Below are 56,059 nucleotides of genomic sequence, written 5' to 3' on the forward strand. Positions count from 1 at the left end.
CGCATCCGCGCCGGCTTCCAGCAATTCGTGATAGATCGCCTCGGTGATGCCGAAACCGCCGGCGGAATTCTCTCCATTCACGACAACGAGATCGAGATTCCAGTCGCGGATCAGGCCCGGCAGCGTCTCGGTCACGGCCGCGCGGCCGCTCCGTCCCACCACATCGCCGACAAAAAGAATGCGCAATTTATAAACTCCGAAGATCAATCAGCTCGCGTTCGGTTAGCACACAATCGAGCTGTTCGTCGTGCGGAAGTCGCGGCACGGTTTCGATTTCCTGCACCGCAAACGCGAGGCCGATCACTGTCACCTTCTTTGCGGCGCGGAGATTTTGCAGCGTGCGGTCATAGTAGCCGCGGCCATAGCCGATGCGATGTCCCGCGCGGTCGAACGCCGCGAGCGGCACCAGCACGATGTCGGGATCGACTTCATCGGCGTCGGACGACGGCTGGAAGATCCCGAGCGGCCCGCGCACCAGTCCTTCATCGGGCTGCCACGCACGAAAGATCAGCGCGTGATCGCGCGCGATGATCACCGGCAGCGCCAGCGTAGCGCCCTTGAGCGCAAAGGCGCGCATCAGCGGAAACGGATCGAGTTCGCTGTGGATCGGGGAATAGCCCGCGACGATGGTGCCCGGCGGCAATTCGAGGGGAAGCGTGCGCGCCGCGACGATCATGGCGGCCCCCGCACGCGATTCCGGGGATAGCGCATCGCGCTGCGCCAGCGCGCCGCGCCGGAAATCATCCTTCAGATTTGCGAGGAAGCGATTTCCATCCACGGGCGGAGATTCCTGCCGCCCTTGCCGAGGGCCGGAGCGAAAAGAAAGTGCGAAGCCACGATGGCCGTTGAAACACTCGATCCCGGAGCACCTACGAAAGTAGGTGGGCACCATGTGATCGGGTCCACGGACCCGGCCAGGGACAGTTCCCTAAAGGATCGATAAGGCCCCGGGGATATTATGGTTTCTGACGCGCGACGCAGCCTCGCCGGACCAATGTAGTCATGATCGCGCCCAAGCGCCAGCGCCGAACGCGCTCATCACCCGAGCGCGATGCCGTTGCGGGCCGGGCGATTCAGCGCCTGCGTCATTTTCTCGATGCGCTCGGAGGCCGAATTCAGCGCATTGGCCACGGCGGATTGCGTCGCGCGGGCGCGGTCGGCGGCCACAACGCGAACGTCACGCAGCGCGTTGATCTCTTCCTCAAGCGCGCGAATCCGCTGGCCTGCATCGACCAGTTCGTCAGCGACGGTGAGTGCGGCCATCACGGTCAGGCGGCCGTCGCCGATCTCGCCGAACTTGCCGCGCAGGTTGGCGATGCGCGCTTCGAGGCTTTCCGCAAGGCGCAGCAGCCGGTTTTCCTGCCCGGCCTCGCACGCCATGCGGTACTGGCGGCCATTGATGGTCACGTTGATGTGGCTCATGAGGCCTCTCCCGACTCAAGCACTGAGCGGATGGTATCGATGGCGACATCGAGACGCTCTGCGATCTCGCGGTTGGTTCGCTCCAGCGCACGCGAGCGCACCAGCGTTCCATCGAGTTCATTGGCAAGCCGGGAGCGATCCGCGCCGAGCGACTGGATCCGCGCGCCGAGATCGTCGTCGATCCGGTCGGCTTCCCGGCGCCGTTCCACCGCGCTTTCCAGCGCATCGAGCGCCGCCGCCAGCCGCTTGGTGGCGAGTTCGATCTCGCTCGGGCCGCTCGGCGCGGGCTCGGAACTGGCAAATCCGTTGGCGGTGCGGTCGGTCATCACGGAACGGCAGCCTTTGTCGTCTGGCCGGCGGTGCAAAACTGGCGGGCCGGCAAGCAGTTAGGCGGGTAAATTTACGGCCAGGGCGAGCCCCGCGCAACGCTGCGGGGAAGCTATGCACACAAAGCGAAAACGCCATGGCGAAAACAGGCTGAAAACAGCCTAATGCCCTTGGACTCAAGGGTTTCGCGATGCTATCCACCCTGCGAAAGCTCCTCCGGCCGTGGCATTTTTGAGACACGCGCCCACTTCCCACACCGAATGTCAGGCAAATCTCCCATGACTGTGCGTGTCGATCCCTCCCGTATGGCCAATGCGATTCGCGCACTCGCCATGGATGCCGTCGAAAAGGCGAAATCGGGCCATCCCGGCCTGCCCATGGGCGCGGCCGATGTGGCCACCGTGCTGTTCACACAGTTCCTCAAGTTCGACGCCAGCGACCCCACCTGGCCGGACCGCGACCGCTTCGTGCTCTCCGCCGGCCACGGCTCGATGCTGCTCTATGCGCTGCTGTATCTGACCGGCAACCCGACGATGACCATCGACCAGATCAAGAATTTCCGTCAGCTCGGCTCGCTGACGCCGGGTCATCCGGAAAACTTCGTCACGCCGGGCATCGAGACCACCACGGGTCCGCTGGGTCAGGGCATTGCCACCGCGGTCGGCATGGCGCTGGCAGAGCGCCACATGGCCGCGGAATTCGGCGGCGACCTGGTCGATCACCACACCTACGTGCTCGCCTCCGACGGCGACCTGATGGAAGGCATCAGCCAGGAAGCCATCGCCTTCGCCGGACATCTCAGGCTCAACAAGCTGATCGTGCTGTTCGACGACAACGGCATTTCCATCGACGGCGCGATTTCGCTGTCGGATTCGGTCGATCAGGTGAAGCGTTTTGAATCCGCCGGCTGGGCTGCGGAGCGCATCGACGGCCACGATCCCAAGGCGATTGCCGACGCATTGACCCGCGCGCAAAAATCCGACCGTCCGAGCCTGATCGCGTGCAAGACCGTGATCGGCTTCGGCGCGCCGAACAAGGCCGGTTCTGAAAAGTCGCACGGCTCGCCGCTCGGTGCGGACGAAATCGCCGGCGCGCGCAAGAACCTGAAATGGGATGCCGCTCCGTTTGAAGTGCCGCAGGATATTCTCGACGCCTGGCGCGCGGCGGGCTCACGCGGCAAAGATGCGCACACCGCATGGACCAAAACCCTCGGCACCAAGGACGCCTCTGCGCGCGCCGAATTCGAGCGCCGCATGAAGGGCGACCTTCCCGCCAAGGCACTGGCCGAAGCCGTTGCCGGGATGAAGGCCGCGCTCGCGGCAAGCCCGAAGGACATCGCGACCCGCACCGCGTCCGAGCACGCGCTCGAGGTTCTCACCGCAGCGGTGCCGGAAATGATCGGCGGATCGGCAGACCTCACCGGCTCCAACAACACCCGCGTCAAGGGCATGGTTGCGATCTCCGCCAACAACTACGGCGGGCGTTACGTCAACTACGGCATCCGTGAACATGGCATGGCGGCGGCGATGAACGGGATGGCGCTGCATGGCGGCCTCATTCCGTATTCGGGCACGTTCCTTGTGTTCTCCGACTATCTGCGTCCGGCCTTGCGCCTCGCGGCGCTGATGGGCGAGCGCGTGATCCATGTTCTGACGCACGATTCGATCGGCCTGGGCGAAGACGGCCCGACCCATCAGCCGGTGGAACATCTGGCGGCGCTGCGCGCGATCCCGAACTGCAACACCTTCCGGCCCTGCGACACCGTCGAGACGCTGGAATGCTGGCAGCTCGCCCTCGAAGCGAAAGAGCGCCCGAGCGTGATGGCGCTGACCCGCCAGAACCTGCCGCAGCTTCGCCTGGCCAACGACGCCGACAACAAGTGCGCCAGCGGCGCCTACGAAATCTCCAAGGCGGACGGCGAGGCGAAGGTTTCAATCTTCGCGTCCGGCTCGGAAGTCTCGCTGGCGGTCGAGGCGCAGAAGCTGCTGGCCGCACGCGGCATTCCGACGCGGGTGGTCTCGGTGCCCTGCATGGACCTGTTGCTGGAGCTTCCCGCCGACAAGCGCGCCGCCATTATCGGCAAGGCGCCGGTGAAGGTCGCCGTCGAGGCCGCCATCCGACAGGGATGGGATGCCATCATCGGTTCGGACGGCATTTTCGTCGGCATGGACGGCTTTGGCGCCAGCGCCCCCTACAAGGACCTGTACCGGCACTTCGGAATCACCCCGGAAGCCGTCGCGGAGGCCGCGCAGGCCCGGCTTTAACCGCATTTCCATGCGAGCCGGGACCGGTTCGCATGGCAAGAATGCGCGAAATGAAGGCCTGGAGCCGGATGGCTCCCGGCGCGATAACCTTGGCCCAAGTTTGGGGATTCAAGTGATTGCATCAAAACGTCATTCGGGGCAAAAACCGCCTCGAAAATCGTCATTTCCGACCACATCGAGGAGAACTTGAGAATGGCAGTCCGTGTCGCGATCAATGGATTTGGCCGTATCGGCCGCAACGTCCTGCGGGCCATTTATGAATCCAAGCGCACGGACATCGAAGTCGTCGCCATCAACGACCTCGGCCCGGTGGAAACCAACGCCCACCTGCTGCGCTTCGACTCGGTGCACGGCCGCTTCCCCGGCGAGGTAAAGGTCGAGGGCGATTCCATCGATATCGGCAACGGCAAGATCAAGGTGACCGCAGTGCGCGATCCGGCCACCCTGCCCTGGAAGGACCTCGGCATCGACATCGCGCTGGAATGCACCGGCATTTTCAGCGCCAAGGCCAAGGCTTCGGCGCATCTGACCGCAGGCGCCAAGCGCGTGCTGGTCTCCGCGCCGTCCGACGGCGCTGACGCCACCATCGTCTACGGCGTCAACCACGACAAACTGAGCAAGGATCACCTCGTCGTCTCGAACGGCTCGTGCACCACGAACTGCCTCGCGCCGGTCGCCAAGGTGCTGAACGACACCGTCGGCATCGAGACCGGCTTCATGACAACGATCCACGCCTATACCGGCGACCAGCCGACCCTCGACACCATGCACAGCGATCTCTATCGCGGCCGTGCGGCGGCGCTGTCGATGATCCCGACCTCGACCGGCGCGGCCAAGGCCATCGGCCTCGTGCTGCCGGAACTGCAGGGCAAACTGGACGGCGTTGCGATCCGCGTGCCGACCCCGAACGTCTCGGTGGTCGACCTCAAGATCGTCGCCAAGAAGACCACCACCAAGGAAGAGATCAACGACGCGATGAAGCGCGCCGCATCGCAGGAGCTGAAGGGCATTCTCGGCACCACCAGCCATCCGAACGTGTCGATCGACTTCAACCACGACGCCCACTCCTCGACCTTCGCCTTCGACCAGACCAAGGTGCAGGGCGGCACCCTCGTGCGCGTGCTGTCGTGGTACGACAACGAGTGGGGCTTCTCGAACCGCATGGCGGACACCGCCGTGGCGATGAGCAAGCTGATCTAAAACAACGTCATCCAGAGGCGCGCCCGCGCGCCTCGAAGGATGATCTTGAACAGGCTCTCACCCTTCGAGGCTCGCATCGTTGATGCGAGCGCCTCGGGGTGACGATGGGGAAGAAACACAACCGCCATGTCCGGATTTCGCACTCTCGATGATGTCGACGTGAAGGGAAAGCGCGTGCTGCTGCGCGTCGATCTCAACGTGCCGATGGACAATGGCCGCGTGTCCGACACCACCCGTCTGCAGCGCATCGCCAAGACCATCATCGAACTGTCCAAGGCCGGCGGCAAGGTCATCATCCTTGCGCATTTCGGCCGCCCGAAGGGACCGGATCCGAAAGACTCGCTGAGGCCCGTCGCCACCGCGCTCGGTTATGTCGTGAAGCATCACGTCGATTTCGCGCCGGACTGCGTCGGCGACATCGCCGAGACAGCCGTCGCCGCGATGAAGGACGGCGAGATTCTCTGCCTCGAGAACACCCGCTTTCACGCCGGTGAAGAAAAGAACGATCCGGCATTTGTCGCGCAGCTTGCGAAGCTCGGCGACATCTGGGTCAACGACGCCTTCTCCTGCGCCCATCGCGCCCACGCCTCCACCGAAGGCCTCGGCCGGGTGCTGCCGGGCTATGCGGGCCGGACCATGGAGGCGGAACTCGACGCGCTCGGCAAGGCGCTGGAACAGCCGGTGCATCCGGTGATCGCGATTGTCGGCGGATCGAAGGTCTCGACAAAGATTGATCTTCTGGAAAATCTCGTCACCAAGGTCGATGCGCTGGTGATCGGCGGCGGCATGGCCAACACCTTCCTGCATGCGCAGGGCGTCGATGTCGGCAACTCGCTCTGCGAGAAGGACCTCGCCGCGACCGCGCTGCGCATTCTGGTGAAGGCGAATTCCACCAACTGCGCCATCATCCTGCCGGTGGACGCCGTGGTCGCCGAGAAATTCGAGGCCAACGCGCCGTCCCACGCCTATGGCCTCGACGCCATTCCGGCGAACGGCATGATTCTCGATGTCGGCCCGCAGTCGATCAAGCGGATCGACGCCGCGATTGATGACGCCGCCACGCTGGTGTGGAACGGCCCGCTCGGCGCATTTGAAATATCGCCATTCGACCGTGGCACGGTGCAGGCCGCGAAATACGCCGCCGCGCGCACCAGGGACGGCAAGCTGGTGTCTGTCGCCGGAGGCGGCGACACCGTTGCGGCACTCAACCACGCTGGCGTGGGCCGCGATTTCACCTACGTTTCGACCGCGGGCGGCGCCTTTCTGGAGTGGATGGAAGGGAAACCTTTGCCCGGCGTCGAAGTTTTGAGAGTACGCTAAATTTTAAACAGATCTGGCGCCTTTGGCGCTGCCTTCAAGACCGCGGAGAACACAACCCCATGGCTCGCATCACCTTGCGTCAATTGCTGGATCATGCCGCCGAACATAACTACGGCGTGCCGGCCTTCAACATCAACAACATGGAACAGGCGCTGGCCATCATGGAAGCCGCCAATGCCGTGGATGCGCCGGTGATCATCCAGGCCTCGCGTGGCGCGCGTTCCTATGCCAACGACGTCATGCTCAAGCACATGATGGACGCGGTGACGGAAATCTATCCGCACATTCCCGTCTGCGTGCATCTCGACCACGGCAACGAACCCGCCACCTGCATGACCGCGATCCAGGCCGGCTTCACCTCGGTCATGATGGACGGCTCGCTCAAGGCCGACGGCAAGACCCCCGGCGATTGGGACTACAATGTCGGCGTCACCAAGACCGTCACCACCATGGCGCATCTCGGCGGCATTTCGGTAGAAGGCGAACTCGGTGTGCTCGGCTCGCTGGAAAGCGGCGAAGGCGAGAAGGAAGACGGCCACGGCTTCGAGGGCAAGCTGTCGCATGACCAGCTTCTCACCAATCCTGATGAAGCCGTGAAATTCGTCAAGGAAACCCAGGTCGATGCACTGGCGATTGCGATGGGCACCTCGCACGGCGCCTACAAGTTCACCCGCAAGCCGGATGGCGACATCCTCGCCATGAACGTGATCGAGGAAATTCACCGCAAGCTGCCGAACACGCATCTGGTCATGCACGGCTCGTCGTCGGTGCCGCAGGACCTGCAGGACATCATCAACAAGTTCGGCGGCCAGATGAAGCCGACCTGGGGCGTGCCGGTCTCCGAAATTCAGCGCGGCATCAAGAACGGCGTGCGCAAGATCAACATTGACACCGACAACCGCATGGCGATGACCGGCCAGATCCGCAAGGTGTTGCAGGAACACCCGAGCGAGTTCGATCCGCGCAAATATCTCAAGCCCGCGATGGAAGCGATGACCAAGCTCTGCAAGCAGCGCCTGGAAGAATTCAATACCGCAGGTCAGGCCAGCAAGATCAAGAAGGTGCTGACGACCGCCCAGATGGCGCAGCGCTACGCCAAGGGCGAACTCGACCCGAAGATCGCCTGACGATCATCGAGAGGGCGGGACACGATCCCGCCCCTTTTTTGGCCGCAGTCCGGTGATCTGTTCCGCATTCACACGAGCATCACACCGCCATCATGGCCAACAAACCTCCCCCGCAGCGTCCCGCGCCTCGTCTCTATCTCGCAACGCCCGTCGTTGCCGATCCCGCGCAGCTTGTCGCCGAATTGCCCGCGCTGCTGGCGGCGGCGGATGTCGCCGCCGTCCTGCTGCGCCTTTCGCCCGGGGATGAGCGCAGCATCATCCAGCGCGCCAAGGCGCTCGCGCCGCCGGTTCAGGCCGCAGGCGCCGCCCTGCTGATCGACGGGCATTTCGCGCAGACGGCGCGCGCAGGCGCGGACGGCGCGAATGTCTATGGCATCGCGGCAATGCAGGAGGCGATGCCGTCGCTGAAGCCCGACCGCATTCTCGGCGTCGGCGGCCTTGTCACGCGGCATGATGCGATGGTGGCGGGCGAAGCGGGCGCAGACTACGTCCTGTTCGGCGAGCCGGATGCAAACGGCGAGCGTCCGTCTGCGGACGCCATTTGCGAGCGGCTGGACTGGTGGGCCGAACTGTTCGAGCCCCCTTGCGTAGGGTTCGCAACGACAGTTGAGGAAGCCCAGTTGTTCGCCGCCGCCGGCGCGGATTTCGTCCTGCTCGGTGATTTCATCTGGCAGGATTCGCGCGGCGCAAAGACCGCTCTGATCGAAGCCGGCAAGGCGGTCGCGCGCGGATTTGAAAAATCCGTTGCGCAAGCTGCTGTCACAGGAGAATAAAGCCGCGATGACCGCGCTTCGCCGCAGAGCATCACCCGCCGCCCGTGCAAGACTTCTTGCATCGGTGATGGCCGGTGTTGTCGCGCTGTCCGCGAATGCGTCGGCTCAGGGGCCGAATCCGTTTCCCGAGCCGATCAAGCCGGCGGAAAAGCCTGCGGCCAAATCACCGCCGAAAGCGGCGCCGAAACCGAAGACTGAAGCTGCGAAGCCCAAAAAGAACGAGCCGGCAAAAGCCGCGACGCCCGCGCCTGCTCCGGCTGCTGATGATCCGAACGTCGATCTTGCCTATGGTGCGTATCAGCAGGGCCTTTACCGGACCGCCTTCAACATCGCGTTGAAGCGCGCGCAGGAAACGGGCGACCCGAAATCCATGACCCTGCTCGGCGAGCTTTATTCCAATGCCCTCGGCATCAAGCGCGACGACGCCAAGGCGGCGGAATGGTACAAGCAGGCTGCCGACCGCGGCGACCGCGAGGCCATGTTCGCCCTCGGCATGATGAGGATCGCCGGACGCGCAGGCCCCGCCAACCGCGAGGAAGGCGCGCGCCTGCTGGCTTCATCCGCCAAACTTGGAAAGGCCGCCGCCGCCTACAACCTCGGGCTGCTCTATCTCGAAGGCCAGACATTCCCTCAGGACGTCAAGCGCGCCGCAGAACTGTTCCGGCAGGCAGCCACGGCAGGCAATCCCGAAGCGCAATACGCCCTCGCGACGCTTTACAAGGAAGGCCGCGGCGTCGAGAAGAATCTCACGGAGGCCGCGAAGCTGATGCGGCTGGCCGCGATGGTCGACAATCTCGATGCCGAAGTGGAATACGCCATCGCGCTGTACAACGGCACGGGCACACCAAAAGACGTCCCGACCGCCGTCGCCCTGCTGACGCGCGCCGCGCGGCAGAACAGTCCGATCGCGCAAAACCGCCTCGCCCGCATTCTGATCGAGGGAATGGGCGCACCGATGGACAAGATTCAGGGCTTCAAGTGGCACCTGATCGCGAAAACAGCCGGCAACGGCGATCCCGATCTCGACGCGCAGTTCGCAGAATTATCGCCGGTTGACCGGGCGAAGGCCGAAGACCTTGCCAAGAAGTGGTTCGGCACCAAGTAGCCGGATATCCTGCGCTGCTGGCAAAGCCCGATTTGACCATATTTATCAATGCGAAACCGGAGCCCCCGCTCCGCCCGAAAACGCCCCCAACGCCCTTGACGCGCCTGCGCTTTGACGCCAACCATCGCCCTTCAATCCTGTCCGTATCCGATCCGGCCCTTTGCCGATCCCACCAAGCCGAGACAATGCTTCAGTCAGCGCTCATCAATGTCATGGTCAAGGCCGCGCGCCGCGCAGGCCGCAGTCTCAAGCGCGATCTCGGCGAGATCGAGAACCTTCAGGTGTCGCTGAAGGGGCCGGCCAATTTCGTCTCGCTGGCCGACAAGCGCGCCGAGCAGATGCTTTATGACGACCTGATCAAGGCGCGGCCCGGCTATGGTTTCCTCGGCGAGGAAGGCGGCACACGCGAGGGCACCGACAAGTCGAACACATGGATCGTCGATCCGCTCGACGGCACGACGAATTTTCTTCACGGCATTCCGCAGTTTGCGATCTCGATTGCCCTGCAGCGCGAAGACACCATTGTGGCCGGCGTGATCTACAATCCGGCCAACGATGAACTCTACACGAGCGAGCGCGGCAAAGGCGCATTCCTCAACGACACGCGCCTGCGCGTCGCCGGGCGCAAGCAACTCAGCGAATGCGTCATCGCCTGTGGCCTGCCGCATATCGGACGCGGCGATCATGAACTGTCACGCCGCGAGATGACTGAGATGCAGAATCGCGTGGCGGGCCTGCGCCGCTTCGGCGCAGCGTCGCTCGATCTCGCCTTCGTCGCGGCAGGCCGTCTCGATGGCTACTGGGAGCGCAACCTGCAGCCGTGGGACATCGCGGCGGGATTGCTGATGGTGCGCGAGGCTGGCGGCGTCGTCAGTGGCATCGAGGGCGGCGACACCGCGATGGCCACCGGCCACGTGGTCTGTGGCAACGAGACGATCCAGCGCGAACTGGTGAAGATCCTCAAGCCGCTAGGCTAGACAGCAACAGTTAGCCATCATTGCGAGCGAAGCGAAGCAATCCATTCTTGGATAAAGCTGGATTGCCTCGTCGCTGCGCTCCTCGCAATGACGCGAAAGTGTCGCTCGACCCACCCTGAATTACCGGCGCCATGTCAGGGACCGGGCGGACGGCTTCTCGTTCTGCAATACCAGGTCATATCTGCGTCACAGCGCGCGGACTGAACGATGCAAGGCACCCGCCGGTTCCCCGACTGGGGTCAATGCACGATGATGTCTTTCTTCCCGCCGCCGCTGTGCCATATTGATGTCAACGATGTTCCACGGACAGGGATTGACGATCCGTCATGGCAAAGACTTCCAGCACAGCCGCCGACATCAGCGTCACAAAACTGTCGACGCCCCGCATCTTTCTGGTCCGGATGCTGGTGTTCCTGATCTTGTGCGGACTGGTCGGGTTCGTTCTTTACAAGCAGATATGGCAGGCCTTCCTCGCCAATCCCGGTCTCAACGCGCTGATCGGCGCGGTCCTTGCCATCGGCATCATTCTCGCATTCCGGCAGGTGATCCGGCTCTATCCGGAAATCTCGTGGATCAACAGTTTCCGCATTTCCGATCCCGGCCTTGCGGTCGACCGGCGCCCGGCGCTGCTGGCGCCGATGGCCGCGATGTTGAGCAATCGCTCGGGCCGCATGACCATCACGCAGCAGACCATGCGGCATCTGCTCGACTCCATCGCCACCCGCCTCGATGAAGCGCGCGACCTGTCGCGCTACATGACAGGTCTGCTGGTGTTCCTCGGCCTGCTCGGCACGTTCTGGGGCCTGATCGAGACTGTCGGCTCGGTGGGCAAGGTGATCGAGGGCCTGAAAGTCGGCGGCGATGCCGGTTCGGTGTTCGACGCCTTGAAGGAAGGCCTTGCCGCCCCGCTCGGCGGCATGGGCATTTCGTTCTCGTCCTCGCTGTTCGGCCTCGCCGGCTCGCTGATCCTTGGCTTCCTCGATCTGCAATCGAGCCAGGCGCAGAACCGGTTCTACACCGATCTCGAAGACTGGCTTGCGGAGACCGTGCAGGAATACGCCGGTGACAGCCATGGCGCGACCGGCGATCTCAGCCCCGCACTCGACAAGCTGCGCGCCGCCATGGAGGACATGGGATCGAACCGCGCCTCCACCACCGCGATGGCGAATCTTGCCGAAGCGATCCAGGGCCTCGTGCATCACATGCGCACCGAGCAGCAACTGATCCGCGAATGGGCCGACAGCCAGGGCGAGCAGAACAAGGAAATCAAGGCCCTGCTGGAGCGTCTCGCACGCCAGCCCGAGACCAATTGAACCGGAGATAGCCGATGGCGCTTTCGCGTTCACGCCGCAACGACAGCGGCTTCAACTACTGGCCGGGCTTCGTCGATGCGCTGTCGACGCTGGTGCTGGCCGTCGTGTTCCTGCTGTCGGTGTTTCTTGTCGTGCAGTTCTTCCTGTCGCAGGAGGTCACCGGCAAGGACAAGGCGCTGGAACGGCTGAACGCACAGATCGCCCAGCTCAACGATCTGCTCTCGCTGGAAAAACTCGGCAAGCTGAACCTCGACGAGCAGCTCTCGCAAATGCGCGCCGGACTGGCCTCGGCGGAAGCCGAGCGCGACCGTGTGAAAGGTCTCTACGATGGACTTGCCGGCGCCGGTGCGAGCGCGCAGGGCCGCGCTGTGGAACTCGGCAAGGCGCTGGAGTCCGAAAAGCAGGTTTCCGCCCGTGCGCTGGCGCAGATCGAGGTGCTGAACCAGCAGATCAGCGCGCTGCGCCGGCAACTCGCCGCGCTTGAGGAAGCGCTCGACGCTTCGGAAAAGCGCGACAAGGAATCCCAGACCAAGATCGCCGACCTCGGCCAGCGGCTGAACGTGGCGCTGGCGCAGCGCGTGCAGGAACTGTCGCGCTACCGCTCAGAATTCTTCGGGCGTCTGCGCGCCATTCTCGGCAACCGGCCCGATGTTCGCATCGTCGGCGACCGTTTTGTGTTCCAGTCCGAAGTGTTCTTCGATACCGGACAGGCTGTGCTGCTGCCGGAAGGACGCGCCGAACTCGACAAGCTCGCGAGCGCGCTGATCGACCTCGACAAGCAGATCCCGGCCGAGATCGCCTGGGTTCTGCGTGTTGACGGCCATACCGACGTGCGGCCGATCAACAGCCCGCAGTTCAAGTCGAACTGGGAATTGTCATCGGCGCGCGCGATCTCGGTGGTGCAATATCTCGTGTCGCTCGGTGTTCCGGCACAGCGTCTGGTGGCAGCGGGCTTCGCGGAATTCCAGCCGCTCGATCCCGAAAAGACCGAAGAGGCCTTCAAACGCAACCGCCGCATCGAACTCAAGCTCACCGAGCGATGAGCGAACCCTTCACGCTGCGGCCCTATAGCGCCAGCGATGAAGATGCCGCAATCGCCCTGTGGCATCGTACCTGGAGCCAGGCCTATCCCTCGATCGACTTCGCGCAGCGGCTGGAAGTCTGGCGCGCGCGCTGGCGCAACGAGTTGGTGCCGATGGCGCAGATCGTCGTGGCGGAGCGGGACGACGCCATGGCCGGCTTCGTCACCATCGATTCATCCGGCTATCTCGATCAGCTTGTGGTCGCCCCCGAAACCTGGGGATCGGACCTCGGCAATCTCTTGATCGCACAGGCGAAGGCGATGTCCCCGCGCGGCATCACGCTGCTGGTCAACACCGACAACGCCCGCGCCATCCGCTTCTATGAGCGCAACGGCTTCGTTCATACCCATGACGACGTCAATCCGGTGTCGGGACGCAAGGTCTGGGGCATGGCGTGGAAGCCGTGAGCATCACGCCGCTTCCAATAGCGCCACCGTGCCCTGCCCGCCGTCGGCGCAGATGCTGACAATGGCGCGGCTGCCCTTCGGCATCGCCGCCAGCTCTTTCACCGCCTGACTGAGGATGCGTGCGCCGGTCGCACCGAACGGATGGCCGAGCGCAATGCTGCCGCCGTTGGGATTGACGCGATTGCGCGGAAACTGCCCAAAGTCCGCCGTCACGCCCACCTTGTCGCGAATGAACGCGGGACTATCCAGCGCCTTGATATGCGCCAGCACCTGCGCCGCGAACGCCTCATGGATTTCCCAGAGCTGCACGTCCGCATAGGTCAGCGATTGCCGCGCCAGCAGGCGCGGGATCGCATAGGGCGGCGCCATCAAAAGCCCTTCGGTACGGAAATCCACCGACGCGATTTCCCAATCGACCAGTTTCACACGCGCCGTATTCGCGGGAAGTTTTTCCAGTCCCTTCTGCGAGGCGACCCAGATGCTCGATGCGCCGTCGGTCAATGGCGATGAATTACCTGCCGTCAGCGTGCCCTTGCCGCTCTTGCGGTCGAACGACGGCGGCAACCGCGCCAGCTTCTCCAGCGACGTATCCTTGCGCGGGATGGTGTCGCGGCGCACGCCATCAAACGGAATCACGAGATCGTCGAAGAAGCCGCGATCCCACGCCGCCACCGCGTGCTGATGGCTTTCCAGCGCGACCTGATCCTGCGCCTCGCGCGAGATGTGCCATTCCTTCGCGGTGATCTCGGTGTGCTCGCCCATGCTCATGCCGGTGGTACGGTTGCTGACCGCTGGAATGTAGAGACGCACATCACTGAGCTTGAGGTCGATGGCATGGGTAAGTTTTTGTCCGAGCGAACGCGCGGTCTGGAACTGACGCACCCAGTTCGACAGCGACATGCCGAGACCAAGCTGCACCTGGCTGAGACTGTCGACACCGCCGACCAGCGCAAGGTTTCGCACCTCGCCGTCGATCATTCCGGCGGCTTCAAACACGCCCATCATGCTGGTCGAGCAGGCCATCACCGTGGAATAGGCCGGCACCGTCGCATCGACGCCGGCATCCATGAGAATTTCGCGCGCGATGTTGCTCCAGGTGAGATTGGGCACGACATTGCCCCACACTGCGAAATCCGGCTTCGCGCCGCCAAGACGTTCGATCATGTGTTTGACCACCGGCACTGACATCGCGATGGCGTCGACATTGCTGAGGGGGCCGTCCACCTTGGCAAAAGGCGTGCGCAGGCCCGCGGCCAGCCAGATGTCGGATTTTGCAGATTGCGCCATACACTTAACTCCGGGCTCGAACGCCCTGTCAGGCGCGCCCGGAGACTAGTCGATCACCCGCAGGGCGTACAAGCCGACGGCGGCATTCGATCGGACCATCAATGCACGGCCAGCAGCGCCTCGTTTCGCAGCCAGCCAGCGGTCGCGGCCTGCTTCCAGCTTTCGCAGGGAATATCCATCGCGCGATAGAGCGGCTTTTCAAAGCGAACCTGCCGCCAGTCGCTCGCCATCCCGCCGAACGTGTAGCCGGCCTTGCGGGCGAGACCGATCATCTGCTCGTTGTTGCGGAAGGTTTCGCCGAACAGCCGCAGCGCGCCGAGCGCTGCCGCACGGCATTCCAGATTCGACAGGATCGCCGATCCGATCCCCTGGCCCTGCCACTCGTCACCGATCGACAGCCCGAATTCGGTGTTCTGCGTGTCGGCATTGTAGCTGTAGCGGGCCTCGCCAACGATGGTATCGGCGCTATCGACCCGCATTTCGGCGATGACCGCGAAGCGGCTGCCCTCACCGACATGAAGCGTCTTGTCGAGCTCCGACGGCGGCAACTCGCTCACGGCGCCCATCAGCCGATTGTAGCGCGACTGCCGCGACAGTCCGCGGAAGTAGGCCATCAGCCCGTCGGCGTCTTTCTGTTCGATGAAGCGAACCGTCAGCGGCTGCCCGCTCTTCAGCCGCACGATATCAGTGTAGCGGCCGAGATTGGTCAGGACGGAACTGTGATCGGGCTGGGCGAACATGGCACGCTCCATCAACTCATTTTCCGACTTTGCCGGGCGTAAACAGGGGACCGGGTCCGGTTCAGCGAACCGGACCCGGTGGCAGGGGATTACTCACGCCAGAACGGCTTGCTGGCCTCGAAGGCGAAGTCGCTCCAGCTCGCGCCGACATCGTGGAAATCACGATCACTGAGGTGAGCCAGTTCAGCCCGCCGCTTGGAACGCTCGCTCCAGGTGTGCAACAGGTCGGAGATCGCGGCCGCAACCGGGTGAGGGATTGACGAGTGATGATGATTTGTCATCAAGTTGGTGGTGGTAGCAGACATTGTAGCCTCCTAAAACGAATTCGATGCTAGGAATATCTGCTTCAAACCCCCTATTGACAAACGACACGTTGTCCCTCGTTATATGAGATAATCTCATATATGAGAGGCTACATGGTCGCCCGATTGCCCTCCCTCAACGGTTTGCGCGCGTTTGAAGCCGCGGCGCGGCATCTCAGCTTCACCCTTGCGGCGGAGGAGCTGAACGTCACCCAGACCGCCATCAGCCATCAGATCCGGCGGCTGGAGGAGGAACTGGGCCTCAAGCTGTTCATCCGGCAAAGCCGGTCGCTGGCGCTGACTCCGCAGGCCGCCGAGTATCTTCCCGGCATCCGCGCCGCGTTTCAGGACCTGCGCACCGCCACCGACCGCCTGCTGCGGAAAGGCGACGATCGCGTGCTGACGGTCAGCACCCTGACCTCGCTGGCGGTGAAATGGCTGCTACCCAGATTGTCGTCGTTTCAGGAACAGCATCCGGAGATTGACGTCCGCATCACCACCTCGACCGAACTGGTGGATTTCCGCACCACCAATGTCGACGCGGCCATTCGATACGGACAGGGGCGATGGCCGGGGCTGGAGGCCGAATGGCTGATGGCGGAACATCTGTTTCCGGTATGCAGCCCCAAGCTGCTGACCGGCGAGCGCGCGCTGCGGCAGCCGGAAGACCTCGCGCATGCCACGCTGCTGCATACGTCAAGCACCGTCGACGACTGGCGTCTCTGGCTGACCGCGGCAGGCTTGCCCGCGCACCTGTCGCAAAATCGCGGCCTGACATTCGATCTCGCCTTCATGACCATTCAGGCAGCGATTGATGGACTCGGTGTTGCCATGGGCCACACCGCCTATGTCGCAGATGACGTCGCCAATGGGCGGCTGGTGGTGCCGTTCAATGTCACCATGCCGTCGGCGGGCTATTATTTTGTCACACCGCAAGACCGGCCGGTGACGCCGAAGCTCAAGCTGTTTCGCGACTGGCTGACAACGGTGTCGGCGCAGCAGCCTGCGTAAGATCCGAAAGGAAAGCTGCGGCATGCCTCAAGCGCGCCGCAGCCCTTCAGAACTCAGGCCCGCGCCCGCATCTCGCGCGCCGCCGCGACCATGTTGACCAGCGCAGGCCGCACCTCGGCCCAGCCCCGGGTCTTGAGACCGCAATCCGGATTGATCCAGAGCTGGTCCTCGGTCAGCCGCTTGCGGGCAAGCAACAGCAGTTCCGTCATCTCGGACACATCCGGCACGCGCGGCGAATGAATGTCGTAGACGCCCGGGCCGATTTCGTTCGGATACCGGTAAGTGACGAACGCATCCAGCAATTCCATCTTGGAGCGCGAGGTTTCGATGGAAATCACATCCGCATCCATCGCACCAATGGCGTCGATGATGTCGTTGAACTCCGAGTAACACATGTGGGTGTGGATCTGCGTGCGATCCGCCACGCCGGACGCCGCGATGCGGAAGCTGCCCACCGCCCAGTCGAGATAGGCTTTCCATTCCGAGCGGCGCAACGGGAGCCCCTCGCGCAGGGCCGCCTCGTCGATCTGGATCATGGTCGCGCCGGCCTTTTCAAGATCGGTCACCTCATCGCGGATCGCGAGCGCGATCTGCCGGCAGGATTCGCTGCGCGGAATATCGTCGCGGACGAACGACCAGTTGAGGATGGTCACGGGGCCTGTAAGCATGCCCTTCATCGGCCGCTTGGTCAGTGACTGCGCATACGTCCACCATTCCACCGTCATCGGCTTTGGCCGCGACACGTCACCGAACAGGATCGGCGGACGGACGCAGCGCGAGCCGTAGCTCTGCACCCAAGCATGCTGGGTGAAGGCGAAGCCGGAGAGCTGCTCGCCGAAATACTGCACCATGTCGTTGCGCTCGAATTCGCCATGGACCAGCACGTCAAGGCCGATCTCCTCCTGCCATGCCACCGCGCGCCGGGTTTCCTCGCGCAGGAACCGGTCGTACTCGACCTGATTGATCGTGCCCTTGGTGAAGGCGGCGCGCGCCTTGCGCACCTCGCTGGTTTGCGGGAAAGAGCCGATAGTCGTGGTCGGGAACGCCGGCAGTTTGAAGCGGTCGCGCTGAACCTGCGCACGCGCCGCGAAGGCGCTGCGGCGATTGGCCATGTCCGCCGTGAGCGCGGCAACACGATCGGCCACCGCCTTGTTGTGAACTTTTGGCGACGACTGGCGCGAGGCAGCCGCGGCAGCGGACGCTGCGAGTTCGTCCTTGACCACGTCGCGCTGGCCGGAGAGAGCTTTTCCGAGCGTGGACAATTCCGTCATCTTCTGCAGCGAGAAGGCAAGCCAGCTCTTCAGGTCGGCGTCGAGTTTCGTCTCCCGGTCGAGATCGACGGGCACATGCAGCAAGGAACATGACGGCGCAAGCTGAATGCGATGCGCGCCGACCTGTTTTAGAATCGGTTCAAGCCGCTCCAGCACGTTCGGCAGATCGCTGCGCCAGACATTGCGACCGTCGATCACGCCAAGGGAGAGAACGCTGTCAGCGGGAAGCAGGTGAATGATCGCTTCGGCCTGAGCCCGGCCGCGAACCAGATCGAGATGAATCCCCGCCACCGGCAGCCTGGCCGCAAGAGCGGCGTTGTCATCCAGCGCACCGAAATAGGTGGCAAGCATGATCCGCAGACCGGGAACCTTCAGCGCGAATTCGCTGTACGCCGCCCTGAGGGCAGCCTTCTCGGCAGCATCGAGATCGAGCACAAGGCACGGCTCGTCGATCTGCACCCAGTCCGCTCCCTCCGCAGCGAGCCTCCCGAGCACATCAATGTAGACCGGCAGCAGTTTCGGCAGCAGCGACATCCGGTCCGGCAACTCGCTCTTGCCGAGTTTGAGAAACGTCACCGGCCCCAGCAGAACGGGCCGGGTCTGATAGCCGAGCACCTTGGCTTCCCTGTATTCGTCAATCGGCTTGGTCGAGGACAGCGCGAAGGTCTGATCCTTCGCGAACTCCGGCACCATGTAGTGATAGTTGGTGTCGAACCACTTGGTCATTTCCTGCGCCGGCGCACCGTGGCCGTGATGCTGATGGGCGTGACCGTGTTCGCAGGCTTCGCCGTCGCCCTGCGAGCCGCGCGCCATTGCGAAATACGTCGCCAGCGAAACCGGACCGCCCTTCCAGCCGTAGATGGCTGGAATCGCGCCGACCATCACGCTGGTGTCGAGCACCTGATCGTAGAACGAGAAATCGTTCGACGGGATGACTGTGACGCCGCGCGCCTTCTGGCGCGCCCAGTTGTCCGCGCGAAGCTGCGCGGCGGTTTTGACGAGCGCAGCCTCGTCGATCTTGCCCGACCAGAAACTTTCCAGCGCGGTCTTCAGTTCGCGATGGGGGCCGATACGCGGCGTGCCCAGCGTAGCGACGGGAATGGAAGCAACAGAAGACGAATTTGACATCGGCAAACCCCGTGATGTTGGGGCAGGGCCGGACATGCGCGAACAACAGCGACGGCGGCGCCGTCCTCTCGCAAGCGACACACCGGGGCACCCCGCCCGTGGACGTTATGTGATCGCGGCAGGTCTCCTGGCTCACGGGTCGCAGCCTTGCGTCCGCCTTCCCGCGGCGCGCGCCGCAGTGGCATCAATGGACAAGGCTCGCCGCTGACAGTTGCGGGGGCAGCTCCGGGATCGCGGATCGTCTCCGCTCACCGGATTCCCTCTTAGCTTCCGGTCTCGAAAGACCGGCAGAACCACGATGCGAAGGTTATGCGGGAATGGCGCGAAGCCGGTCAAAGGGAAAACTTCCCACTGCGCGGGCGCAAACCGCGGGCGCGACACCAGTGGGCAGCGCCGTTTGCGCGAATCCTTCAGTGATTCGGATTTCTCCGGCCGGTTTCGCCGCGCCAGCCGAAATCAGCCCCCGCGTGGAGAAGTGGAAGGACGCTCGCGCAATCCAGAACGGCCCGATTTTCCAGCGCTTCGGGAATAGCGGGGACGGCTCTTAATCTTTTCTTGACACTTTGCGGTTCGTATCACCACATATGGGTGTCACGGTTCCACTAGTCTCAAAATCTAGTGGCTAAGATGGGAAGCCGGTGGGCTGCATCTCTTGCAGCGAATCCGGCGCTGCCCCCGCAACTGTAAGCAGTGAGTTGAATCCGGCCGATGTCACTGATGCGATTTCGCATCGGGAAGACAGGATTCAACGCCGACCTGCGAGCCAGGAGACCTGCCGCGACACCGAGAAAACGTCCACGGACGGGGTGTCCGGCGGCCGCGTGCAAACGGCTGTATGGCCGTGTGCTCATGCGCCTTCGATTCCCCGTTACTTACAAAAGCATCACGGGGTCATTCGATGTCGCTCAACCTGCATTCCACAAAGAACGAAAATCAGCCGATCATTCAGTTGAGTCTCGAATCGCTTGCGCAATCCGCGCCGAGCGAACCTGCCATGCAGGTGATCCGCCGCAACGGCACCGTGTCGAAATTCGATCCGTCGAAAATCTCGATCGCGATGACCAAGGCATTCCTCGCCGTCGAGGGTCACACCGCAGCCGCCTCGCGCCGCGTGCATGAAATCGTTGAGCAACTGACACAGGAAGTGACTACCGCCCTCACCCGGCGCGTTGGCGAGGGCCGCACCTTTCACATCGAGGACGTGCAGGATCAGGTCGAACTCGCGCTGATGCGCAGCGAACATCACAAGGTGGCCCGTGCCTATGTGCTGTATCGCGAGGAGCGCGCCCGCGAACGCGCCGAGAAGATTGTCGCGCAGAAGGCCCCGGCCGAACCCGTCTTGCATACGACGCTGGCGGATGGCACGCGCGTGGTCCTCGACACCCGGCGGCTGGAAGCCATCATCGCCGAAGCCTGCGCCGGTCTCGACGGCGTCGATGCCGCCCTCGTGCTCACAGAAGCGCGCCGCAATCTCTACGATGGCATCGGCCAGGACGAACTCGCCCTCGCCTCGATCATGGCCTCGCGCACGCTGGTGGAACAGGAGCCGAATTATTCCTACGTCTCCTCTCGCCTGTTGCTGGACAAGCTGCGCGGCGAGGTCCTGAGCTTCGTGCATGCTACGCCCATGACGGCGACACAGGCCGAAATGGCCACCCGCTACGCCGAGTATTTTGCGGCCTATGTGAAAGTCGGCATCCAGGCTGAACTGCTCGACCCCGAACTCAGCCGCTTCGATCTTGCGCGGCTCGCCGCGGCGCTGAAGCCCGAACGCGACCTGCAATTCCAGTTCCTCGGGCTGCAGACGCTGTATGACCGGTACTTCCTGCACGTCCGCAACCGGCGGATCGAACTGCCGCAAGCCTTCTTCATGCGCGTGGCGATGGGCCTTGCCATGCGCGAGATCGACCGTGAGGCGCGCGCCATCGAATTCTACAATCTGCTCTCGTCGTTCGACTTCATGGCTTCCACCCCGACGCTGTTCAACTCGGGCACGCTGCGCCCGCAGCTCTCGTCCTGCTTCCTCACCACCGTGGCGGACGATCTCGACGGCATCTTCAAGTCGATCAAGGACAACGCGCTGCTGGCAAAATATTCCGGCGGTCTCGGCAATGACTGGACGCCGGTGCGCGGCCTCGGTGCACACATCAAGGGCACCAATGGTGAAAGCCAGGGTGTGGTCCCGTTCCTGAAGGTCGCGAACGACACCGCGATAGCCGTCAATCAGGGCGGCAAGCGCAAGGGCGCGGTCTGCGCCTATCTCGAGACATGGCACATCGACATCGAGGAATTCCTCGACCTGCGCAAGAACACCGGCGACGACCGCCGCCGCACCCACGACATGAACACTGCCAACTGGGTGCCGGACCTGTTTATGCAGCGCGTCGAGCAGGACGGCGAATGGAGCCTGTTCTCGCCGGATGAAACGCCGGACCTGCACGACCTTTACGGCCCGAAGTTCAAGACCGCTTATGAAGCTTATGAAGCCAAGGCGGACCGCGGCGAAATGCGCGTGTTCAAGCGCGTCCGCGCCACGGACCTGTGGCGGCGCATGCTGACCATGCTGTTCGAGACCGGACATCCCTGGATCACCTTCAAGGATCCCTGCAACCTGCGCTCGCCGCAGCAGCATGTCGGCGTGGTGCATTCCTCCAATCTCTGCACCGAAATCACACTCAACACCTCGGCGGATGAAGTCGCGGTCTGCAACCTCGGCTCTGTCAACCTGCTCAACCACACCACGGGCAGCGGGATCGACCACGACAAGCTGAAGCGCACCGTCACGACGGCCGTGCGGATGCTCGACAATGTGGTCGACATCAATTTCTACACCATCCCCGAAGCGCGGCGCTCCAACCTGCGTCACCGCCCGGTCGGCCTCGGCCTGATGGGCTTCCAGGATGCGCTGCATGCACAGCGCATTCCGGTCGCCACCGAGAAGGCCGTCGCCTTCGCCGATGAAAGCATGGAGGCGATCAGCTATCACGCCATCTCGGCCTCCGTCGATCTTGCCGCCGAGCGCGGACGCTATCCCTCGTTCGATGGCTCGCTGTGGTCGCGCGGCATCCTGCCGATCGATTCGATTGCGATCCTGTCCGACGCACGCGGCGGCGCGACCTTCGACACCTCGACAACTTTGGACTGGTCGAGCCTGCGCGAGCGTGTGCGCGAGACCGGCATGCGCAACTCCAATGTGATGGCGATCGCGCCGACGGCGACGATTTCCAACATCTGCGGCGTCGCGCAGTCGATTGAGCCCGCATACCAGAACCTCTACGTCAAATCGAACATGTCCGGCGACTTCACCGAGGTGAACGAGTTTCTGGTGCGCGATCTCAAATCACGCGGGCTGTGGGACGAGGTGATGGTCTCCGACCTGAAATATTTCGACGGCAGCGTCGGCCAGATCGACCGCGTGCCGGACGACCTCAAGGCGCTCTACGCCACCGCCTTCGAGATCGACACCGCATGGCTGATCGAAGCCGCGGCCCGCCGCCAGAAGTGGATTGATCAGGCGCAGTCGCTCAATCTCTATATCGCGAATCCGTCAGGCAAGAAGCTGGACCAGCTCTATCGCCTCGCCTGGAGCCTTGGCCTCAAGACCACCTATTACCTGCGCTCGCGCAGCGCCACCCATGTCGAGAAATCCACACTCAAAGGCACCGACGGCAAGCTGAACGCCGTGTCGGCAACGGCCACGGCGGCCGCTGCCCCGATCATTGTGCCGCAGGCAGGAAAGCAAACCGACTTTGCGGAGGCCCTCGCCTGCTCGATCGACAATCCCGACTGCGAGGCGTGCCAGTAACCCTCGCCGTCATTGCGAGCGAAGCGAAGCAATCCATGGCGACGAAAGAAAGCTGGATTGCCTCGTCGCTACGCTCCTCGCAATGACGATAACCGCCAATATTGAATACGAAAGATAATCCCATGCTCGACTGGTCAGACTCAACATCATCCGCCACGCCATCGGCCGCCGCGATCTTCAACACACCACCCGGTGCCGAACAGACTGGCCTCGGCACCATCGACCGCAGCGGCGGGCGCGTGTCCGTCGACGAAAAGCGGATGATCAACTGCCGCGCCGACGTCAACCAGCTCCTTCCGCTCAAATACAAATGGGCGTGGGAAAAATATCTCGCCGGCTGCAACAACCACTGGATGCCCACCGAAGTCTCGATGCAGGCGGATATCGCGCTGTGGAAATCGCGCGACGGACTGACCGAGGACGAGCGCCGCGCCATCAAGCGCAATCTTGGTTTCTTCGCGGCCTCCGAAAGCCTTGTCGCCAACAACATCGTGCTGGCGATCTACCGCCATCTCACCAATCCGGAATGTCGGCAATATCTGCTGCGGCAGGCTTTCGAGGAGGCGGTGCACACCCACACTTTCCAGTACGTCGTGGAAAGCCTCGGTCTCGACGAGGGCGAGCTGTTCAACATGTACCGCGAGGTGCCCTCGATCACCGACAAGGCGGCCTGGGCGCTGAAACACACGCAAAATCTCGACAATCCGGATTTCACCACCGGAACGCTGGAAAGCGATCAGGCGTTCCTCCGCGATCTCGTCGCTTTCTATGTCGTGTTTGAAGGCATGTGGTTCTACACCGGATTCGCGCAAATCCTTTCGCTCGGACGGCGCAACAAGATGGTCGGCATCGCCGAGCAGTACCAGTACATCCTGCGCGACGAGAGTATCCACCTGAACTTCGGCATCGACGTCATCAACCAGATCAAGCTGGAGAATCCTCATCTGTGGACGAAGGAGTTTCAGGAAGACGTCCGCGGCATGCTGAAGGAGGCCGCTGAACTGGAGGCGGCCTATGGGCGGGACACCATGCCGCGCGGGTTCCTCGGTCTCAATGCAGCGCTGTGCGAACAGTACATGCACTTCATCGCCAACCGCCGCTGCGCGCAGATCGGCCTCGCCCCGGTGTTCGCGGAAACCGACAATCCATTCCCTTGGATGTCCGAAGTGATGGACCTGAAGAAGGAAAAGAACTTCTTTGAAACGCGCGTGATCGAATACCAGAACGGCGGCGCGCTCTCCTGGGATTGAGATGGCAGGGAGCGGACCGGGCCGAAAGCCCGGCCTGCGCCTCTCGCCATAAATCTCGCCATGAATCTCACCACGGATCGCAGGCCACCGCCGGACCTTGCTGAAAGGCGCAAAAGCCGCGGTCAGCGGCAAAGCTACATTAATGTCTGTTTGCGAGACTGCCCCGATTGGGGAGATCCCGCTTTGGACGATTCATTTTTGATCAGATGCACCAAGTGCAAGGGAAGTTTCCGCGACAAGGCGCGGAGGGTCCAGAACGGATACTCCCGGCAATGCCCGATGTGCGAGCGCGTCCTGTTCTTCGAGGAAGGCACGCCCGACAAGAATGTCCAGAAGGCGCTGGTTGATGCGCGGCACCTGCGAAAGGCGCTGCGCGAGCATGAGGACGCCAAACGGCCCTCTGCTCCGTTCCGGTTTCGCCGATCCTGAAGACGGCATTCCTGCAAGGCAGGTCCCGAAAAGCCGATCAGTCGTTGTTCGCGGAAATCTGACTTCGGCAAAATTTGAATGAATGGCGCGCCCTGACGAAGTAAGTTCGAACGCGTTATTTGAAGATTTAGCGAACTGGCAGGCCCAGATAAAGGATAATCCGGAAGCCGTCCGGAGGCTCACCCCATGAGTGGCCCCGGACAGTCTATCGACCGATCTTCACCCCTTTCGGTGCGCTTTACCGACGCTGAAAAAGCTCGCCTGCGGGACTTGGCTGGCTCGAAGCCTCTTGGCCAGTATATTCGGGACCGGGCCCTCAACGGCCATTCGGAGCCCCGTGCTGCCCGAAGCAGCCCCATCAGGGACGCCGAAGCACTTGGACGGCTATTAGGGCTCCTCGGCCAATCCCGGCTATCCAGCAACCTCAATCAGCTTGCCAAGGCCGCCAACCTCGGCAGCTTGCCGGTCTCAGCCGAAACGGAAGCGGAACTTCGTCAGGCGTGCGCCGATGTACTGGAGATGCGTCAGCTCCTGCTCCGGGCCTTGGGCCTCCAGATCATCAATGAGGCCAAATCCCGGCTCCCGGTCGTAGAATTCTTCACGGAGGCTGCCGAGGGACCCGCCGAATGATCCTGAAGGGCTCCCAACGCGGCGGGCCTCGTCAGCTCGCCGCGCATCTCCTTAATGACAAAGACAATGACCACGTCACGGTTCAGGACATCCGGGGTTTCGTCGCCGGCGACCTGGCCGGGGCGATGGCGGAGACCGTTGCCATCGCGAAAGGCACCCGCGCACGTCAGCCTGTCTTTTCTTTAAGCCTCAACCCGCCCAAGGACGCCGAGTCATCGGTTACCCAATTGATGGAGGCAGTAGAGCGGGCAGAAGAAGCACTCGGCTTGCAGGGCCAGCCTCGCGCCATTGTTATCCACGAGAAAAACGGCAGGCGTCACGCGCATGTCGTCTGGTCGCGAGTCGACGCGGAATCGATGAAGGCGATCAATCTTCCTCATTTCAAGAACAGGCTCAAAGCACTTTCAAAGGAGCTTTACCTCGAACACGGCTGGCAACTTCCGGATGGCCATAAAGAAAACGGCTGGAAAAATCCTCTGAACTTCACGCTAGCCGATTGGCAGCAGGCAAAGCGCCTCGGACTTGATCCACGCGAAATAAAGCAAGTCTTTCGCGAGGCTTGGGCCCGCTCGGACAACCTAGCAAGTTTCAAGAACGCTTTGGAAGAGCGTGGCTATTACTTGGCCCGGGGTGATAGGCGCGTCATCGTTGCGACGGATGTGACTGGTCAAGTTTACTCCGTCGCACGGTGGTCTGGTCTCAAGACGAAAGATGTCCGCCAAAAGCTGGGCGATGGCGAACGTCTGCCATCTGTATCGGTGACACAGGCTGACTTGCATCACCGCGTCTCGGATCGGCTCCGCGACCACCTTCATAACGACAAGGCTGATCAGAAGGCGGCCCTTCAGGTGTTGAAGGATGACCTGCGAAAGGTCGTGATGAAACAGCGTGTCGAACGCGCCCGATTGCAGTCGGCTCAAAGCATTCGACGGGACAATGAGGTGAAAGACCGCGCAAGTCGCTTCCGTCGCGGTCTTGGCGTGGTGATCGATGTCTTGAGTGGGCGATACTTCAAACTGCGAAAGCAGAATGAGAGCGAGGCATACGCCTCATTCGTACGGGATCGTACACAACGTGAACGGCTCTACGAAGATCAACGGCAAGAGCGTGCGCCCTTCCAGCAGCGCATTGAGAATTTGCAAGAAGCGCAAAAAGTTCACCGCGCAGGTTTAGCTCAGCAAATCGCGTCAGTTCTTCGTGTAGCGCGCAGAACTGACCCCGGACGCGCAGATCGGAACAGGGACTATGAACTAGAGCTCGGAATATAGCTGTGAGGAACGCCATGAGGCGGCAATTATTATTGGCTAATGTCAGCGGGCTACCGGTTACGCATGAACCGCCCAACATGCAGTTAGGAACGGCGGACTGGCATCGCGGCGGTGGCCGCGCCTTCGGGCCGTTCAAGAGCGGGGATTTTTGGCTGGGTCGCTCGGAGACTGGAGAACTAATTGGCCTCCGCGACGACCGCCACGTTCTCCTCACTTGCGGGACGCGTGGCGGCAAAGGAGTTTCGTTTATAATCCCCAACCTTTGCATGTGGCCGGGCTCGGCAGTCGTTATCGATCCTAAAGGAGAGAACGCCGTCGTGACCGCGCGGCGGCGCGCCTTCGGCTCCGAATATTGCGATGGACTCGGGCAAACCGTTCGGTTGCTCGACCCGTTCAACGAAACGCGCTTGCCGGCCAGCAATCACGCTTCTTTCAACCCGCTCGATGCCCTTGATCCGAACGATGAAGAGTCGGTCGACGAAGCGGCCCGCATTGCGGAAGCGCTTGTCATTTCAGAGAACTCAAACGATCCGTTCTTCGATGAGTCTGCGCGGGCGTTTTTGAAGGCGACGATATTGCATGTCCGGACCTGGCCGGCGTTTCCAGACGCGAATCGTAATCTGATCACAGTTCGCAAGCTAATCATGGCAGGCGACGCTGAAGCCGCAGACCTCGCTGCATTGAATGGCGACAGGCGGTCAACGTCTGGTTTCGCGCTCTTGTTTGACGCCATGAAGCGTAATCGAGCGATGAGCGGGGTGATATCACGCGCCGGTGAGATGCTGGCTCATATGGAAGAGGCCTCCCCGCGTCTCTTTGGATCGGTGGCGCAAGTCGCGCGTACCAATACGGACTTTCTGGACAGCCCGGCGATGGCGCGGGTGTTGGCCTCATCGGTATTCAAGCTGAGCGAACTTAAGACGAACCCGCGCGGGACAAGTCTCTATATCACTCTCCCGCAACGCTACATGGAGACGCATTTTCGGTGGCTTCGCATGATGACGACGCTCGTCGTAACGGAAATGGAACGGGTCGAAATGCAGCCCGCCTGCGGACACCCGGTCCTGATGTTGCTCGACGAGTTTCCCGCCTTGAAGCGCATGCGGGTGCTGGAGAATGCCGCCGCGCAAATCGCGGGGTTCGGGGTCAAGCTCGTGTTTGTGACGCAAACCCTTGCCCAGCTCAAGGACCTCTACAAGGACAACTGGGAGACCTTGGTCGCGAATGCCGGGGTGAAGCTATTCTTCTGCAATGACGACAATTTCACGCGCGAGTATATCTCGCGTTCGATCGGCGAGCGCGAGATCGTGCGGAACGTTGCGAGCATTAGCGAATCCTTGGGTTCGTCGCAGTCGAACTCGACAAGCGTCAATTCCGGATCATCGGTAAGCTTTTCCCACACGGGCAACAACCTTTCGAGCGGGATCACGGTCGGCAGGTCGACCGGCGCGTCACAGTCGGTTACGGACGGCAGCAGCTTCTCACAAACGCGCGGCATTTCGCAGACGCTGCACAAACGAGCGTTGATAACGCCGGATGAGGTCGGAAGGCTGTTCGGCAATCCCGAGTCAATGCGGGCGATTGCGCTCGTGTCAGGTTATCAGCCGATGGCCTTGGTGCGCACGCCGTACTTCCGGGAATTCGCTCTCTCCGCCTGCTATGACAAACATCGGGCGCACAGTGCGCCGCCGCCCAAGCAAGTCATATGGCGCGTTCGCGAAGAGCAAAAAGAAAAGGAAGCGCTGGCCGAGTTTACTGCGCAGCGAAAGGCCGAGAACGACCGAATGGTGCACAATAATCGCATCCGCGACCGCGTGGTGGCGCAGCAGCGGGAGGCCTTCATCGCGCGGTGCGTCCGCATTGGTGTCGCCGCCGTAGTGGCTCCTCCCTTGTGTATCGGGTTGTGGGGGTTCGTAGCGATGTTGTTAAGATAAGCTTCATTGCCACATGCGTTGAGCTATTTCGCGCTCCTCGTCGCCAATGACTTCAAGGTAGATTGCAGTCGTCGCGAGGCTTGCGTGTCCCATCCATCGCTGCACGAGATTCAGCGGCACGCCAGACCTAACAGCGTGCACGCCGAACCCGTGTCTTAGTCCCTTTGGCGTGGCATGAATGCCCGGCGAGATTTGCGCCCTTTCCATGACGGCTTTCACCAGTTGCCAAGCCCGGCTGCGCGACCAGGTCCATAATCTTGTCCCGGGACAGCCTAGGCAATGGACGTCGCTGATCGATTTGATCAGCCATGGCGGGACAGGCACCTGCCGGATAGCGAGAACGCGTTTTCGTTTCTTGAGACAGCGGATCGCGATAAACGCCTCATCCCGTTCCACGGAAGCTGAAAACAGGGCCAATGCTTCGGAAATGCGGCAGCCGGTGAATGCCAGAACGAGGCAAAGGGTCCGAACCTGCGGTCGCGGCTCTTCCCAAGACGCCGCGACGAACCGTAGCCGCTCGGCCGGCGTCAGGTATTTTCGGCGACCTAAAGCGGAGTAAAGGCTGGCCGAATTGGTATGGGGGGATGCGCGCATCGCCGCTCCTTCATCGGCTCTCGCCGATCAAGTGCGACAGTCTTGCCTATTCTGTTGAATGGTCTGGGACGCAGTAATTCCGGGCCTTCCGGCGCGACCAGCAGGTCATCGATATCACGGTGAGGACTCGGGATCAATCGAGATCGCTAGGCGTTTCGATAAGGTGCGACAGAATAGGCAATTCTGTTGAACGCTTGTGACGCATCCATCGAAAGCCTTGGGATGACCTCAAGGCTTTTTTGATTCCGGGGCATGGCGAGACGACCGCTACCGGAGTTCGTCAAATGACGCTCGCTGCCCCCAAAGCCGATCAATGGAACCACCTGCCTGATATCCACGACGTGCCGCCGCTCAGCGGACACGACGAAGCCTGCCTTACTGCCGTCCGCGAGGTGCTGGCGCGGCACGGATGCCTGGAGCGTTTCGGCCTAACACTTCTGCATAAGCATTTCGGAATGAGTGACGACGAGGTGCTGGTCGAAGCCGTCGACGAACAATCCCGAACGCTTGTGACCAAGCCTGTTCGCATCGCCGATCTGTCGGGAAGGCTCGACGACTCCACCGCTACACAGTGGCACTGGAAGCGCGACCCGGACGGCGCATACGAGCAAATCTGCGTCTCGCGCTGTTTCCCCGGGAACTGGCAGTCGCCGGGGCACTCGAACCAGCACACTGGCTGGTAGCAAGGGAGTGACCGGTCATGCGTACAACGATCACGGCGGCAGCCGCGCTGCTAACAAGTCTCGGGTTCGCGCAAGCGCAGCAACAGGATATCGAGTGGAAGCAGATCATCGATGTCCCGAAAGGAATGTTCATCCCGCGCAGTAGCGGCGACATTCTCGGCATTGAGATTGGGGACGGCTATATCGCAGCCAAGAAAAAGCTGGATGCCCTACTGGCGGAAAGCGCGCCGGGGTCCTCGAACGGCATCAAGGAAGAACGCCGCGTCTTCAGGATGAGCGTCCCGGGTGCGTCGACCGTGGTCGCCGCGGCTTATGTGGCGAAGCTGGTTCTAACCAGGCAGGTGAAAGGCTCGGGCGCAAACACGTCCGAGGAGTCCATTCATGTGTACCTGACCGCCCCGTCGTCGGGGCAGCAAGTGGTGGCGATACAGCGATACACGGGATGGGCGGAAGCCGATCAGCCGCGCCTTAGCGACATCCTCGCGCAACTAAAAGCGAAGATGGGCTCCGATCCGCAAACGTTCCCGAGCCAGTCTGGGACGGTGCTCCGCTATCAGTACGACGAGGCCAAACCTTTCGCGCCCGCTCGGCCCAGTCCGATCACGTGCCAGACGTCGTTGCATGTCTTTAGCGACGCAAACCAGTTGCCCAACGTGAACCAGAGCGGTAATTGCGACGGGCTGCTGGAGATCAGTGTGACGTTCGGGATATCGCGCGACCACGCCAAGAGCATGGTGTTCACGTTGAACGATAACGAGCGGCTCAAGGCGAACATGACCGCCGACTTCAAATACGTGAACGCTTATATCCGCGACCTGCAGAACAGCACCCGCGGAACCGTTCCAAAGCTTTGACAGCAGGGCGAAGCCGCCTTACGGCGGCTTCGCGTTCAGATCAAAAGTCTCGGAACCCGTGGGGATAGCGAGCTTTGGCTTCTTCCCAGAACTTCTCTGCGTCGATCTCATCAAGCTCCTTATCCAGCGCGAAGATCAAGATTTGCTCGACTTCGGCAAGGGTGAGCGTCATGGTTTCCTCGCGTCTCATGACTGAGCTCCTTCGCTTTGCTCGTGCTCGCGCACCACGATGCGACCCGACAGCGGGTAGGCATCGAACTTCAGCGACAGTCCCTTGCCATCGCGGTTGGGCCAGCCTGCGCCGATCCGGGTCCAGCGGCTCTTTTCGCCTTCACCGATAACCTGCCAGACGAGGTGCGTCGGGCGTTTTGTTTCGTTCGTATTCTTGGACATTGTCATCTCCTTGCTTCGGATCGGGCTTGATTGCCCGGCCTTGCGGGGGACGACGAAAGCGGCAGCCAACGAGGGCGCGGGTCATACAGGCAACACGGGAGCGGCAGCGAATGGATCGGGCGGCCTGTTGAACCGTGCCCGGCTCCGCGTAAGAGAACCCGACAAGAAAGGCCGGAAGCGATTGAGACCTGATCATCGAAGAATAAGGCGATGCGTCCAGGCGAACGGGGAAAACCGCCTGCCACAGAAGGATGGTATCGGATGAAGACGAGCCCACTGGATCGACGGACTGTGCTGGCCGGCGCGGCGGCACTGGGTGTTGCGGCGTTCGTGCCGGCGCCGCGCCGGGCGCAAGATGCGCGAGCGCGGGTTGATAAAGTGATGGTAGCCGTCAGCGAGGCATTCGGGGTGACGGTCCGCGATATCTGTTCGCAGCGCCGTTCGCGTGATGTGCACCGGGCACGGGTGTGGGCCGCCTATTTAGCCTGCACGAAGACGGGCGCGACTGCTTCTGAAATCGGACGCCAACTTGGCAACCGCGACGAGACAATCATTCGGGCGTATGCGCGTGCCTGCGCGCGGCAGGTTGCCGCGAACGCTCAAATGGCTGCCTATTCGCCAGATTGCAACAGCGCGTCTAGGGGCTGACTAGGCCGCGCCGCGCGTGCGCCGCCGCTTGCTGGCTCGGCGTTTTTCTTCAACGCAGGATGCGATGACTTTTGCGGTGAAGGCGTCGGGCGTCAGCCCGGCTTCTTCTGCGGCTTGAAGACCAATGAAGCTTTGGTACCCGGTCTCGCTGAAGAAGGGCTTGTCGAGGTCAACGATATTCGCTGAAAACCCCGGCCAGAAGCTGACGCTGGACGCGAGAGACAAGATGCCGCCCATCTCGATGCGCACGCGCATGCCGTCGACGTCGATGACGAAGGATCCTGTCTGGCCCCACAGCGGGACCGCGCCGTCAGTCGCCTTGGTTTCAGCCTCCAGCGCCATGCCGGGTGCGCCTTCGGCGAGATAGCCGATTTCACCGTTGTTGAGACGCCGCGCCAACAGGCGCGCTTCCTCGCGGATACCCATAACGATGTCGATATTGCCATCCATCATGGCTTGGTGATGCTGCTCTATCATGGAGCGATAGAGCGCAACACCTTCGTCGATGTGATCGGGCAGATGTCTGGTTTCGCGCATCCATGCGCGGTCGCGGTTTTGCTGGTCAGCATGCGCCAGCAGCATATCGAAGCCGAGCTGGTTCATTGCACGCGCTCCTTGAGGGCCTGCGCGACGCTGCCGACCTCGCGGAACAGCTCCCACAATTCGAGGAGAAAGGACTCATCCCCGTCACGGCAGGTGATGGAAGTGCCGTCGAACCAGTCGAGAAACCAGTATTCGATGCGGTGGCAGGAATGGTCGAGATTGACAAAGAACCGGAATTCATCGGACGGGCCGCCCCAAGAAAGCTGGAAGCGGAAATAGCCTTCGCGCTGATCGCCGAACGTTCCCGGCGCAACGTAGTCGAAGGCAAGGCCGTAATTGAAGATCGTTTCGACGCCGGAGTCCTCGTATTCGAGTTGGTAGGCCTCCCACAACTGGTGCAGATCGTGGATGCGTGACCGCATCTCCCTGCCGATGGTACTTCTTCTATGCCTCATCTTCTTCGCCTTGTTTATCGGGTTGCACATGCAACCGACTAGCCACGCGGCAATGAGCGGGGGGTTGCCGTCACAGGCCGAAAGCAAAGGCTTGGCGCGGGCTGGAGCGAAGCGACGACACGGGCCTTTGTCTTTCGCCCGGAGGGTCGCCTTGACGGCTTGGGGCGGCACGCCCCTCTTTCTTTTTTCGCGCGAGGGATCGTCACCGGATGGCCGAGACAAACGTTCCGCATCTTGGCGGCAACGGCTTGGCTCGGTGAAAGCGTTCGCTTGAATAGAGCCCGGTCCGTCAGGACGCGCCCGAATTCAAGTACCAATCTGACCCTGACGCATCGCCTTTAAGAACCACGGCATGCCTGATTTCACGAATTCCTCATCAGGGTCGCTGAGCAGCCCGTCCCGTAGCCGGTCGAGCGCATAACTGCGATATCGCGCGGGCGTAAACAGATCATGGGCGGTCTGGAGAGAGAACCATGATGGTGCGACTTGCCGATAGGCCTCCAACGCCTCGATGACCGCGTCATCCTCGTCAGCGGAGGCCGGCGGCGTCGTGAACACGGCCTCAACCGCGTCAACTGCGTGCTCGACCGTCGCTTGGTACGAATTGCCGTATTCGTCGCCTTTGAAAGCAATCTCAAACAGCTTCATGGCATGCCGCATGTCGGCGACTTTGGAGGCCATGGTCGACACACTCCGCGCCGAGGCGGAAAACGCGGCGCTATGAAGTGCGAAGACCGCGCCTGCTGCCGCCATACCAAATGACCGCCGGTCGATGTTGGTCATTAATCCTCCGCACGAAACGTCTCCAGACTCGCAAAACCGGAGTCCGCGCGCAACGTCTCTTGAACGCGTTTTTCGATATCGTTTCTGAAGGCAAGCATCGTTAGAGGTTGCCGTACCGGTCGAGGATCTTCCTCAGAACCCGGTTTGCGTGCGTGAAATTATCGAACTGTCCTGCCAGCACGTCATCCCACTTCTCGCCGTGGAACAAGTTGTTCCGGTAACGGAGCACAACAATGAGCGCGGCGGAGATGCGAGCGACAGGATCAGCTTCCACGCCACTCAATACGCGCTTCATCATCGGCGTATGATCCGGCCCCCTCAGCAGTAGGCCGTAAAAGTGATGCGTGAAGTCCTGCCCATCGTGGTAGCGCTGTTGAAAATAAGCGAGTTCCTCGTTCAAGATCGTCGGGTCCAATACGCCGATTGTCTGCCACCGGGTCACAGCGCTCACAATCGCGGTCGCGTTTCCTCGCTTGTTCAGAATGCGGCTCTCGAAGAGACCCCACAGAAGGGCGAAATCGGAGATGGCGTCTAGCTCGGCGCGTGCGAGTTGCGCGAAACCTCCAACCCTCGCCCGGAGCCAATCTGTAATTTCGGTCATTGCAATCCCGGTGTCGTCATTTTCGATTATTGGGATGTCCACGCCCGTCGGGGCGACGGTCCCAGAGTTGTAATTGTTCCATCGGGCACGGGTCTGGCCCTCCGATTCGTTGAATTTGTCCCCAGCGTTCACAAGGTCATTGATTGATGAGGCCCCGATTTGCCTCGCGGAATAATGACAGGCTGGACATAGGCCCAAGTCCCCTCGAATATCTGTAACAGAAATTCGGGAGGCAGCATGGCACAGGTAACAAGGCGGGTCGGAAGACCTTCGGGACCCCCGACCACGGTCGTGCGGCTGCCCGTGGATGTCGCCAAGATGGCAAGGGTGATTGCCGCACGGGGACTCCGCGCTGGCGACATCAACGGTCTGATTGATGTCGAGGGCCGCACGACAGGCAGGGTTCACTTCGCAGGCGCAAGCGTCCCGGCGGGATTTCCATCCCCGGCTGACGACTACATCGACCGTCCGCTCGACTTCAATGAACTCTTGATCGAGAATCCGGCAGCCACGTTCGCGGTGCGCGTGGCGGGCGAAAGCATGATCGGGGCTGGCATCTTCCCCGGCGACATTGCCATCGTTGATCGGTCGCGGACGCCGAAGGACAAGCAGGTCGTGCTGGCCTTGGTCGATGGCGGCTTTACGCTCAAGCGTTACCGCCGCCGCGCTTCCCGCATCTGGCTTCAGGCCGAGAACCCTTCCTACAAAGACACGGAAATCACGGAAGGAATGTCGTTCGAGATTTGGGGCGTCGTTACCAAGTCCATCCGTATGCTGTGAGGACGTAATGTCCTCGACATTCGCGCTCGTCGATTGCAACAATTTCTATGCGTCCTGCGAGCGCGTGTTTCAGCCCGCCCTGCGCGGCAAGCCCGTGGTGGTGCTTTCCAACAATGACGGCTGCGTCATAGCCCGTTCGAACGAAGCAAAGGCGCTCGGCATCGAAATGGGTGCCCCGTGGCATCTGAACCGCCAGTTGTTCGAGCGGGAGAAGGTGATTGTCCGCTCCAGCAACTACACGCTTTACGGGGATATGAGCGGGCGGGTGATGAACGTGCTTTCGCAGTTCACGCCCGATCTGGAAATCTATTCCATCGACGAAGCGTTCCTGGGGCTTGGCGGATTTGAATCCCGGCTTCACGAACATGCCGTCGATCTGCGGCAGACCGTCCAGCTATGGACTGGAATTCCCGTATCGGTCGGCATTGCCCCGACCAAGACGCTCGCAAAAGTCGCCAATCGCTTCGCCAAGAAAGACGCCGACCGTGCCGGCGTCTACGTGATGAACGAAGCGACGGAAATCGAGCATACCCTTTCCCGCATGGCGCTGACCGATCTGTGGGGCGTTGCAGGCCGCATGGCCCAACGTCTCGAAGAGATCGGAATTACGAGCCCGCTCAAGCTGCGCGACGCCGATCCGACCTTCATCCGCGAGCGGTTCAACGTGGTGATGCAACGCATGGTGCTGGAGCTGCGAGGAGTGCCATGCATTGAGCTGGAAGATCATATTCCAGACCGCAAGAGCATCATCGCCTCGCGCTCGTTCGGGCGGCCCGTCACGACGTTGCAGGAAATGCAGGAAGCAGTTGCGAGCTATGCGGCCCGCGCTGCTGAAAAGATGCGCCGTCAGGGTCTGGCGACGGCGCATGTGTCGGTGTTCGTGGAGACCAACCGCTTCAGGCCCACCGATCCGCAGTACAACGTGTCCCGTGCTATCCGGCTGCCCGTCGCGACTGCCGACACAGCTGTTCTCTCGAAAGCGGCTAACCGTGTCATCCGCGCGATCTACAAGAGTGGATTCCGCTACAAGAAAGCGGGCGTGATGTTGCTGGACTTGGCCCCGGCCTCGCGTGTGCAGGGCGACCTCTGGACCGAACCGGACAACGCCCGGTCCAAGTCCCTCATGAAAGCTCTCGACGGGCTGAACGCTCATTATGGACGCGGCACGCTGACATACGCATCGGCTGGCAGGCAGCAGGCGTGGAAGCTGCGCCGCGACCACATCTCGCCGCGATACACGACAAGCTGGGATGAACTGCTTCGCGTCTGATGTTGCTAGAACCGCCGGAAACCGCGTTGTCTTGCACCGTATTGCTGAAAGGGCGGCAAGGCCTGTGGCCGCTGGGCGGCGCGGCGCAGACTGTCAGCAATCACCGCAACGCCTTCCGAGAACTGCCGTTCGGCATCGAGCCCTTCAAGGTGCACTTTGAGGAAAGATGCCTTGGACACAGGCGTTAGGTAGATTCTGCCATCCCGGCTGATGGGATCGCGTCGCCAAAAAACCGGGCTTCCGTCTTTTTCGCGCAAGCCTAGATCAAAATACACTGGCACGGGACTCGCATTCCAATCGCGAAGCAAGGCGCACTCTTCGTGATTGGTGACATGAAGAATGTACGGCGGGCGGGCGAAGACGCACGGCCCGATGGTCTTCAGCAGCTGCGCCACATCGCGCTTGCGCCTGCGTCCGTCCACCACCCAGACCATCTTGCCGTAGAACGCCTCCCGCGAGGCGCGCTCTTCAGGCTTCAGGAAAGAGTGCTGAAACTCGATTACCATCCCGCCGGGCGTTCTTATGTCTGCGACATGCTTCTCGCCATCCGGCGCAAACTGGATGAACTCTTGCCAGTCGGGAGGGAATTCATTTTTCCATGCCCGGTGCCATTCTGTTTCCGACTCCCACCACGGATCGCAGACGCGGACGCCCCGATGCGCCCAGTGCCACACTCTCAAGTCGCCGCATTTGGCGATAACAGCGGCCCCACAAGACGGGCATTCGCCCGAAAGCCCAGGTTGAGCTTCGCTACGTTTTCCTTGGATATCCGCGAACTTCATTGTCAGGAGCCGAATAGCGATTTGATCCACTGCCAGAGGCGTTGCCACAAGCCCTTCTGCGCGTACATGGCGTCGTAATGAGCCCTTCTGCGCTCCTGCTCGCCCCGGCGTCCGGCTGCAATCTGCGCTGCCGACCACTGATCGTACCAAACGATGCGTCCATTCTGGATGACGTAATGCGACTGACACGCCTTCTGCCAATTACCGACCGACGGCCAGACGCTCGGTCCGCCCGCCGTCTCTTTGACCGACCATTCGGTAGGGCCGAGGGGCGTTCGAATCTTCTCGCCGCATCCGCATGCGCACAGATGTGCGGCAGTGCTGAATTTTTCAGACACGTAGAGAATACCGGGCTCAAGCTGCTTCGGCATGTACTCGACGTGCTGGAGTGTGAGATTGCTAAGTTTCATTTTGGTTCGACCGGACAATCATCTTACAGTCATCGATGCCGAAGAGAAAATTAAACGACAGCGGATCGTTATTAAGGTAGTAGCCCTTGAGCTGCTTGTACCGGATCATCGCCATCGCGGCATTGAGCGCGTTCAATTCGCTGATCTGAATGTTGGTTTTGTAGACATCGTCCGGCTGGTCGGCCAACGGCGCCAGCGCCATGTCGCGGACTTGCTGCGCCTGCTGCTCGGAATAATACGTGGCCCTCATCATGCCTGAGATGGGGCCGTTCTTGCGGCTCAGCCCCATGCCGACATCGATGAACGGAATCTTCTTTGAAATTAGCAAGTCGAAGATGCCCGCGCGCGAGCTGCCCTTGTCTACGCATACGAAGGCAAAGGTGACGCCTTCCAGATCGTCGATGCAAGAAGCGTCCACGAACTTCGCAGCCAGCTTCAAGCCGTGCCGAAAATTCTCATACCGGCCCTGATACACGTCCGCCTTGGACCGTTTGAATTCGGCGTCTTCAAACCGTCCGGGCGAGCGGAAGGCATTGTGAAAGTGAAAAGGGTCAACGTCGAAGCCCCGGATTTCCTTGACGGGCGTTTTGACGAGAAAATCGAGAAGGTAGGCTCCTGTGCCGCCGAGACCGATCACCGCAACGATTTCATTCTTGAACTTGGCCGCTAGGTCGGTGATTTCAGCGCGGCTCGTCAGGGTGTCGTGAATTTTGAAGACCGAGTCGTCTGCGACCTTCTCCACGTACCGGAAAGTGAGGACCGTGCCGCCGTAACGCGCGATAGCAGGGCCGGAGATGATGCCGACGTAGCTTTCGATCTTGGCGAAGAAGTCGGTGAATGGCACCTTCTGCCCGTTGACGATGGGCTTGTTCGAGAACTGTCGCTGGACAACCACGTCAGTGGCGGCTTCGCTCAACGCGAGCGTAGTAGCTCCGCCGCCGAGATTGGTGATCTGGCTGCCATCGATATTGTACGGATGCGATCCGGCGAAGAAGATTTGGTGATCTTCCTGCACGACATGATCGGAATCGGTGAAAACGAGTTTCGTGACAATCGCGCCGACTTGCTGCTCCAGCTTGTCGTTGAGATACAGGATATCGCGGACGATCAGATAATTACTGTCAAAACCGACCGCGTATCCCTTATCGACGAGCCGACGGATGTCCTCGTTATGACTGACCAGTTTCTGAAACATTGAAGATCATTCCGTCTTTGACTTTGACCGACTCGCCCTTTGCGAGGTCGCCTTCGGGCTTGTTACCCTGACCCTTTTTGTAGGTGACCGAGTAGGTGATCTCGGGGTGCTGGGCGTAATCGGAAACCTCAAGGGTCACCACCTCGTCGTAGGTGATTTCCTTCTTGGTCCACTCATGGGCCGTGCCTTCCACGATGATCGTGACGGTATGGTCGCTGCCACCGCCGCCGCCCTGACCCGGATTGCCACCTTGGCCGGGATTCCCGCCGCGGTGACCATTGTTGTCGTCTTTAGCCATTTAAAACTCCTATTGGTTTCAACGGGTTAGCTCGAAGGCGATCTAGGAGCTTTCCGTATTCATGAGATCACTTTACACGAAGACGATTTCACTTGTCAATAATGACGCATCGGTTTACATTGGCAATGTACTGTTCAGAAAGGAATCTGCGTGCCCACGAACCCAAAAAGCCTCCTTGAATTGACCGATGCTGCCCTGTCTGCCGACTACACCCGCGTCAGACGGGTCGTCACGGCGATTGCAAAGGACTTGGAGAAGTCCGGTCATGAAAGTGAAGCGAAAGAACTTCGATCGCTCATTCGAAAGCGCGGCGTTCCCCTGCGTTCTTCCGGATATGCGGAAACCCTTCCGCTCGATTCGAAGTCGCGCCAGCCGCTCGTCGAAGAGCGTCCGTGGCCGGAAACGCCGATATTTCTAAATGAAGACGCATGGCGGGTGTTCAACGACTTTATCGCTGACGTTCAGCACCTTGACGATTTATCGAAGAAGGGGCTTTCGACACGCTTGGGCCTCCTATTATCGGGCCCGCCCGGCACTGGCAAAACATTACTCGCGGGGCATCTTGCGTCTCAACTCAATCGCCCGTTCTACGTCCTGAGACTCGACTCGGTTATTTCATCTTTGCTCGGAGACACGGCAAAGAATGTCCGCTCTGTCTTTGATTATGTGCAGGGAAAGAACGCTCTGCTGTTGCTCGATGAAATGGATGCGCTTGCGAAATTGCGTGACGATAGGAACGAACTTGGCGAGCTCAAGCGCGTCGTAAACACCGTCATTCAGGGATTGGACGAATTAGACCCGGCAGCAATTGTTGTCGGAGCGACTAACCACCCGCATCTTCTTGATTCCGCGATCTGGCGACGGTTCCCTTATAAGATCGAACTAAGCACGCCGAGCACCAGTGTTCGGTCCGATATGTGGCGTTATTTCTTGTTTGCGGATGACGACAAAGAAAACATCTCGCAAATCCTGGCTCCTCTGTCTGAAGGAATGTCCGGCGCAGACATCGAATCGATAGGTTTGACCGCTCGGCGTCACGCGATCATCGACAAACGGCCAGTGGACATCGGCACGGTCGCTTCCGCGATCATTGCAAGTCAATCCGGAAAATCGACACTGCCGCAACGGCAGCCGCTGGATTCAGAGCAGAAGAAAAATGCCGCCACGATCCTCAGAGACCGATTCAAGCTGAGCAACGCGGACATTGGACGAATGTTGAACATTACACGGCAGGGCGTGCGCAGCTATTTTCTGCATGACGATGGGGATGCGTAATGGCTGACCGTCCGACCCCTCTGCTTAATCCTGTGCTCTCGCTCCGTGTCGAGCCTGCACCGAAGGCTGGAAGCCGCGGCGGCAAGGGTCGGCAGAGCATCAACGTTGCGCGTCTGCCTGAGCAAATTCGCGTTCTCGGCGCTGCAAGCCGCGCTTTGTTGGGGTCGCGCGCCCAGCTTTCAACATTCAGCGGAAAGACGCATCTCGTCGCGAGGATGTTTATCGATTCGCTTGCTCCTACAAAAGCACCGAACGACCTGTTTCATCCGACGCAAGCATGCCAGCTCGTCGCCCCGGTCAAGCACGGCTACCTGATTGAGGCGGATGTCGACGAGCTGGAGCGGCTCAACTACGTCATCGAGCATCCGTCCAACATAAAAGTGCAGGCGGATATCTCTAACGTGAAAGAGCTGGGTCTGTATTCGGCCGACGAGAAGCTTCGCGGACGCGACCTACAGCAGATGTGGGATGCGGCCCTCGACGATGAAGAGGGCGGAAAACTTTTCATTGTTTGGCTCGCGCCCTTCCGTGATCAAGCCGCACAAACGGCTTTGCTCGACCAAGTAAACGTTCTTGCTGATACCGGCACGATCCAACCCACTTTCAGTCTGCCGCCGCAGTTGTTCGCGACACGGGAGGAAGCAGCGCGGGCACAGCCACTCGCGGTATCGCGTCAATCGAGCATCGCGCGAGCGATGCGATCCTACCGCGCGCATGGCGCGGCTCGCACGATGATCCGCGTGCCTTCGCTCGACGGTCTGAATCAACTTGTTGCGTCAGGAGCGTCGTACCGAATTGACCCAGTACGTCCCATCCGCGCGGCTCAGCCTGGAGTGGGTCAGCATCCGGACGTACCAGTCGATCTTACAGGTGCGCCCGTGGTAGGGGTCATTGACGGCGGCCTTCATGCGCCGAGTTACGCGACGGCTGAAGCGTGGCGCGTCACGCCTTCCTTGATTCCGGATGTTCATGCTGATCGTGTTCATGGGAACGGCGTGACTTCCCTCGTGGTCCATGCTCATGCTTGGAATAACAATCGCCCACTGCCGCCACTCAACTGCCGGGTCGGCACGGTGCAGGCGGTACCTCACCGCAACAGTCGCCATCCATTCAACACTACGGCTCTCATCGACCATTTGATGCAGGTATTCCGCGATCATCCAGAAACGCGGGTTTGGAATATTTCAGCCAACGAAGAAGCTCCGTTCAATCCGAACGATATCAGCTACCTCGGACACGAGTTGACATTGCTCGCACGACAGCACGGCATCCTGCCAGTCATCTCCATCGGAAATGTCAGCCAGTCAAATAGCGACGGCCCGAATGCTCCTGCCGACTGTGAAGCTGCGATCTCTGTCGGCGGCAGAATTGCGAGTGGCACAGGTGCGCCCGGTGACGGTTGCCCGCGCTGCCTTCCCGGACCGGGGCCGGACGGCATGCTCAAACCTGATCTCTCATGGTTTTCGGAGCTGCGCATGGTTGGCGGCGTCATCGACACGGGAAGCAGTTACGCGACCCCGCTTGTATCGTCTGTCGCTGCGCATACGTTCGCAAAGTTGCGCGATCCTTCACCTGATCTTGTTAAAGCACTTCTCATTAACGCGGCAGAGCGCGATACGCATGATCCGAGGCTCGGGTGGGGGACGCCTTTCAATGGTGCTGCTCCTTGGGAGTGCCACAACGGCAGCGTCACACTTGCGTGGCGTGCGCGGCTCACACCGGGGTCTGCGTATTACTGGAACGGCATACCCATCCCACCCGAGATGGTGAAGGACGGCAAACTGACTGGGCGTGGCCGTCTTACCGCCGTACTCTCTCCGATGGTTTCGCCGCACGCTTCATCAAACTACTTCGCAACGCGGCTCCAGACCGCCCTTCAGTACCCCAAGGGCAAAGACAAATGGGACAATTTGCTGGGTACGATGAAAGAGTCATCTCTAGCCGAGACGGACGCCCGCAAGGAGCTTGCGAAATGGCAACCTGTGCGCCGCCACAGCCGGGAATTCGACGCGTTGAAATTTCAAGGAAATCATTTCCGGCTGTTTGCGCAAGTCTTTGCTCGTGATCTCTATCAGTTTGGTCGCACCCGCGCTGAGGAGATCGGTCCGCAAGAAGTGGCCTTCGTCCTGACTCTTTGGGGCGCGGACGGCGACGAAACGATCCACGATTCGACGGTCCGGGCGTTGGGCAACTTCGTCGAAAGCGCAGTCATCAACCAAGAAATCGAAATTCAGCAGTAGTACGTCATGCATAGTAGTTCGTATTTCGGTCAAGACGCCTTCGGCCATGGTAATACGGCGGACGCCACCGAGCCGCTGCGGGTCCGGACTGCAAGTTTCCATATTAGCTATGGTCATGTCGCGATTTTGTTGCGTCGCTGCGGGGTGCCGTTATCATCTGCCGGCACACACGCATGTTGGACAGGTCGACCTGGGCTCTAAGAGCCCAAGGAATTGGAATGAACGCAGTAGAAATCGAAGAAGCAGTTTCAGACCTCGCGGGGCAGCCTTTTGACCCGGGTGAATTTCCCTATGCCTTCCTGACCGCATTCGGGAACAAGGACACCACGATCAAGCGACTTCGCACGGGCAACACCAACGCGTCGGACGTGCCCGCCGGTGTCCTCCAGCGTAACCATATCCATATCGCCGTGTGCCCTGACGGCATGGTCAGCAAGACCATCGTCGCGCTGCGCGAGAGTCCGAAGACGGCATCGGCCAAAGCCAAATTCGTGTTGGCAACCGACGGCGTCTCGCTGGAAGCCGAGGACCTGATCGGCGGAGAGGCCATCGCTTGCGTCTACAAGGACTTCGCAAAACACTTCGGCTTTTTCCTGCCGCTGGCAGGCATCTCTACCGTCAAGGAGATCAAGAATAACCCATTCGACATCAAAGCCACGGGGCGGTTGAACAAGCTCTATGTCGAACTGCTGAAAGACAATCCTGACTGGGCAAAGGACGCCAAGCGCCCGGCCCTGAACCAATTCATTGCGCGCCTGATCTTCTGCTTCTTCGCGGAAGACACTGGCATCTTCCGTTCGAAACAGTTCACCAAAACCATCGAGCAGATGTCCGACAGCCAGTCCGGCAACACGCACGAAATTCTGTGCGAGTTGTTCAGGGCGATGGACTTGAAGTCTGAAGACCGTGAAGCAGCCAAGATCAAAAGCTGGGCGAACGATTTCCCGTATGTGAACGGTGGCATGTTTGCTGGCGGCGCGGAATGCCCCAAGTTCTCCCGTATCGCTCGTTCCTATCTTCTCGCCGTTGGCAATCTGGAATGGGACAAGATCAACCCGGACATCTTCGGGTCAATGATTCAAGCGGTGGCCGACGACGGCGAGCGCGGCGAGCTTGGCATGCATTACACAAGTGTGCCTAACATCTTGAAGGTGCTGAATCCGCTGTTCCTTGACGATCTGCGAGAGCATCTCCAAAGCACAGACGACAACGTACGTAAGCTTCGAAATTTGCGTAAGCGTTTGTCTACCATCCGCGTCTTCGATCCTGCCTGCGGATCAGGAAACTTTCTTGTGATCGCTTACAAAGAGATGCGGGCAATTGAGCATGTAATTGTACGTCGAACGGGAGATGACCCAAAGAGCTGGATCAAGCTCGACAACTTTTTCGGCATCGAGATCAAGAACTTCGCTGTCGAAATTGCGCGTCTTGCTTTGCTGATTGCCGAGTTTCAATGCGACGTCCAGTACATCAGTCAGCAAGAAGCCCGGGCGATGGTGCTCCCGCTACACCGAACAGGGCAGATACGTTCTTCGAACGCGCTTCAACTAAATTGGCTTGAGGTATGCCCGCCGCCCAAATCGACGGTCTTGGCGGAGCATGATTTGGCGGGGCCCACTGGGCGTCTCGCCCTGGATGAGAATTCCCTCACTGAAAGCCAGTCCATCGAAACATATGTATGCGGTAATCCGCCCTACAAAGGTAGCCAGTGGCAAACTAAAGACCAGAAGAATGATCTTGTTCTGGCGTTCAAGCACTATGATGTTTCCACGGGCGCGCTGGACTACGTATCCGGATGGTTCATCAAGGCATGTGACTATTTGCGAGCAATGCCTTCCGGAGCCGCCGCGTTTGTGGCAACCAACAGCATCAACCAAGGTAGACAGGTCGCGCTACTTTGGAGGCCGATATTGGAAGCTGGTCTAGAAATCAACTTCGCTCACCGCTCGTTTCAGTGGAGCAATCTTGCAAAGAACAAAGCTGGCGTGACGGTGTCTGTCATCGGTTTTGGGAAGGTCTCCCAGAAACACAAGCTCGTTGTTACGGACGACGTTTCACAGAAAGTCAGCAACATCTCTCCCTACTTGGTGTCCGGGCCAAATATCTTTGTAGAGTCTCGGAACTCAACATTGTCTGCTGTGCCATCAATGACGTTTGGCAACATGCCTAATGACGATGGGTTCTTGCTCTTGGATGGCGACGACGCACGACGCGCGGCAAGCGGCAATCAGGATCGATCTCGATTTATACGTCCGATCTACGGGTCTCAAGAATTCATTCAGGGTGTCGAGAGACGATGCATCTGGGTTCGCGACGAGGATTATGAGATCGCGAAAAAAGATGAATGGTTGAGAAGTCGATTCGACGGAGTAGCCGCCGCACGTAAAGCCAGCACTCGCGAAACCACTCGCGTGTTAGCCAATTCTCCTTATCGGTTCGGCGAGGTCCGGCAAACCGGAGAGGAAGTCATCATAGCTGTTCCCGGCATCAGTTCAGAGAACCGTAATTACTTGCCGTGCGGGCTTCTACCGCCCGGAACCATCGTGAGCAACAAGATATACGCTCTGCTTGATGCTCCGCTGTGGACGCTGGCACTGATCGCTTCCCGAATCCACTGGGTTTGGATTGCAACTGTCTGTGTCCGCTTGCGAACTGATTTTTCCTATTCAAACACCCTCGGCTGGAACACGTTTCCGGTTCCGCCGCTGACAGAACACAACAAGACTGATTTGGCGCGCAGCGCCCAGAACATCCTTCTGTGCCGCGAGTCGCATTTCCCTGCATCGATTGCTGAACTGTACGAGGCAGGCGCGATGCCCGATGATCTGAAGCGGGCTCACGATCAAAACGATGAAGAGATTGAGAGAATTTACATTGGTCGTCGCTTCAGAAACGACACGGAGCGTCTGGAAAAATTATTTGAGCTTTACGCGAAGATGTCTTCCGAGAAGCCGCAACCCAAGAAGAAAGCGAAGCGTGCTGCATGACGCAGGACAATCCCACAAACAAGCGGACATTGCCGTCCGTATCGATCACGACATCTCGCACGGGCGCGTCGACGAAGCAAAATGAAATGGGCATGCGCGTCATGCAGGAACGCGCTTATGCGCGGCGTGGCGAACAATACTTGCTCATCAAGTCCCCGCCTGCTTCGGGCAAGTCCCGGGCGCTCATGTTCATTGCGTTGGACAAGCTTCGCAATCAGGGCCTCAAACAGGCGATCATCGTCGTACCCGAAAAGTCCATCGGCGGCAGCTTCGCAGATGAGAAGCTGACAGAGAATGGTTTCTGGGCCGACTGGACAGTGAAGCCGCAATGGAATCTGTGCAACGCGCCGGGCATCGACGAGCCCAAGGTCGCCAAGTCCAAGGTCAAGGCCGTCGCGGAATTTCTCGCCAGCGGCGATAGCGTGCTTGTTTGCACACACGCCACGTTCCGTTTTGCCGTCGAAGAGCTGGGCGTCGAAGCATTCGACCACCGCCTGATTGCGGTCGATGAGTTCCATCACGTCAGCAGCAACCCCGACAACAAGCTCGGCGGCCAGTTAGGGCAGTTCATCGCCCGCGATAAAGTTCATCTTGTCGCGATGACCGGTTCCTACTTCCGGGGCGATGCAGAGCCTGTGCTCGCCCCCGCAGATGAAGCCAAGTTCGAGACTGTCACCTACACCTACTACGAACAGCTCAATGGCTATGAGTATCTGAAGTCTCTTGATATCGGCTACTTCTTCTACACGGGCCGGTATCTGGACGCGATCATGACCGTGCTCGATCCCGCGTTCAAAACAATCGTTCACATTCCCAATGTGAACTCGCGGGAGAGTACGAAGGACAAGCATAAAGAAGTCGAAGAGATCATGGACGCGCTCGGGACCTGGAAGGGCGCGGACCCGGTAACGGGCTTCCACATGATCGAGCTTTCGAATGGCAGAACGATCAAGGTTGCCGATCTGGTCGATGATGATCCGGCCAAGCGTGAGAAAGTCTCAGCCGCGCTGAAGGACCCAAAGCAGCGCAACAACCGCGATCATGTCGATATCATCATCGCCCTTGGTATGGCGAAGGAAGGCTTTGACTGGATCTGGTGTGAGCACGCCCTAACGGTGGGTTACCGCAGCAGTCTCACGGAAGTGATCCAGATCATTGGCCGGGCTACTCGCGATGCCCCCGGCAAGGAAAGCTCGCGGTTCACGAACCTGATCGCTGAGCCGGATGCGGCTGAAGCGCTCGTGGTCGACGCGATCAACGATACGCTCAAGGCAATCGCGGCAAGCTTGCTGATGGAGCAAGTGCTCGCGCCACGTTTCGAGTTCACGCCCAAGAATGCCGGGCCGAAAGATGGATTTAACTACGGACCGGACGGCTATTCGGAAGACAACCCGCGCAATGTCGGATTCAACGAGGCGACGGGCCAGTTCCACTTCGAGATCAAAGGCCTTGTCACCCCGGAGAGCCCCGAGGCGACCCGCATTTGCCGCGAGGATTTGAACGAGGTGATCACCGCGTTTGTGCAGGACAAGACCGCTCTCGAACGCGGCATTTTTGACCGCGAGAACACTGTCCCGGAAGAACTGACTGTCGCGAGGATGGGCAAGATCGTCCGGGATCGCTATCCGGAGCTGAGTGAAGCAGATCAGGAAGCAGTCCGTCAGCATGCCATCGCTGCACTGAACCTGACGCAAGAAGCGAAGCGGCTTGCCACGGGCGATGGAGAGCAGAGTTCCAATACGGCGCTGATCGACGGCGTTCGGAAGATCGCAATGGATGTGCGCGAACTCGATATCGATCTGATCGATCACATCAACCCATTCGAAGCGGCATATGCCGTGCTTGCGAAGGCCATGGACGAGAAGACGCTCAAGCAGGTGAAGGCAGTCATCGAAGCCAAACGCGTCAATCTGAGCTACGAAGAAGCCCGTGAACTCGCTATGCGCGCTCTCACTTTCAAGAAGGAGCGCGGTCGCGCCCCGGAAATCACCTCACAGGACGCGTGGGAAAAGAAGTTGGCCGAAGGCGTTGCCGCTCTTGCCCGTTACAGATCGCAGGCCGCCAATGGGTGAACTTTCAGACGACGAACTGTTGGCCGAACTCGGTGTTGCGGTCGAGCCGAAGAAGGCTGGCGGGCTGACGCCGCGCGAGGAGCGGATCATCGCGGGCTTTGAAGACATCCTGAATTTCCATGAACAGCATGGCCGGGCCCCGATGCATGGGGAGCAACGGGACATCTTCGAACGTCTGTACGCGGTGCGGCTGGACCGTCTACGTGCGCTTCCTGAGTGCCGCGAGTTGATTGCTCCGTATGACAAATACGGAATGCTGCGCGGTGCGGCGACGCCCGCAGAGGCGGCCCCGGATGAACTGGACGACGAAGCGTTACTGGCCGAGCTGGGCGTCGATGCCGCCAAGGCGAATGATATCTCCGTTTTGAAGCACGTCGTGTCGCGCGAAGAGAAGCGGGCTGCGGAGGAGATTGCCAACCGTACCCCGTGCGAGGATTTCGAATCCTTCAAGCCGCTGTTCGAAAAGGTCCGGCAGGAGCTGGACGAAGGCATCCGCCAGACCCGGAACCTGGACAAGGCCGAGATGCAGCTGGCCGATATCCGGCCGGGCGAATGGTTCATCGTCGGCGGGCAGATTGCTTACATCGCAAGCGCGGGCGAAGAGTTTGTCACCGAGTATGACCGCAAGGATCGCCGCTTGCGCGTCGTGTATGACAACGCCACCGAAAGCAACGTGCTCGCCCGGTCACTTCAAAAGGCGCTGTATCGTGACGGCGCAGGCCGCCGCATCACGAACCCGTCTGCCGGCCCATTGTTCGGCAATGAAGCCGAAGGTGACGATCTGGAGAGCGGGACGATTTACGTGCTCCGCAGCAAGTCAGACTTGCCGGAAATCGCCAAGCATCGGCAACTCATTCACAAGATCGGCGTGACTGGCGGATCAGTGGAGGTCCGTATTACGCAGGCAGATCAGGACCCGACATACCTGCTTGCCGAGGTCGAGATCGTGGCGAGCTACAAGCTGTTCAACATCAACCGCACACGGCTCGAAAACATTTTCCATCGCCTGTTCGGGGCCGTCCGGCTCGACTTGTCGATCACGGACCGCTTCGGGCAACCCGTGAAGCCGAGGGAGTGGTTCCTTGTGCCGCTCCACGTCATCGATCAGGCCGTAGAGAAGATCAAAGACGGAAGCATCACCGAATTCGTCTATGACCCGACGACGGCTTCTTTGCAGAAAGCCGGGAAACGCAAGTCGTCCTGATTCGTGGTCCGGTGCAGGTGGAGCGGAAAGCTCGAGGCCTGCTCGTGGTGCCGAGGGGCGCGAAAGCCCTTCGGTCGATAGGTGCAGGGAGAGCGATATCTCCCGGCGCGTGGTTCAGCGGCAAGACGCATGACCATGGGGGTCTCGGGGGAGCATGGAGGCTCCGGCCCGAGTGGCGCTGGATCGGCCACAACGGTCCTCCATGGTTCGGTGCAGGTGGAGCGGGAAAGCTCCAAGTCCTTCGAGTGATTGACCGACGATACGGTCAGTGACGCGATACGGCTCGATGCCGGATGAGCGTCATGCGCCGGGGGGATGCAACGGGGACGCGCCAGCGGGTCCCCTTGCCAAGATGGTGCGGGTATTACCGCACACATCTTGCAGTCCGCGCGAAGCGCACTGTTCTGCTAGTTGTCGTCGATCTGCGCTATGCCGTGAGCATTGATCAAGGTCACGCACCAACCAGACCGATGCTCCGATCTGAACGTGCTCGCTATGCTGTCGAGGTCTGCGTCATTGATCCGCCGATCTCGGTTCCAGTTTACAGTTGCGGTTTCCATCAACGCGAGTTCCCCGACCAGAAAGACGAACGAGTTTTCATAGCGGCGACGACGTTCCTCCTGTTCGGTAGGCGGAAGCGTGCAGACGTGCTGCGCTCCTTGCGTCACGGGTTTGATGAACGCTGAAGTCCTTCTCATTCGCGGCGGCGGGGCTTCGCTTTCCAGCTCGTAATCTGACGGCTCGGCCAGAGCCATTGGAAACCATCCCTCGTTCGTCCAGTTCAGGGCGCATGCGAACGGGTAGACGTATGGAAGGTCCAGCCTGAAACAAACAGGCTCGGTGGTTTCGAAGGGATACTCGTGCCATTCAGGGCCGAGGCGATTGACGCGAAAAGGCTTCCCGATAAGTCGAGGGAGCAGCTCGATTGCACCGAGCCTCCGGTAATACAGCAGGAACTCCCGAAACTCCCGCGCGGTCGAAACGGCGGCGTTCAAGTCGGGTATGACGTGCGGATGACGATCGGCAATGTATTGAAAAACTAACGCCGCATTCGCCGCGCTGATTTTTCCTTTCCGAAAGTTTTCGTTGAACGCTGGGCCAACACTGTTGGGAGCTCGCCTGAGCGCCTTCTCGTAAAGGTCGGCCCACGTCAGCTCCTTCAATTTTATCAGTCGCATTACAGCGTCATACAAATCGACGCGCTGCTTGTTCGACGATTTGAGCCAATCAATTGCCATCGCTACCCGGAAAATACGGAGGCGCGAACCTCACTTATGGAATTGAATGAGAAAGTTGCAGATATAGGATTTTTGTCCTATATTATCCGAGTGGCTAGTTTCCGGAGGAAAGACGCCACCGGTCTGCGGCCCGAAAGGACCGAGGATGACCGAACCGAAAGACACCACCGAACCGAGCGCACGCGAGGCATATAGCCCGCTCAAGTTCGAGCCATCGCTGTACCGCGAACACCTCCAAGGTATGGACCTCTCGCCATCCCAGGAGGACGCGTTGCTCGAAGCGGTGTGGCTTGTGGTCGTCGGTGTCATCGACAGGGGCGCGGCTCATACGTGCAGGGGCTCCGATTCAAACCCTCTGGCCGTCGATTCGTCGAGCGTGCTAGGCTTGGTTTCAACTTCAAAAAGATCAAACTCAGAAGTCGCACAGGCCGAAGATGGGCCTCGTGCGCGAAGGATGGATTCGTAATGCTCTCGTCTACAGAGCCAAAAGCAAAGAAAGCCGTCGCCTATGTGCGCGTATCAAGCCGTGCGCAGGAAAAGCGCGGCGACGGGCTGGCATCACAGGAAGCGGTCTGTCGGCGTTATGCCGACGCCATGGGCTACGAGGTTGTCGAGGTATTCAAAGAAGTCCTGACAGGCAGCGCGATTGATCGGCCCGCGATGCGGTCCCTCATTTCGTATCTCCGCGCGAACAAGGCTGAGGGACGCTATGTCATCATCGATGACCTGAGCCGCTTTTCGCGAGGCCACGAAGCGCATTGGGCCCTGAAAAAGGAAATCGCGCGCGCAGGCGGATTCCTTTGCTCACCGAAAATGCAGTTCGGCGAGAACGCGAATGCGCGTCTCGTCGAAGGCGTGATGGTGACAGTCTCGCAGCATCAGCGCGAGCTCAACGCCGAACAAACCCGCACGCGCATGTTCGGACGCGTATTGAACGGCTATTGGCCGTTCGCCGCGCCGATGGGTTATCGTCATACGCGCGTGCAAGGCCATGCCGGGCTGTTGCTCACGCGCGATGAACCTGTCGCATCGATCATTCAGGAAGCCATGGAGGGTTTCGCATCTGGGCGGTTCGAGACGCAGGCTGAAGTAAAGCGCTTCCTAGAAACGCAGCCAGCATTTCCGAGGAAAGGCCGCAATGGAGATGTCCACTATCAAGCCGTCTCCGATTTGCTCACCAAGCTCGTGTACGCGGGCTACGTCGAGCACAAAGATTGGGGCATTGCACCGCTTAAGGGCAAGCACGAGCCCTTGGTGTCGCTGGAGACGTTCGAACGTATTCAAAACCGCATTAGCGACGTAGCACGCGCGCCTATGCGCGTCGACATCCGTTCCGACTTTCCGTTGCGTGGCGCGGTTTGCTGCGCGGAATGTGGGAAAGCGATGACGTCCTGCTGGTCGACAAGCAAGACCGGTATGAAACATGCCTACTACATGTGCTTCGGCAAAGGCTGCCCACGGTATCGCAAATCGATCCGGCGGGACGAGCTCGAAGGCAGCTTCGCCGAAATGCTCAAGCATCTGGTTCCCGGCGCGAAGCTGATCGACCTCGCGAAGGCGATGTTCAAAAACGCTTGGCAACAACGCGCATCTCAAACGGCGGAACTGACGCAAACCTACAAAAACGAAATCAAAAAGATCGAAAAGGAAACCGCAAGGCTGATCGATCTCGTCGTTGGATCGACCTCTAACGAAGTTGCGAAGGCATATGAACGCCGCGTTTTCGAACTCGAAAAACAGAAGCTGTTGCTGGTCGAAAAACAGGAGCAATTGGGACGGAAGCCCGGATCGTTCGACGAACTTTTCGAACTCGCCGTGAGCTTCCTCTCAAAGCCTTATGATCTCTGGGCTTCCGGCAATTTGGCCCTTCAAAAATTGGTGCTTCGGCTGACCTTCGCCGAGCACTTGGCCTACTGCCCAGAAAATGGTTTTCGAACCCCAAAAACCACTATGCCGTTCAAGCTGTTAGAGCCCTTTCGGGAAGGAAAAAAGAGCATGGCGCGCCCGAAGAGATTCGAACTCCTGACCCCCAGATTCGTAGATCAATTTGAGAATGTTTTTGAGCGTAACGATACGTAACATTTCGCCCCATTAACCCTATGGCATCGTTGGTTTTTCCTCGCTTCGATCTCTGATAGCGTATCGGCACGTAACGCGAACGAACGGGCACAATTTCCGTCCCCGAGCCGTCCCCGGAGATTGCAGATGACCGCCAATATCTTGATGACGAAGCTGAGCGTAGAGGCAGTAAAGCCCAAAGCTACCCGCTTCGAGATCGGCGACCGGAAGGTCACCGGCTTGCGCCTAATCGTGCAGCCGTCCGGCGCGAAGAGTTGGGCGGTCCGTTATACAGCGGCCGGACGCGACCGACGGCTCACCCTTGGCCCCTATCCGACGCTCCAACTGGACGATGCCCGAAAGCGCGCCAGCGCGGCAAAGCTTGCGGTCACCGCTGGGGAAGACCCTGCGGCGAAGAAGATTGAAGAGCGCCGGATAGCCGCTATCGGCCTAGCCAGCTCTAACTTGGTGCAAGCGCTGTTCGAAGACTATGACGCCCGCCACCTTTCCCGCCTCCGACCACGATCCCGGGCCTCTACGAAGAGCCTCTTCGACGTACACATTCTGCCAAAGTTCGGCCGCCGCCGGATCAGTGAAATCGCGAAGCGGGATGTTCTCAACCTCTTCGATGACATCAATCGGAAAGGCTACACGACAACCGCAACCCACGTTCGCACGGCTCTCTCCGGCTTTTTCAATTGGTGCCTAATGCGAGACATCCTTGCGGTGTCGCCCATGACGGGCGTTAAAGCGCCTGCCCCGATCAGGTCGCGGGATCGCGTGCTTTCCGACAACGAAATCCGCTGGCTTTGGCGCGCCTGCCAAGAGCCCGCATCCCTCCATCCCTTCGGCCGTATGGTGCAACTCGCCCTGTTGACGGGTGCTCGCCGCGACGAAGTGCGCGCCATTACAGATAAAGAAATAAAGCGCTCAGAATGTCTATGGACGCTTCCGGCTGACCGCGCAAAAAACCACCGGGAGCACGATATCCATCTGACCGACGCTGCGCTGGCTATCATTGAAGCGGTGCCGCGTATCAAGAGTAGGGCCGGACTGCTCTTCACCACTACCGGAGAAACGCCGCCTAGCGGTTTCTCCAACTCGAAGGAGCGAATGGATCGTCTTATGCTGCAGTACGCGAAAACGGAAGCTGCGGAGGGCGGCGACGATCCCTCGAAAGTAGAGATCGCGCCGTGGGTGCTTCACGATCTTCGCCGCACCATCGCTTCGGGAATGGCGCGCTTGGGAATTCAGCTACCCGTAATTGAGCGATGTTTGAATCACGTCTCGGGTTCCTTCGGTGGCATCGTTGGCGTTTATCAACGCCATACCTTCGCCCACGAGAAGCGCGAAGCCTTCGAAGCATGGTCCAACCACGTCACCGGCCTCACAAGCGCCCAGCAAACTAATGTTGTCACGTTGCCGAAGCGAACCGCATACCAAGCGTGATGAGACGTGACGCACGAGTCATCGTTGGTTGAAAGCCGCTTCGGAGACACATAAAAATGCCGTGTCGATAGGGAACACACATCCACCGGAATAGAGATTCTCGCGTTATGCGAGAGGTACATATAGCGGGCAATTCTCGGCTCCACACGACCCCGACCTCAAGCGCAGAAAGCGCGGCCCTCGGGTTTCCGAAATCATTTGGACGGTCGCATCACACCATCGCGTGTGAACGCTCCCGCGCGTGGAGATTCCAATGCGTTCAAACAACGATGTCGAATACTTAACCGCCGCTCAAGTCCGTGCTCGCTTTGGCGGGACTTCGCGGATGTGGCTACACCGCCGGATCGCGAAGGATGACTTTCCAGCGCCCGTCACGTTTGGCGGCCGCTATCGCCATTTCAAGCTATCAGAAATTGAAGCTTGGGAAGCTAACATGATCAAGCGCGGCATCAAAGCTGCGTCAATAATAGCTTCTAAGAAGTGAGAGGATGCCATGATGCGACCTCTCACTTATCGTCTTCGTCCGTTGGACCCGGGCGCAAGCGCTTACGCTTTGTTCAAGGAGCGAAATCGTTCGGAACTGGATCGCAGCAAGTGCCGCGACTTGTGCCGGTCAATACTAGACTCGAAAACTCCTCCGACCGATGCAATTCGAACCCTTGCCACTCGCGAATACTATTCTTTCGCTGTTGCGGACCTGCTGACCACATCGGGATCAAACCAACTTCTTCTAGAAGCACTACAAAGCAAGCCCGTCGCACGAATCGCTCCTTTTCGCTTCGCCAAAATCTTCGGCGTCACACGCGATGGAGATGAATCAACCCCGCTCGTGGCCACCGACCTTCAATCAATTCCAACTATACCGGCCGCATGCGCTCTAGCTGCGCTTGGTATTGTTGATTGGACGAATGCACCACCGCGCGTTCGCGCCGTCTTCGCACTTCGTACCTTGATCGCGGAGATGCGGTCATGACAACGCAATTCGCAAAAGCGCTTAGTCGCGCTCGATTGGAGGATGGAAAGCTACGCGCAATCCGGCACGACCTAGCCGGACGCCTTGCCGCAAATGGGCAATCAATAAGCGACTATTACACCGACGAAGAACTAGACGAATTTGACGACGCTACTCTCGCTCGCGGCGGGCCGGAAGACACAAAGGATGAAACCGGCTTTCGTCGACAAGATCGGCATCTCGCAGAGGCTTGCGCAGACGTAGATGCTGAGATGGATAAGGGTGCGATCTATGAGGACGCGCTTGAGACTATCGCTGAACGATACGCAGCGGATGGCCGCGACCTTGCTACCAAAAACAACAGCGGCCGCGATAATTTACACGAGATGATGTACGGCAGCCGACCAGCAGCAAAGCGCTACGCCGTCAAATTAGGAATTTGGCGCGGCCCAATGGGGTCACATTGCCGCAAAAGAAAGAGTCAGATTCCGCATAGTTACGGAATCCGAAGAGCATAAGTCGGGATGTAGCTTAATCCTAATCGCAGCGAGTGCGCTGCCCGTTGGTGAAGGAGAAGAGAAATGGCTTCATTTCAGGAAATTATTAAGCACTGGCCGCAGGTCACTCGTGACAAGATCAAGGCGTCGAAACTTAACGGCAGCCGTGACCGACTTGCAAGCGATGCGCACTGGAATGCCGACCAAGCCCTGATGGCTCAGGTACAGATTCTGGACGCGCGTAAACGCGAACATGAGCGCAACTATCGCCTGACCGGCGACCTCAATTCGAAGCAGTGGGCAGACCAAACTGCCGCCGAAGCCGCAGAAACGCGCGAAGAGCTTCGCGAACATCGTGAACACAAACCAAAGGACTCTGCGTTCATTGATGAGGAAGAGCTGGCGAAATGGGCAAATAAGCATCGGCAAGTAAAATGGCGAGAGCGGACGATCGTCGTCAAGCTCCCCAAGGGCCAAACCGCGACGGCATATTTAACGAACGCACGTGAACAGGTGAATGTGGCCCGTCGCGCACTTAAGCTGATTGAAACGGCCCCTCTCACTGCCGACGAAGCTGTCGCCCAAGCGACATCGTGCATCAAAGCGATTGCAGCTAATGGTGCCCCCGACCTTCGGGACCTTTCCCGCCTCTTGCCAAGCCCGGATGGCCGCCAACGACAAGGCAATATCAGTTGGCCGCAAACTCATACCCGTGATGGAGATTGGTTCAACGACGGTTTCGCATTGTTCGTATGGACCATGCAGGATGTTGTCACGGCGAAGATTGCTTCGGAGATTAAACGAACGGCTAAGCCGGACGCGCTATCGGCTACAGAGCGGCCGCACAAGATCAGCGAAGCCAAGGCCCGGCTTCTTGAACTTGAGCGTCTAGAGGAAGCAGCATTTCTTCTAGCTTCGGAGGAGAATCCTTCTCTTGAGCGTCGTCGCGGTTTGGACTTTCAGGCACTTCTTCAAATCGAGCCGACCCCGGCCGACGAACTGGAGTTCGGCTGATCTGAATCACCACGGCCTTGGTCCGGTCGTGCTGATCGCGGAGAGTTTTAACCTTTCGCTCCGCGAATCCCACCGGGCGGCCTGCCGCCGCTGCCCGGTGGCCTTCTTCCAGACAGTACTATTCAACGTTCAATAGGAGTTACCCATGAGCGCAAAAAACACCATCACGCCCGAAGACATTGAGTATGCAGCCCAGCGGCTTCGGCAGTCCAGCAGCTTCGCACGAGGCGAGGCACATCGAACTTGCTGTCCCGGAGAAGAGACCACCGACGACCACGACGAACAGTTTCAGCCCAGCGATCCGCCAAAGAGCAAGCTTGATCCTGTCGCCGCGATGCATCGGTTCAACAACCCGCCGAAGCGATAAACGCCGGTAGGCTGATGTCAATCCAAGGCCGGTGATGATTAATTC

53 protein-coding genes, 1 other RNA gene and 2 riboswitches (1 of these 56 cut by a window edge) are annotated in these 56,059 nt (G+C 60.0%); of the genes, 33 read left to right on the top strand and 21 right to left on the bottom strand.

Annotation, left to right across the window (positions count from 1 at the left end):
• From HMPREF9696_RS12975 to HMPREF9696_RS12990, 5 genes are all read right to left on the bottom strand, one after another.
• Positions 1-186 carry the start of a TIGR00282 family metallophosphoesterase gene (locus HMPREF9696_RS12975; protein WP_002713477.1) on the bottom strand. Its footprint begins 633 nt before the window's first position, so 186 of the gene's 819 nt are visible here — the first part of the coding sequence; it begins with the start codon at positions 184-186; the stop codon falls past the left edge of the window.
• 1 nt (position 187) lies between these two features.
• On the bottom strand, positions 188-778 hold the full coding sequence (locus tag HMPREF9696_RS12980; RefSeq protein WP_002713478.1) for a 5-formyltetrahydrofolate cyclo-ligase: 591 nt from the start codon (positions 776-778) through the stop codon (positions 188-190).
• Positions 779-826: 48 nt separating this feature from the next.
• Positions 827-987: non-coding RNA, 6S RNA (gene ssrS / locus HMPREF9696_RS21310), on the bottom strand.
• Positions 988-1,038: 51 nt separating this feature from the next.
• Entirely contained in the window at positions 1,039-1,422 is a 384-nt protein-coding gene (locus tag HMPREF9696_RS12985; protein ID WP_002713479.1) for a cell division protein ZapA, read from the bottom strand.
• Positions 1,419-1,748 carry a DUF4164 domain-containing protein gene (locus tag HMPREF9696_RS12990; protein ID WP_002713480.1) on the bottom strand — a complete coding sequence of 110 codons (330 nt, stop codon included), beginning with the start codon at positions 1,746-1,748 and terminating at the stop codon, positions 1,419-1,421. Before HMPREF9696_RS12990 ends, HMPREF9696_RS12985 begins: the two co-directional genes overlap by 4 nt.
• Before the next feature lie 279 nt (positions 1,749-2,027).
• Here HMPREF9696_RS12990 and tkt point away from each other — a divergent pair, with 279 nt between their 5' ends.
• From tkt to HMPREF9696_RS13040, 10 genes are all read left to right on the top strand, one after another.
• Entirely contained in the window at positions 2,028-4,013 is a 1,986-nt protein-coding gene (tkt, locus tag HMPREF9696_RS12995) for a transketolase (protein ID WP_002713481.1), read from the top strand.
• A 192-nt stretch (positions 4,014-4,205) separates the two neighbouring features.
• Positions 4,206-5,213: a type I glyceraldehyde-3-phosphate dehydrogenase gene (gene gap / locus HMPREF9696_RS13000; RefSeq protein ID WP_002713482.1), complete on the top strand. Its 1,008-nt coding sequence runs from the start codon at positions 4,206-4,208 to the stop codon at positions 5,211-5,213.
• A 126-nt stretch (positions 5,214-5,339) separates the two neighbouring features.
• Positions 5,340-6,533: a phosphoglycerate kinase gene (locus HMPREF9696_RS13005; RefSeq protein ID WP_002713483.1), complete on the top strand. Its 1,194-nt coding sequence runs from the start codon at positions 5,340-5,342 to the stop codon at positions 6,531-6,533.
• Between the two features lie 59 nt (positions 6,534-6,592).
• Positions 6,593-7,660, top strand: coding sequence for a class II fructose-bisphosphate aldolase (gene fba / locus HMPREF9696_RS13010; protein ID WP_002713484.1), 1,068 nt, complete (start codon positions 6,593-6,595; stop codon positions 7,658-7,660).
• A 92-nt stretch (positions 7,661-7,752) separates the two neighbouring features.
• The gene (locus HMPREF9696_RS13015; RefSeq protein WP_002713485.1) at positions 7,753-8,433 is read left to right on the top strand and encodes a thiamine phosphate synthase; all 681 of its coding nucleotides are present in this window, start codon (positions 7,753-7,755) and stop codon (positions 8,431-8,433) included.
• Positions 8,434-8,440: 7 nt separating this feature from the next.
• On the top strand, positions 8,441-9,538 hold the full coding sequence (locus HMPREF9696_RS13020; protein ID WP_040302028.1) for a tetratricopeptide repeat protein: 1,098 nt from the start codon (positions 8,441-8,443) through the stop codon (positions 9,536-9,538).
• Between the two features lie 185 nt (positions 9,539-9,723).
• Complete coding sequence (locus HMPREF9696_RS13025; protein WP_002713487.1) at positions 9,724-10,515, top strand: inositol monophosphatase family protein; 792 nt, start codon at positions 9,724-9,726, stop codon at positions 10,513-10,515.
• A 326-nt stretch (positions 10,516-10,841) separates the two neighbouring features.
• The gene (locus tag HMPREF9696_RS13030; RefSeq protein WP_002713488.1) at positions 10,842-11,828 is read left to right on the top strand and encodes a hypothetical protein; all 987 of its coding nucleotides are present in this window, start codon (positions 10,842-10,844) and stop codon (positions 11,826-11,828) included.
• A gap of 14 nt (positions 11,829-11,842) precedes the next feature.
• A complete protein-coding gene (locus HMPREF9696_RS13035; RefSeq protein ID WP_002713489.1) occupies positions 11,843-12,871 on the top strand; it encodes a peptidoglycan -binding protein in 1,029 nt (342 codons plus the stop codon).
• On the top strand, positions 12,868-13,317 hold the full coding sequence (locus HMPREF9696_RS13040) for a GNAT family N-acetyltransferase (RefSeq protein ID WP_002713490.1): 450 nt from the start codon (positions 12,868-12,870) through the stop codon (positions 13,315-13,317). Before HMPREF9696_RS13035 ends, HMPREF9696_RS13040 begins: the two co-directional genes overlap by 4 nt.
• A gap of 3 nt (positions 13,318-13,320) precedes the next feature.
• On the opposite strand, the gene HMPREF9696_RS13045 is transcribed toward HMPREF9696_RS13040, so the two are convergent.
• From HMPREF9696_RS13045 to HMPREF9696_RS13055, 3 genes are all read right to left on the bottom strand, one after another.
• Positions 13,321-14,604, bottom strand: coding sequence for an acetyl-CoA C-acyltransferase (locus HMPREF9696_RS13045; RefSeq protein ID WP_002713491.1), 1,284 nt, complete (start codon positions 14,602-14,604; stop codon positions 13,321-13,323).
• Positions 14,605-14,702: 98 nt separating this feature from the next.
• Entirely contained in the window at positions 14,703-15,344 is a 642-nt protein-coding gene (locus HMPREF9696_RS13050) for a GNAT family N-acetyltransferase (RefSeq protein WP_002713492.1), read from the bottom strand.
• Positions 15,345-15,433: 89 nt separating this feature from the next.
• Positions 15,434-15,649: a DUF1127 domain-containing protein gene (locus tag HMPREF9696_RS13055; protein WP_002713493.1), complete on the bottom strand. Its 216-nt coding sequence runs from the start codon at positions 15,647-15,649 to the stop codon at positions 15,434-15,436.
• 111 nt (positions 15,650-15,760) lie between these two features.
• Here HMPREF9696_RS13055 and HMPREF9696_RS13060 point away from each other — a divergent pair, with 111 nt between their 5' ends.
• Complete coding sequence (locus HMPREF9696_RS13060; RefSeq protein ID WP_002713494.1) at positions 15,761-16,657, top strand: transcriptional regulator GcvA; 897 nt, start codon at positions 15,761-15,763, stop codon at positions 16,655-16,657.
• Positions 16,658-16,710: 53 nt separating this feature from the next.
• Here HMPREF9696_RS13060 and metE read toward each other — a convergent pair whose 3' ends face one another.
• Positions 16,711-19,056, bottom strand: coding sequence for a 5-methyltetrahydropteroyltriglutamate--homocysteine S-methyltransferase (metE, locus tag HMPREF9696_RS13065; RefSeq protein ID WP_002713495.1), 2,346 nt, complete (start codon positions 19,054-19,056; stop codon positions 16,711-16,713).
• 100 nt (positions 19,057-19,156) lie between these two features.
• Positions 19,157-19,369, bottom strand: a riboswitch (cobalamin riboswitch).
• A 264-nt stretch (positions 19,370-19,633) separates the two neighbouring features.
• A riboswitch (cobalamin riboswitch) is annotated at positions 19,634-19,850 on the top strand.
• Between the two features lie 104 nt (positions 19,851-19,954).
• On the opposite strand from metE, the gene HMPREF9696_RS13070 reads away from it, so the two are divergent.
• From HMPREF9696_RS13070 to HMPREF9696_RS21040, 6 genes are all read left to right on the top strand, one after another.
• Positions 19,955-22,861: a ribonucleoside-diphosphate reductase subunit alpha gene (locus HMPREF9696_RS13070; protein ID WP_002713496.1), complete on the top strand. Its 2,907-nt coding sequence runs from the start codon at positions 19,955-19,957 to the stop codon at positions 22,859-22,861.
• A 122-nt stretch (positions 22,862-22,983) separates the two neighbouring features.
• Positions 22,984-24,111 (top strand): ribonucleotide-diphosphate reductase subunit beta, encoded by a 1,128-nt coding sequence (locus tag HMPREF9696_RS13075; RefSeq protein WP_002713497.1) that lies wholly within the window; start codon positions 22,984-22,986, stop codon positions 24,109-24,111.
• A gap of 279 nt (positions 24,112-24,390) precedes the next feature.
• Positions 24,391-24,540 carry a hypothetical protein gene (locus HMPREF9696_RS22040; RefSeq protein WP_009734386.1) on the top strand — a complete coding sequence of 50 codons (150 nt, stop codon included), beginning with the start codon at positions 24,391-24,393 and terminating at the stop codon, positions 24,538-24,540.
• A gap of 186 nt (positions 24,541-24,726) precedes the next feature.
• A complete protein-coding gene (locus HMPREF9696_RS13085; protein ID WP_002713499.1) occupies positions 24,727-25,170 on the top strand; it encodes a plasmid mobilization relaxosome protein MobC in 444 nt (147 codons plus the stop codon).
• Entirely contained in the window at positions 25,167-26,438 is a 1,272-nt protein-coding gene (locus HMPREF9696_RS13090; protein ID WP_002713500.1) for a relaxase/mobilization nuclease domain-containing protein, read from the top strand. The genes HMPREF9696_RS13085 and HMPREF9696_RS13090 overlap by 4 nt, the downstream gene beginning before the upstream one ends.
• Before the next feature lie 14 nt (positions 26,439-26,452).
• Positions 26,453-28,372: a type IV secretory system conjugative DNA transfer family protein gene (locus HMPREF9696_RS21040; RefSeq protein ID WP_002713501.1), complete on the top strand. Its 1,920-nt coding sequence runs from the start codon at positions 26,453-26,455 to the stop codon at positions 28,370-28,372.
• Between the two features lie 3 nt (positions 28,373-28,375).
• Here HMPREF9696_RS21040 and HMPREF9696_RS13100 read toward each other — a convergent pair whose 3' ends face one another.
• Positions 28,376-28,966 carry a tyrosine-type recombinase/integrase gene (locus HMPREF9696_RS13100; RefSeq protein ID WP_002713502.1) on the bottom strand — a complete coding sequence of 197 codons (591 nt, stop codon included), beginning with the start codon at positions 28,964-28,966 and terminating at the stop codon, positions 28,376-28,378.
• Positions 28,967-29,250: 284 nt separating this feature from the next.
• On the opposite strand from HMPREF9696_RS13100, the gene HMPREF9696_RS13105 reads away from it, so the two are divergent.
• Both HMPREF9696_RS13105 and HMPREF9696_RS13110 read left to right on the top strand, forming a co-directional pair.
• Entirely contained in the window at positions 29,251-29,649 is a 399-nt protein-coding gene (locus HMPREF9696_RS13105) for a hypothetical protein (protein ID WP_002713503.1), read from the top strand.
• Positions 29,650-29,666: 17 nt separating this feature from the next.
• On the top strand, positions 29,667-30,503 hold the full coding sequence (locus tag HMPREF9696_RS13110; protein ID WP_002713504.1) for a hypothetical protein: 837 nt from the start codon (positions 29,667-29,669) through the stop codon (positions 30,501-30,503).
• A gap of 40 nt (positions 30,504-30,543) precedes the next feature.
• Here HMPREF9696_RS13110 and HMPREF9696_RS21680 read toward each other — a convergent pair whose 3' ends face one another.
• Positions 30,544-30,693: a hypothetical protein gene (locus HMPREF9696_RS21680; RefSeq protein WP_002713505.1), complete on the bottom strand. Its 150-nt coding sequence runs from the start codon at positions 30,691-30,693 to the stop codon at positions 30,544-30,546.
• Positions 30,690-30,896 carry a hypothetical protein gene (locus HMPREF9696_RS13115; protein WP_002713506.1) on the bottom strand — a complete coding sequence of 69 codons (207 nt, stop codon included), beginning with the start codon at positions 30,894-30,896 and terminating at the stop codon, positions 30,690-30,692. The genes HMPREF9696_RS21680 and HMPREF9696_RS13115 overlap by 4 nt, the downstream gene beginning before the upstream one ends.
• Before the next feature lie 261 nt (positions 30,897-31,157).
• Here HMPREF9696_RS13115 and HMPREF9696_RS13120 point away from each other — a divergent pair, with 261 nt between their 5' ends.
• The gene (locus HMPREF9696_RS13120) at positions 31,158-31,544 is read left to right on the top strand and encodes a helix-turn-helix domain-containing protein (RefSeq protein ID WP_040301432.1); all 387 of its coding nucleotides are present in this window, start codon (positions 31,158-31,160) and stop codon (positions 31,542-31,544) included.
• Here HMPREF9696_RS13120 and HMPREF9696_RS13125 read toward each other — a convergent pair whose 3' ends face one another.
• From HMPREF9696_RS13125 to HMPREF9696_RS13140, 4 genes are all read right to left on the bottom strand, one after another.
• Complete coding sequence (locus HMPREF9696_RS13125; RefSeq protein ID WP_002713507.1) at positions 31,545-32,147, bottom strand: hypothetical protein; 603 nt, start codon at positions 32,145-32,147, stop codon at positions 31,545-31,547.
• Entirely contained in the window at positions 32,144-32,509 is a 366-nt protein-coding gene (locus HMPREF9696_RS13130) for a hypothetical protein (protein ID WP_040301434.1), read from the bottom strand. Before HMPREF9696_RS13130 ends, HMPREF9696_RS13125 begins: the two co-directional genes overlap by 4 nt.
• Positions 32,510-32,848: 339 nt before the next feature.
• Entirely contained in the window at positions 32,849-33,325 is a 477-nt protein-coding gene (locus HMPREF9696_RS13135) for a hypothetical protein (protein ID WP_002713509.1), read from the bottom strand.
• 100 nt (positions 33,326-33,425) lie between these two features.
• Complete coding sequence (locus tag HMPREF9696_RS13140; RefSeq protein WP_002713510.1) at positions 33,426-33,926, bottom strand: hypothetical protein; 501 nt, start codon at positions 33,924-33,926, stop codon at positions 33,426-33,428.
• Positions 33,927-34,163: 237 nt separating this feature from the next.
• Here HMPREF9696_RS13140 and HMPREF9696_RS13145 point away from each other — a divergent pair, with 237 nt between their 5' ends.
• Positions 34,164-34,706, top strand: a complete 543-nt coding sequence (locus HMPREF9696_RS13145) for a LexA family protein (protein ID WP_002713511.1) — start codon at positions 34,164-34,166, stop codon at positions 34,704-34,706.
• 7 nt (positions 34,707-34,713) lie between these two features.
• A complete protein-coding gene (locus HMPREF9696_RS13150; RefSeq protein WP_002713512.1) occupies positions 34,714-35,976 on the top strand; it encodes a Y-family DNA polymerase in 1,263 nt (420 codons plus the stop codon).
• A 5-nt stretch (positions 35,977-35,981) separates the two neighbouring features.
• On the opposite strand, the gene HMPREF9696_RS21045 is transcribed toward HMPREF9696_RS13150, so the two are convergent.
• The 4 genes from HMPREF9696_RS21045 to HMPREF9696_RS13170 are packed head-to-tail and all read right to left on the bottom strand — an operon-like array spanning position 35,982 to position 38,661.
• A complete protein-coding gene (locus HMPREF9696_RS21045) occupies positions 35,982-36,758 on the bottom strand; it encodes a competence protein CoiA (protein ID WP_002713513.1) in 777 nt (258 codons plus the stop codon).
• Between the two features lie 2 nt (positions 36,759-36,760).
• The gene (locus tag HMPREF9696_RS13160) at positions 36,761-37,129 is read right to left on the bottom strand and encodes a ubiquitination-like system serine protease family protein (protein ID WP_245259228.1); all 369 of its coding nucleotides are present in this window, start codon (positions 37,127-37,129) and stop codon (positions 36,761-36,763) included.
• A gap of 28 nt (positions 37,130-37,157) precedes the next feature.
• Positions 37,158-38,363, bottom strand: a complete 1,206-nt coding sequence (locus HMPREF9696_RS13165) for a ThiF family adenylyltransferase (protein ID WP_002713515.1) — start codon at positions 38,361-38,363, stop codon at positions 37,158-37,160.
• The gene (locus HMPREF9696_RS13170) at positions 38,338-38,661 is read right to left on the bottom strand and encodes a multiubiquitin domain-containing protein (protein ID WP_002713516.1); all 324 of its coding nucleotides are present in this window, start codon (positions 38,659-38,661) and stop codon (positions 38,338-38,340) included. The genes HMPREF9696_RS13165 and HMPREF9696_RS13170 overlap by 26 nt, the downstream gene beginning before the upstream one ends.
• Before the next feature lie 150 nt (positions 38,662-38,811).
• Here HMPREF9696_RS13170 and HMPREF9696_RS13175 point away from each other — a divergent pair, with 150 nt between their 5' ends.
• The 5 genes from HMPREF9696_RS13175 (at position 38,812) to HMPREF9696_RS13195 (ending at position 48,439) form a co-directional block, all read left to right on the top strand.
• Positions 38,812-39,936 (top strand): AAA family ATPase, encoded by a 1,125-nt coding sequence (locus tag HMPREF9696_RS13175; RefSeq protein ID WP_002713517.1) that lies wholly within the window; start codon positions 38,812-38,814, stop codon positions 39,934-39,936.
• Positions 39,936-42,176, top strand: a complete 2,241-nt coding sequence (locus HMPREF9696_RS13180; RefSeq protein WP_002713518.1) for a S8 family peptidase — start codon at positions 39,936-39,938, stop codon at positions 42,174-42,176. Before HMPREF9696_RS13175 ends, HMPREF9696_RS13180 begins: the two co-directional genes overlap by 1 nt.
• A gap of 218 nt (positions 42,177-42,394) precedes the next feature.
• Positions 42,395-45,163, top strand: a complete 2,769-nt coding sequence (locus tag HMPREF9696_RS13185; RefSeq protein WP_002713519.1) for a class I SAM-dependent DNA methyltransferase — start codon at positions 42,395-42,397, stop codon at positions 45,161-45,163.
• A complete protein-coding gene (locus HMPREF9696_RS13190; RefSeq protein ID WP_002713520.1) occupies positions 45,160-47,235 on the top strand; it encodes a DEAD/DEAH box helicase in 2,076 nt (691 codons plus the stop codon). The genes HMPREF9696_RS13185 and HMPREF9696_RS13190 overlap by 4 nt, the downstream gene beginning before the upstream one ends.
• On the top strand, positions 47,228-48,439 hold the full coding sequence (locus HMPREF9696_RS13195) for a GIY-YIG nuclease family protein (RefSeq protein WP_002713521.1): 1,212 nt from the start codon (positions 47,228-47,230) through the stop codon (positions 48,437-48,439). Before HMPREF9696_RS13190 ends, HMPREF9696_RS13195 begins: the two co-directional genes overlap by 8 nt.
• Before the next feature lie 407 nt (positions 48,440-48,846).
• Here the strand turns inward: HMPREF9696_RS13195 and HMPREF9696_RS13200 are convergent, their stop codons facing one another.
• Positions 48,847-49,677: a hypothetical protein gene (locus HMPREF9696_RS13200; RefSeq protein WP_002713522.1), complete on the bottom strand. Its 831-nt coding sequence runs from the start codon at positions 49,675-49,677 to the stop codon at positions 48,847-48,849.
• Between the two features lie 465 nt (positions 49,678-50,142).
• On the opposite strand from HMPREF9696_RS13200, the gene HMPREF9696_RS13205 reads away from it, so the two are divergent.
• From HMPREF9696_RS13205 to HMPREF9696_RS13230, 6 genes are all read left to right on the top strand, one after another.
• Positions 50,143-51,756, top strand: a complete 1,614-nt coding sequence (locus HMPREF9696_RS13205; RefSeq protein WP_002713524.1) for a recombinase family protein — start codon at positions 50,143-50,145, stop codon at positions 51,754-51,756.
• A 126-nt stretch (positions 51,757-51,882) separates the two neighbouring features.
• Complete coding sequence (locus tag HMPREF9696_RS13210) at positions 51,883-53,184, top strand: tyrosine-type recombinase/integrase (protein ID WP_002713525.1); 1,302 nt, start codon at positions 51,883-51,885, stop codon at positions 53,182-53,184.
• A 253-nt stretch (positions 53,185-53,437) separates the two neighbouring features.
• Positions 53,438-53,668, top strand: a complete 231-nt coding sequence (locus HMPREF9696_RS13215) for a helix-turn-helix transcriptional regulator (protein ID WP_002713526.1) — start codon at positions 53,438-53,440, stop codon at positions 53,666-53,668.
• Positions 53,669-54,153: 485 nt separating this feature from the next.
• Entirely contained in the window at positions 54,154-54,654 is a 501-nt protein-coding gene (locus HMPREF9696_RS13220; RefSeq protein WP_040301436.1) for a hypothetical protein, read from the top strand.
• Positions 54,655-54,717: 63 nt separating this feature from the next.
• Positions 54,718-55,647, top strand: coding sequence for a hypothetical protein (locus HMPREF9696_RS13225; protein WP_002713528.1), 930 nt, complete (start codon positions 54,718-54,720; stop codon positions 55,645-55,647).
• A gap of 145 nt (positions 55,648-55,792) precedes the next feature.
• A complete protein-coding gene (locus tag HMPREF9696_RS13230; protein WP_002713529.1) occupies positions 55,793-56,014 on the top strand; it encodes a hypothetical protein in 222 nt (73 codons plus the stop codon).
• Positions 56,015-56,059: the final 45 nt, after the last annotated feature.

It is taken from the genome of Afipia clevelandensis ATCC 49720, assembly GCF_000336555.1.
GTDB lineage: Bacteria > Pseudomonadota > Alphaproteobacteria > Rhizobiales > Xanthobacteraceae > Afipia > Afipia clevelandensis.

Excerpts from the sequence above, each read along its gene's own strand:
- HMPREF9696_RS13205 (WP_002713524.1), top strand. The coding sequence starts at position 50,143 with ATGCTCTCGTCTACAGAGCCAAAAGCAAAGAAAGCCGTCGCCTATGTG.
- HMPREF9696_RS13055 (WP_002713493.1), bottom strand. The coding sequence starts at position 15,649 with ATGTCTGCTACCACCACCAACTTGATGACAAATCATCATCACTCGTCA.
- HMPREF9696_RS13075 (WP_002713497.1), top strand. The coding sequence starts at position 22,984 with ATGCTCGACTGGTCAGACTCAACATCATCCGCCACGCCATCGGCCGCC.
- HMPREF9696_RS13005 (WP_002713483.1), top strand. The coding sequence starts at position 5,340 with ATGTCCGGATTTCGCACTCTCGATGATGTCGACGTGAAGGGAAAGCGC.
- HMPREF9696_RS13105 (WP_002713503.1), top strand. The coding sequence starts at position 29,251 with ATGACGCTCGCTGCCCCCAAAGCCGATCAATGGAACCACCTGCCTGAT.
- HMPREF9696_RS21680 (WP_002713505.1), bottom strand. The coding sequence starts at position 30,693 with ATGAGACGCGAGGAAACCATGACGCTCACCCTTGCCGAAGTCGAGCAA.
- HMPREF9696_RS13050 (WP_002713492.1), bottom strand. The coding sequence starts at position 15,344 with ATGTTCGCCCAGCCCGATCACAGTTCCGTCCTGACCAATCTCGGCCGC.
- HMPREF9696_RS13160 (WP_245259228.1), bottom strand. The coding sequence starts at position 37,129 with ATGCCGAAGCAGCTTGAGCCCGGTATTCTCTACGTGTCTGAAAAATTC.
- HMPREF9696_RS13145 (WP_002713511.1), top strand. The coding sequence starts at position 34,164 with ATGGCACAGGTAACAAGGCGGGTCGGAAGACCTTCGGGACCCCCGACC.
- HMPREF9696_RS13225 (WP_002713528.1), top strand. The coding sequence starts at position 54,718 with ATGGCTTCATTTCAGGAAATTATTAAGCACTGGCCGCAGGTCACTCGT.
- HMPREF9696_RS13035 (WP_002713489.1), top strand. The coding sequence starts at position 11,843 with ATGGCGCTTTCGCGTTCACGCCGCAACGACAGCGGCTTCAACTACTGG.
- HMPREF9696_RS13020 (WP_040302028.1), top strand. The coding sequence starts at position 8,441 with ATGACCGCGCTTCGCCGCAGAGCATCACCCGCCGCCCGTGCAAGACTT.
- HMPREF9696_RS13015 (WP_002713485.1), top strand. The coding sequence starts at position 7,753 with ATGGCCAACAAACCTCCCCCGCAGCGTCCCGCGCCTCGTCTCTATCTC.
- HMPREF9696_RS13185 (WP_002713519.1), top strand. The coding sequence starts at position 42,395 with ATGAACGCAGTAGAAATCGAAGAAGCAGTTTCAGACCTCGCGGGGCAG.
- HMPREF9696_RS13180 (WP_002713518.1), top strand. The coding sequence starts at position 39,936 with ATGGCTGACCGTCCGACCCCTCTGCTTAATCCTGTGCTCTCGCTCCGT.
- HMPREF9696_RS13210 (WP_002713525.1), top strand. The coding sequence starts at position 51,883 with ATGACCGCCAATATCTTGATGACGAAGCTGAGCGTAGAGGCAGTAAAG.
- HMPREF9696_RS13120 (WP_040301432.1), top strand. The coding sequence starts at position 31,158 with ATGAAGACGAGCCCACTGGATCGACGGACTGTGCTGGCCGGCGCGGCG.
- HMPREF9696_RS13140 (WP_002713510.1), bottom strand. The coding sequence starts at position 33,926 with ATGACCGAAATTACAGATTGGCTCCGGGCGAGGGTTGGAGGTTTCGCG.
- HMPREF9696_RS13215 (WP_002713526.1), top strand. The coding sequence starts at position 53,438 with ATGCGTTCAAACAACGATGTCGAATACTTAACCGCCGCTCAAGTCCGT.
- HMPREF9696_RS13085 (WP_002713499.1), top strand. The coding sequence starts at position 24,727 with ATGAGTGGCCCCGGACAGTCTATCGACCGATCTTCACCCCTTTCGGTG.
- HMPREF9696_RS13165 (WP_002713515.1), bottom strand. The coding sequence starts at position 38,363 with ATGTTTCAGAAACTGGTCAGTCATAACGAGGACATCCGTCGGCTCGTC.
- HMPREF9696_RS13030 (WP_002713488.1), top strand. The coding sequence starts at position 10,842 with ATGGCAAAGACTTCCAGCACAGCCGCCGACATCAGCGTCACAAAACTG.
- fba (WP_002713484.1), top strand. The coding sequence starts at position 6,593 with ATGGCTCGCATCACCTTGCGTCAATTGCTGGATCATGCCGCCGAACAT.
- HMPREF9696_RS13060 (WP_002713494.1), top strand. The coding sequence starts at position 15,761 with ATGGTCGCCCGATTGCCCTCCCTCAACGGTTTGCGCGCGTTTGAAGCC.
- HMPREF9696_RS13135 (WP_002713509.1), bottom strand. The coding sequence starts at position 33,325 with ATGACCAACATCGACCGGCGGTCATTTGGTATGGCGGCAGCAGGCGCG.
- HMPREF9696_RS13040 (WP_002713490.1), top strand. The coding sequence starts at position 12,868 with ATGAGCGAACCCTTCACGCTGCGGCCCTATAGCGCCAGCGATGAAGAT.
- HMPREF9696_RS13125 (WP_002713507.1), bottom strand. The coding sequence starts at position 32,147 with ATGAACCAGCTCGGCTTCGATATGCTGCTGGCGCATGCTGACCAGCAA.
- HMPREF9696_RS13190 (WP_002713520.1), top strand. The coding sequence starts at position 45,160 with ATGACGCAGGACAATCCCACAAACAAGCGGACATTGCCGTCCGTATCG.
- HMPREF9696_RS22040 (WP_009734386.1), top strand. The coding sequence starts at position 24,391 with ATGTGCGAGCGCGTCCTGTTCTTCGAGGAAGGCACGCCCGACAAGAAT.
- HMPREF9696_RS13195 (WP_002713521.1), top strand. The coding sequence starts at position 47,228 with ATGGGTGAACTTTCAGACGACGAACTGTTGGCCGAACTCGGTGTTGCG.
- HMPREF9696_RS12985 (WP_002713479.1), bottom strand. The coding sequence starts at position 1,422 with ATGAGCCACATCAACGTGACCATCAATGGCCGCCAGTACCGCATGGCG.
- HMPREF9696_RS13150 (WP_002713512.1), top strand. The coding sequence starts at position 34,714 with ATGTCCTCGACATTCGCGCTCGTCGATTGCAACAATTTCTATGCGTCC.
- HMPREF9696_RS13115 (WP_002713506.1), bottom strand. The coding sequence starts at position 30,896 with ATGTCCAAGAATACGAACGAAACAAAACGCCCGACGCACCTCGTCTGG.
- HMPREF9696_RS13110 (WP_002713504.1), top strand. The coding sequence starts at position 29,667 with ATGCGTACAACGATCACGGCGGCAGCCGCGCTGCTAACAAGTCTCGGG.
- HMPREF9696_RS13045 (WP_002713491.1), bottom strand. The coding sequence starts at position 14,604 with ATGGCGCAATCTGCAAAATCCGACATCTGGCTGGCCGCGGGCCTGCGC.
- HMPREF9696_RS13170 (WP_002713516.1), bottom strand. The coding sequence starts at position 38,661 with ATGGCTAAAGACGACAACAATGGTCACCGCGGCGGGAATCCCGGCCAA.
- HMPREF9696_RS13220 (WP_040301436.1), top strand. The coding sequence starts at position 54,154 with ATGACAACGCAATTCGCAAAAGCGCTTAGTCGCGCTCGATTGGAGGAT.
- HMPREF9696_RS13130 (WP_040301434.1), bottom strand. The coding sequence starts at position 32,509 with ATGCGGTCACGCATCCACGATCTGCACCAGTTGTGGGAGGCCTACCAA.
- tkt (WP_002713481.1), top strand. The coding sequence starts at position 2,028 with ATGACTGTGCGTGTCGATCCCTCCCGTATGGCCAATGCGATTCGCGCA.
- HMPREF9696_RS13090 (WP_002713500.1), top strand. The coding sequence starts at position 25,167 with ATGATCCTGAAGGGCTCCCAACGCGGCGGGCCTCGTCAGCTCGCCGCG.
- HMPREF9696_RS21045 (WP_002713513.1), bottom strand. The coding sequence starts at position 36,758 with ATGAAGTTCGCGGATATCCAAGGAAAACGTAGCGAAGCTCAACCTGGG.
- HMPREF9696_RS13100 (WP_002713502.1), bottom strand. The coding sequence starts at position 28,966 with ATGCGCGCATCCCCCCATACCAATTCGGCCAGCCTTTACTCCGCTTTA.
- metE (WP_002713495.1), bottom strand. The coding sequence starts at position 19,056 with ATGTCAAATTCGTCTTCTGTTGCTTCCATTCCCGTCGCTACGCTGGGC.
- HMPREF9696_RS13070 (WP_002713496.1), top strand. The coding sequence starts at position 19,955 with ATGTCGCTCAACCTGCATTCCACAAAGAACGAAAATCAGCCGATCATT.
- HMPREF9696_RS13025 (WP_002713487.1), top strand. The coding sequence starts at position 9,724 with ATGCTTCAGTCAGCGCTCATCAATGTCATGGTCAAGGCCGCGCGCCGC.
- HMPREF9696_RS12990 (WP_002713480.1), bottom strand. The coding sequence starts at position 1,748 with ATGACCGACCGCACCGCCAACGGATTTGCCAGTTCCGAGCCCGCGCCG.
- gap (WP_002713482.1), top strand. The coding sequence starts at position 4,206 with ATGGCAGTCCGTGTCGCGATCAATGGATTTGGCCGTATCGGCCGCAAC.
- HMPREF9696_RS21040 (WP_002713501.1), top strand. The coding sequence starts at position 26,453 with ATGAGGCGGCAATTATTATTGGCTAATGTCAGCGGGCTACCGGTTACG.
- HMPREF9696_RS13200 (WP_002713522.1), bottom strand. The coding sequence starts at position 49,677 with ATGGCAATTGATTGGCTCAAATCGTCGAACAAGCAGCGCGTCGATTTG.
- HMPREF9696_RS13230 (WP_002713529.1), top strand. The coding sequence starts at position 55,793 with ATGAGCGCAAAAAACACCATCACGCCCGAAGACATTGAGTATGCAGCC.